52 protein-coding genes and 1 pseudogene are annotated in these 56,633 nt (G+C 66.4%); 30 read left to right on the top strand and 23 right to left on the bottom strand.

Going from position 1 to position 56,633, the window contains the following annotated elements; genetic code table 11:
- The first annotated feature begins 42 nt into the window (after window positions 1-42).
- On the top strand, window positions 43-1,044 hold the full coding sequence (locus tag H0B43_RS10050; RefSeq protein ID WP_185728054.1) for a sugar phosphate isomerase/epimerase: 1,002 nt from the start codon (window positions 43-45) through the stop codon (window positions 1,042-1,044).
- 3 nt (window positions 1,045-1,047) lie between these two features.
- Here the strand turns inward: H0B43_RS10050 and H0B43_RS10045 are convergent, their stop codons facing one another.
- Window positions 1,048-1,944, bottom strand: coding sequence for a LysR family transcriptional regulator (locus H0B43_RS10045; protein WP_185728055.1), 897 nt, complete (start codon window positions 1,942-1,944; stop codon window positions 1,048-1,050).
- Window positions 1,945-2,027: 83 nt separating this feature from the next.
- Between H0B43_RS10045 and H0B43_RS10040 the strand changes: the two genes are divergently transcribed.
- From H0B43_RS10040 to H0B43_RS10010, 7 genes are read left to right on the top strand one after another with little or no spacing between them, the layout of a single operon-like run.
- Window positions 2,028-2,963, top strand: a complete 936-nt coding sequence (locus H0B43_RS10040) for a DMT family transporter (protein WP_185728056.1) — start codon at window positions 2,028-2,030, stop codon at window positions 2,961-2,963.
- Window positions 2,960-3,544 carry a biotin transporter BioY gene (locus H0B43_RS10035; protein ID WP_185728057.1) on the top strand — a complete coding sequence of 195 codons (585 nt, stop codon included), beginning with the start codon at window positions 2,960-2,962 and terminating at the stop codon, window positions 3,542-3,544. The genes H0B43_RS10040 and H0B43_RS10035 overlap by 4 nt, the downstream gene beginning before the upstream one ends.
- The gene (locus H0B43_RS42810) at window positions 3,541-4,662 is read left to right on the top strand and encodes a class I adenylate-forming enzyme family protein (RefSeq protein WP_185728058.1); all 1,122 of its coding nucleotides are present in this window, start codon (window positions 3,541-3,543) and stop codon (window positions 4,660-4,662) included. The genes H0B43_RS10035 and H0B43_RS42810 overlap by 4 nt, the downstream gene beginning before the upstream one ends.
- On the top strand, window positions 4,659-5,786 hold the full coding sequence (locus H0B43_RS10025) for a thiolase family protein (protein WP_185728059.1): 1,128 nt from the start codon (window positions 4,659-4,661) through the stop codon (window positions 5,784-5,786). Before H0B43_RS42810 ends, H0B43_RS10025 begins: the two co-directional genes overlap by 4 nt.
- Complete coding sequence (locus tag H0B43_RS10020; RefSeq protein ID WP_185728060.1) at window positions 5,783-6,463, top strand: energy-coupling factor ABC transporter ATP-binding protein; 681 nt, start codon at window positions 5,783-5,785, stop codon at window positions 6,461-6,463. The genes H0B43_RS10025 and H0B43_RS10020 overlap by 4 nt, the downstream gene beginning before the upstream one ends.
- Window positions 6,460-7,062 carry an energy-coupling factor transporter transmembrane protein EcfT gene (locus tag H0B43_RS10015; RefSeq protein ID WP_185728061.1) on the top strand — a complete coding sequence of 201 codons (603 nt, stop codon included), beginning with the start codon at window positions 6,460-6,462 and terminating at the stop codon, window positions 7,060-7,062. The genes H0B43_RS10020 and H0B43_RS10015 overlap by 4 nt, the downstream gene beginning before the upstream one ends.
- The gene (locus H0B43_RS10010) at window positions 7,055-8,449 is read left to right on the top strand and encodes an AMP-binding protein (protein WP_185728062.1); all 1,395 of its coding nucleotides are present in this window, start codon (window positions 7,055-7,057) and stop codon (window positions 8,447-8,449) included. The genes H0B43_RS10015 and H0B43_RS10010 overlap by 8 nt, the downstream gene beginning before the upstream one ends.
- A 4-nt stretch (window positions 8,450-8,453) precedes the next feature.
- Here the strand turns inward: H0B43_RS10010 and H0B43_RS10005 are convergent, their stop codons facing one another.
- From H0B43_RS10005 to H0B43_RS09995, 3 genes are read right to left on the bottom strand one after another with little or no spacing between them, the layout of a single operon-like run.
- A complete protein-coding gene (locus H0B43_RS10005) occupies window positions 8,454-8,774 on the bottom strand; it encodes a hypothetical protein (protein WP_185728063.1) in 321 nt (106 codons plus the stop codon).
- A complete protein-coding gene (locus tag H0B43_RS10000; protein ID WP_185728064.1) occupies window positions 8,771-10,144 on the bottom strand; it encodes an acyclic terpene utilization AtuA family protein in 1,374 nt (457 codons plus the stop codon). Before H0B43_RS10000 ends, H0B43_RS10005 begins: the two co-directional genes overlap by 4 nt.
- 29 nt (window positions 10,145-10,173) lie before the next feature.
- Window positions 10,174-11,484 (bottom strand): CitMHS family transporter, encoded by a 1,311-nt coding sequence (locus H0B43_RS09995; RefSeq protein ID WP_185728065.1) that lies wholly within the window; start codon window positions 11,482-11,484, stop codon window positions 10,174-10,176.
- Between the two features lie 155 nt (window positions 11,485-11,639).
- Between H0B43_RS09995 and H0B43_RS09990 the strand changes: the two genes are divergently transcribed.
- On the top strand, window positions 11,640-12,548 hold the full coding sequence (locus tag H0B43_RS09990; protein ID WP_185730033.1) for a LysR family transcriptional regulator: 909 nt from the start codon (window positions 11,640-11,642) through the stop codon (window positions 12,546-12,548).
- On the opposite strand, the gene H0B43_RS09985 is transcribed toward H0B43_RS09990, so the two are convergent.
- From H0B43_RS09985 to H0B43_RS09975, 3 genes are all read right to left on the bottom strand, one after another.
- Window positions 12,545-13,564, bottom strand: a complete 1,020-nt coding sequence (locus H0B43_RS09985) for a LacI family DNA-binding transcriptional regulator (RefSeq protein ID WP_397517477.1) — start codon at window positions 13,562-13,564, stop codon at window positions 12,545-12,547. The two genes, H0B43_RS09990 and H0B43_RS09985, sit on opposite strands and share 4 nt — an antisense overlap.
- Window positions 13,565-13,637: 73 nt before the next feature.
- The gene (locus H0B43_RS09980) at window positions 13,638-13,796 is read right to left on the bottom strand and encodes a hypothetical protein (protein ID WP_185728066.1); all 159 of its coding nucleotides are present in this window, start codon (window positions 13,794-13,796) and stop codon (window positions 13,638-13,640) included.
- Between the two features lie 138 nt (window positions 13,797-13,934).
- Window positions 13,935-14,339: a hypothetical protein gene (locus tag H0B43_RS09975; RefSeq protein WP_185728067.1), complete on the bottom strand. Its 405-nt coding sequence runs from the start codon at window positions 14,337-14,339 to the stop codon at window positions 13,935-13,937.
- Window positions 14,340-14,518: 179 nt separating this feature from the next.
- Between H0B43_RS09975 and H0B43_RS09970 the strand changes: the two genes are divergently transcribed.
- Together H0B43_RS09970 and H0B43_RS09965 are read left to right on the top strand one after the other, a co-directional pair.
- Window positions 14,519-15,694, top strand: coding sequence for a histidine kinase (locus tag H0B43_RS09970; protein ID WP_185728068.1), 1,176 nt, complete (start codon window positions 14,519-14,521; stop codon window positions 15,692-15,694).
- Window positions 15,695-15,711: 17 nt separating this feature from the next.
- The gene (locus H0B43_RS09965) at window positions 15,712-16,371 is read left to right on the top strand and encodes a response regulator transcription factor (protein ID WP_312034028.1); all 660 of its coding nucleotides are present in this window, start codon (window positions 15,712-15,714) and stop codon (window positions 16,369-16,371) included.
- A 33-nt stretch (window positions 16,372-16,404) separates the two neighbouring features.
- Here the strand turns inward: H0B43_RS09965 and H0B43_RS09960 are convergent, their stop codons facing one another.
- A complete protein-coding gene (locus H0B43_RS09960; protein WP_185728070.1) occupies window positions 16,405-16,887 on the bottom strand; it encodes a DUF1707 domain-containing protein in 483 nt (160 codons plus the stop codon).
- A gap of 102 nt (window positions 16,888-16,989) precedes the next feature.
- On the opposite strand from H0B43_RS09960, the gene H0B43_RS09955 reads away from it, so the two are divergent.
- The gene (locus H0B43_RS09955; RefSeq protein WP_185728071.1) at window positions 16,990-17,514 is read left to right on the top strand and encodes a PadR family transcriptional regulator; all 525 of its coding nucleotides are present in this window, start codon (window positions 16,990-16,992) and stop codon (window positions 17,512-17,514) included.
- 107 nt (window positions 17,515-17,621) lie between these two features.
- Entirely contained in the window at window positions 17,622-17,906 is a 285-nt protein-coding gene (locus H0B43_RS09950) for a hypothetical protein (RefSeq protein WP_185728072.1), read from the top strand.
- 21 nt (window positions 17,907-17,927) lie between these two features.
- Here the strand turns inward: H0B43_RS09950 and H0B43_RS09945 are convergent, their stop codons facing one another.
- The 3 genes from H0B43_RS09945 to H0B43_RS09935 form a co-directional block, all read right to left on the bottom strand.
- Window positions 17,928-18,962: a Gfo/Idh/MocA family oxidoreductase gene (locus tag H0B43_RS09945; RefSeq protein WP_185728073.1), complete on the bottom strand. Its 1,035-nt coding sequence runs from the start codon at window positions 18,960-18,962 to the stop codon at window positions 17,928-17,930.
- 46 nt (window positions 18,963-19,008) lie between these two features.
- Window positions 19,009-19,317, bottom strand: coding sequence for a sugar phosphate isomerase/epimerase (locus H0B43_RS09940; RefSeq protein WP_252189830.1), 309 nt, complete (start codon window positions 19,315-19,317; stop codon window positions 19,009-19,011).
- A gap of 132 nt (window positions 19,318-19,449) precedes the next feature.
- Window positions 19,450-19,977, bottom strand: coding sequence for an ester cyclase (locus H0B43_RS09935; protein ID WP_185728074.1), 528 nt, complete (start codon window positions 19,975-19,977; stop codon window positions 19,450-19,452).
- Window positions 19,978-20,311: 334 nt separating this feature from the next.
- Between H0B43_RS09935 and H0B43_RS09930 the strand changes: the two genes are divergently transcribed.
- Window positions 20,312-20,767, top strand: a complete 456-nt coding sequence (locus H0B43_RS09930; RefSeq protein WP_185728075.1) for an SRPBCC family protein — start codon at window positions 20,312-20,314, stop codon at window positions 20,765-20,767.
- A gap of 48 nt (window positions 20,768-20,815) precedes the next feature.
- Here the strand turns inward: H0B43_RS09930 and H0B43_RS09925 are convergent, their stop codons facing one another.
- Entirely contained in the window at window positions 20,816-20,980 is a 165-nt protein-coding gene (locus H0B43_RS09925; RefSeq protein WP_252189831.1) for a hypothetical protein, read from the bottom strand.
- Window positions 20,981-21,053: 73 nt separating this feature from the next.
- Here H0B43_RS09925 and H0B43_RS09920 point away from each other — a divergent pair, with 73 nt between their 5' ends.
- A complete protein-coding gene (locus H0B43_RS09920) occupies window positions 21,054-21,374 on the top strand; it encodes a winged helix-turn-helix domain-containing protein (RefSeq protein ID WP_185728076.1) in 321 nt (106 codons plus the stop codon).
- A gap of 67 nt (window positions 21,375-21,441) precedes the next feature.
- Here H0B43_RS09920 and H0B43_RS09915 read toward each other — a convergent pair whose 3' ends face one another.
- The gene (locus H0B43_RS09915; protein WP_185728077.1) at window positions 21,442-24,684 is read right to left on the bottom strand and encodes a protein kinase domain-containing protein; all 3,243 of its coding nucleotides are present in this window, start codon (window positions 24,682-24,684) and stop codon (window positions 21,442-21,444) included.
- 390 nt (window positions 24,685-25,074) lie between these two features.
- Here H0B43_RS09915 and H0B43_RS09910 point away from each other — a divergent pair, with 390 nt between their 5' ends.
- Entirely contained in the window at window positions 25,075-25,410 is a 336-nt protein-coding gene (locus H0B43_RS09910; protein WP_185728078.1) for an ANTAR domain-containing protein, read from the top strand.
- 100 nt (window positions 25,411-25,510) lie between these two features.
- On the opposite strand, the gene H0B43_RS09905 is transcribed toward H0B43_RS09910, so the two are convergent.
- Entirely contained in the window at window positions 25,511-25,924 is a 414-nt protein-coding gene (locus tag H0B43_RS09905; protein WP_185728079.1) for a VOC family protein, read from the bottom strand.
- A 436-nt stretch (window positions 25,925-26,360) separates the two neighbouring features.
- Here H0B43_RS09905 and H0B43_RS09900 point away from each other — a divergent pair, with 436 nt between their 5' ends.
- Window positions 26,361-26,585 (top strand): hypothetical protein, encoded by a 225-nt coding sequence (locus H0B43_RS09900; protein ID WP_185730034.1) that lies wholly within the window; start codon window positions 26,361-26,363, stop codon window positions 26,583-26,585.
- Here the strand turns inward: H0B43_RS09900 and H0B43_RS09895 are convergent.
- Together H0B43_RS09895 and H0B43_RS09890 are read right to left on the bottom strand one after the other, a co-directional pair.
- Window positions 26,582-27,271: an HAD family hydrolase gene (locus H0B43_RS09895; protein WP_185728080.1), complete on the bottom strand. Its 690-nt coding sequence runs from the start codon at window positions 27,269-27,271 to the stop codon at window positions 26,582-26,584. The genes H0B43_RS09900 and H0B43_RS09895 overlap by 4 nt on opposite strands.
- 300 nt (window positions 27,272-27,571) lie before the next feature.
- Window positions 27,572-28,765, bottom strand: coding sequence for an IS110 family transposase (locus H0B43_RS09890; RefSeq protein WP_185728081.1), 1,194 nt, complete (start codon window positions 28,763-28,765; stop codon window positions 27,572-27,574).
- Between the two features lie 1,363 nt (window positions 28,766-30,128).
- Between H0B43_RS09890 and H0B43_RS09885 the strand changes: the two genes are divergently transcribed.
- From H0B43_RS09885 to H0B43_RS09870, 4 genes are read left to right on the top strand one after another with little or no spacing between them, the layout of a single operon-like run.
- Window positions 30,129-31,715 (top strand): NAD(P)/FAD-dependent oxidoreductase, encoded by a 1,587-nt coding sequence (locus H0B43_RS09885; protein ID WP_185728082.1) that lies wholly within the window; start codon window positions 30,129-30,131, stop codon window positions 31,713-31,715.
- An 8-nt stretch (window positions 31,716-31,723) separates the two neighbouring features.
- Window positions 31,724-32,497: a cyclase family protein gene (locus H0B43_RS09880; RefSeq protein ID WP_185728083.1), complete on the top strand. Its 774-nt coding sequence runs from the start codon at window positions 31,724-31,726 to the stop codon at window positions 32,495-32,497.
- A 10-nt stretch (window positions 32,498-32,507) separates the two neighbouring features.
- Complete coding sequence (locus H0B43_RS09875) at window positions 32,508-34,670, top strand: indolepyruvate ferredoxin oxidoreductase subunit alpha (protein ID WP_185728084.1); 2,163 nt, start codon at window positions 32,508-32,510, stop codon at window positions 34,668-34,670.
- Window positions 34,667-36,322, top strand: a complete 1,656-nt coding sequence (locus tag H0B43_RS09870; protein WP_185728085.1) for an indolepyruvate oxidoreductase subunit beta family protein — start codon at window positions 34,667-34,669, stop codon at window positions 36,320-36,322. Before H0B43_RS09875 ends, H0B43_RS09870 begins: the two co-directional genes overlap by 4 nt.
- On the opposite strand, the gene H0B43_RS43100 is transcribed toward H0B43_RS09870, so the two are convergent.
- The 3 genes and pseudogenes from H0B43_RS43100 to H0B43_RS41400 form a co-directional block, all read right to left on the bottom strand.
- Window positions 36,263-36,529 carry a WhiB family transcriptional regulator gene (locus H0B43_RS43100; RefSeq protein ID WP_185730035.1) on the bottom strand — a complete coding sequence of 89 codons (267 nt, stop codon included), beginning with the start codon at window positions 36,527-36,529 and terminating at the stop codon, window positions 36,263-36,265. The two genes, H0B43_RS09870 and H0B43_RS43100, sit on opposite strands and share 60 nt — an antisense overlap.
- Window positions 36,530-36,574: 45 nt before the next feature.
- Window positions 36,575-37,093, bottom strand: coding sequence for a PaaX family transcriptional regulator C-terminal domain-containing protein (locus H0B43_RS41405; protein WP_252190217.1), 519 nt, complete (start codon window positions 37,091-37,093; stop codon window positions 36,575-36,577).
- A gap of 138 nt (window positions 37,094-37,231) precedes the next feature.
- Window positions 37,232-37,429 (bottom strand): annotated as a pseudogene (locus H0B43_RS41400) (PaaX family transcriptional regulator); the annotation flags it as partial.
- A 138-nt stretch (window positions 37,430-37,567) separates the two neighbouring features.
- On the opposite strand from H0B43_RS41400, the gene H0B43_RS09855 reads away from it, so the two are divergent.
- From H0B43_RS09855 to H0B43_RS09835, 5 genes are all read left to right on the top strand, one after another.
- Window positions 37,568-39,187 (top strand): AMP-binding protein, encoded by a 1,620-nt coding sequence (locus tag H0B43_RS09855; protein WP_185728087.1) that lies wholly within the window; start codon window positions 37,568-37,570, stop codon window positions 39,185-39,187.
- Window positions 39,188-39,416: 229 nt separating this feature from the next.
- Window positions 39,417-40,211 (top strand): SDR family oxidoreductase, encoded by a 795-nt coding sequence (locus H0B43_RS09850; RefSeq protein ID WP_185728088.1) that lies wholly within the window; start codon window positions 39,417-39,419, stop codon window positions 40,209-40,211.
- Window positions 40,212-40,236: 25 nt separating this feature from the next.
- Complete coding sequence (locus tag H0B43_RS09845; RefSeq protein ID WP_185728089.1) at window positions 40,237-41,457, top strand: styrene monooxygenase/indole monooxygenase family protein; 1,221 nt, start codon at window positions 40,237-40,239, stop codon at window positions 41,455-41,457.
- Between the two features lie 179 nt (window positions 41,458-41,636).
- Window positions 41,637-43,214, top strand: a complete 1,578-nt coding sequence (locus H0B43_RS09840) for a flavin reductase (RefSeq protein WP_252189832.1) — start codon at window positions 41,637-41,639, stop codon at window positions 43,212-43,214.
- A gap of 45 nt (window positions 43,215-43,259) precedes the next feature.
- On the top strand, window positions 43,260-44,498 hold the full coding sequence (locus tag H0B43_RS09835) for a dienelactone hydrolase family protein (protein WP_185728091.1): 1,239 nt from the start codon (window positions 43,260-43,262) through the stop codon (window positions 44,496-44,498).
- Here H0B43_RS09835 and H0B43_RS09830 read toward each other — a convergent pair.
- The 4 genes from H0B43_RS09830 to H0B43_RS09815 all read right to left on the bottom strand — a co-directional run bounded on the left by H0B43_RS09830 (window position 44,495) and on the right by H0B43_RS09815 (window position 51,259).
- On the bottom strand, window positions 44,495-48,043 hold the full coding sequence (locus H0B43_RS09830) for a serine/threonine-protein kinase (protein ID WP_185728092.1): 3,549 nt from the start codon (window positions 48,041-48,043) through the stop codon (window positions 44,495-44,497). The genes H0B43_RS09835 and H0B43_RS09830 overlap by 4 nt on opposite strands.
- Before the next feature lie 335 nt (window positions 48,044-48,378).
- Window positions 48,379-49,176, bottom strand: a complete 798-nt coding sequence (locus tag H0B43_RS09825) for an Asp/Glu racemase (protein WP_282555443.1) — start codon at window positions 49,174-49,176, stop codon at window positions 48,379-48,381.
- Window positions 49,177-49,203: 27 nt separating this feature from the next.
- Complete coding sequence (locus H0B43_RS09820) at window positions 49,204-50,100, bottom strand: fumarylacetoacetate hydrolase family protein (protein ID WP_185728093.1); 897 nt, start codon at window positions 50,098-50,100, stop codon at window positions 49,204-49,206.
- Window positions 50,101-50,146: 46 nt separating this feature from the next.
- Window positions 50,147-51,259, bottom strand: a complete 1,113-nt coding sequence (locus H0B43_RS09815; RefSeq protein WP_185728094.1) for a cupin domain-containing protein — start codon at window positions 51,257-51,259, stop codon at window positions 50,147-50,149.
- Between the two features lie 178 nt (window positions 51,260-51,437).
- Between H0B43_RS09815 and H0B43_RS09810 the strand changes: the two genes are divergently transcribed.
- The 4 genes from H0B43_RS09810 to H0B43_RS09795 all read left to right on the top strand — a co-directional run bounded on the left by H0B43_RS09810 (window position 51,438) and on the right by H0B43_RS09795 (window position 56,615).
- Window positions 51,438-51,869, top strand: coding sequence for a thioesterase family protein (locus H0B43_RS09810; RefSeq protein WP_312037614.1), 432 nt, complete (start codon window positions 51,438-51,440; stop codon window positions 51,867-51,869).
- Window positions 51,870-51,886: 17 nt separating this feature from the next.
- Window positions 51,887-54,298, top strand: coding sequence for an FAD-dependent monooxygenase (locus H0B43_RS09805; RefSeq protein ID WP_312033842.1), 2,412 nt, complete (start codon window positions 51,887-51,889; stop codon window positions 54,296-54,298).
- Window positions 54,298-55,332: a carbon-nitrogen hydrolase family protein gene (locus H0B43_RS09800; protein WP_185728096.1), complete on the top strand. Its 1,035-nt coding sequence runs from the start codon at window positions 54,298-54,300 to the stop codon at window positions 55,330-55,332. Before H0B43_RS09805 ends, H0B43_RS09800 begins: the two co-directional genes overlap by 1 nt.
- A 281-nt stretch (window positions 55,333-55,613) precedes the next feature.
- Complete coding sequence (locus H0B43_RS09795; protein ID WP_185728097.1) at window positions 55,614-56,615, top strand: AraC family transcriptional regulator; 1,002 nt, start codon at window positions 55,614-55,616, stop codon at window positions 56,613-56,615.
- The last annotated feature ends 18 nt before the right edge of the window (window positions 56,616-56,633 follow it).

The following is a 56,633-nucleotide window of genomic DNA, read 5'->3' as shown; positions in this document are numbered from 1 at the left end:
CCACCTCACCTCGCCCGACCCCTCACATCTCAAGGACCGCTCATGAAACTCGGTGTGTACACCGCCATCCTGCACGACCGCTCCCTCCGGGAGGCGCTGGAGACCATCGCCTCGCTCGGACTCGACGGCGCGGAAATCAACGCCGGCGGCTTCATCGGCACCCCGCACCTTCCCGTGAAGGAACTTCTCTCCGGCGAGGTCTCGCCGCAGGAGTACCTGAAGGTGTTCGACGAGACCGGTGTGTCGATCGCCGGTCTCAACTGCAACGGCAACCCGCTGCACGCCGACCCCGAGGTCGGCCCCGAGGACGCCGAGGATCTGCGCAACGCGATCCGGGTCGCCGGACTGCTCGGCGTCGACCGGGTGGTCGCCATGTCCGGGCTGCCCGCCGCGCATCCCGGCGGTCAGTGGCCGGCGTGGCATGTGAACACCTGGGACAGTGGCTATCTCGATTCACTCGACTACCAGTGGGATGAGGTCGCGGTGCCGTTCTGGAAGGAGATCGACGCGCTCGCCCGCGAGAACGGCGTGAAGGTCGCGATCGAGATGCACCCGCAGAACCTCGTCTTCAACCCGCCGACCCTGAAGCGTCTGGTGGAGAAGACCGGCGCGACGAACGTCGGCGCGGAGATGGACCCGTCGCACCTGTTCTGGCAGGGCATCGACCCGGTTGCCGCGATCGAGTGGCTCGGCGACCTCGTCTTCCATGCCGCCGCGAAAGACACCCGGATCAACGACAACTGCTCGATCTACGGAGTTCTCGACGACCGGTTCACCCGCATCCCCGCCGACCAGAATCCCACCGGGCTCGGCGGCAGGCACGTGGTCAACAAGTGGCCCGAGGACTCGGCGTGGGACTTCGTCGCCGTCGGACGCGGACACGACGTCGACTTCTGGTCCCGCTTCCTCGCGGCCCTGCGAAAGGTCGACCCCGCCATGGCCGTCAACATCGAGCACGAGGACGTCGAACTGGGTCAGCTGGAGGGGCTGCAGGTCGCGGCGAAGACACTGCGGGACGCCGTGTCCGCGGTAGCAGCGCGATAGTGATCACGTCGCGGGAGGGATGTCCCGGCGCCCTGCGGTCAATCGGTCCAGGACCAGCCGCAGCGGAGCCCAGGTCGACCTCCCGCGGCGGGTCACGGCGTATGCCGTCAGCACGACCTTCGGGTCGGCGAGCGGGAGGACCGTGACTTCGCTCCGGGTGGGACGGTCGGCGGGGAGCAGGCCCACCCCGTAGCCGGCGGTGATGAGGTCCTCGACGAGATCGAGGCTGTCGATCTGGTGGGCGATCCGCGGAGTGAAACCGGCGAGGGAGGCCAGGGTGCGGACGGCGTCCTCGTCGGCGGTGTTGCGGGAGTTCACGATCCACGTCGAGTTCGCATAAGCCGCGACGTCGGCCGGGGTGTCGTCGGCGGCGGGCGCGGGGACGCCGAGCCCCCACGGCGTCGACCACAGCGGGACGGCCTCGAGCGCGGCGCCGGGTGACGCCGGCGCCAGGTTGTAGTCGTAGGTCAGGGCGAGGTCGAGTTCGTCGTCGGCGAGCAAGGCGAAGGCCTCGACGGGTTCGTATTCGCTGATCACCACGTCCACCCGTGCGTGCGTGCGGGCCAGTTCGGCCACGACCGGCAGCAGCGACACGCGGATGCCGGTCGCGAAACCCCCGACGCGCAGGGTGCCCGCGGGTTCCGCGTGGGGATCGAGGTCCAGTCTTGCGGCGTCGACGGCCGCCAGGATCGTGACGGCGTGGTCGGCCAACCGGCGTCCGGCCGGGGTCAGCCGCACCCGTCGGCCCACCGGTTCGACGAGTTGCGCACCCGTTTCCTTCGCCAGGGCGGCGATCTGCTGGGACACCGTGGAGGTGGTCAGCCGGTGGGTTTCCGCGACTTCCCGCATGGAGCCGAGTCGTGACAGTTCGAGCAGGAGATGCAGGCGTCGGGTGTCCATCGTGTCATTGTCCGTGATATCTGAACGGTGTGTCCATGAAAGTCACGTGGACGTGAACGGTTGACGGGGTTTTCAATGTTCGCATGACCAGGAACACCCCTCATGTCGGCGCGATGATGGCGCTCACGTCGATGCTGTGCGTGCAGATCGGGCTCGCGATCTCCGTGGGCGTGTCCGACCGCGTCGGTGCCGACGGCGCCGCCTGGCTGCGTCTGGCGTGGGCCGGGGTACTGCTGGTCGTGATCGTGCGTCCCCGCCCGAAGGCGTTCACGCGGTCGTCCCTCGTGGCCTGTGTGCTGCTCGGAGTGGTCACGGCGGCGGTGACCTTGCTGTTCATGGCCGCGGTGCAGCGGATACCACTCGGCACCGCGAGTGCGCTGGAATTTCTCGGTCCACTCGGCGTCGCCGTCCTGCACGGGCGGGGCAGCCTGAAGTGGCCGGCGCTGGCGGCGGTCGGTGTCGTGCTCCTGACGCAACCGTGGGCCGGGGGAGTCGATCCCGTCGGAATCCTGTTCGCCCTCGGTGCGGCCGGGTGCTGGGCGCTCTACATCGTGCTGACCCAGCGGGTGGGCGACGAAGTTGCCGGTGTCAGCGGGCTGGCGGTGTCGATGCCGGTCGCCGGTGTGGTGGCGACCGTCGTCGGCGGACCGTCGATGCTCGCGAAGATGACACCGGAACTGTTGCTCCTCGGGCTGGGTCTGGCGATACTGCTGCCGGTCGTGCCGTTCACCCTGGAGATGCTCGCCCTGCGCCGCCTCACCACGGCGGCGTTCGGGACCCTGATGAGCCTCGAACCGGCGTTCGCTCTGATCATCGGGCTCGTCGTGTTGCACCAGGTTCCGGATCAGTGGGCCGTGGCCGGGATCGGCTTCGTGGTCGCGGCGGGCATCGGCGCGGCGCGGTCCGGGGCACGCACACCTCCCGACGAGGGCGGGGCCGCGGAGTCCGGCCCACCGCAGGCACCGTCGACCTGCTATCTTGAACGTCGTTCAAGTGTGCAGCAAGAGGAGTCGTCGTGACAGATGTGGGGAGTGCTCGGGTGTCGAGGCTCGGAATTTCGGCCCGGGACATGGCGCAGATCGCCGTATTCGCCGCGCTGATCGCCGCCCTGGGGTTGCCCGGTGCGATCACGGTCGGATTCAGCGGCGTGCCGATCACGCTGCAGACCCTCGGCGTCATCCTCGCCGGCGCGGTCCTCGGGGCCCGCAAGGGCACCGCCGCCGTCGCGGTCTTCCTCGCGCTGACCCTGATCGGTCTCCCATTGCTGTCCGGTGGCCGCACCGGACTGACCGCGCTCGCCGGGCCCAGTGCCGGATACCTCGTCGGCTGGATTCCCGCGACGCTGGTCATCGGATTCCTCACCGCCCGCATCCTGCCGAAGTACCCGCTGGTCCCCGGTCTGCTGATCAATGCACTGGGTGGGATCGTCGTCATCTACGCCTTCGGCACCGTCGGACTGCTGCTCCGCACCGATCTGGGGGTCGGCGCCGCCATCACCACCAACTTCGCCTTCATCCCGGGCGACCTGCTGAAGGTCGTCGTCGCGACCGTCGTCGCCAAGAGTGTGCACCGCGCGTACCCGGGCCTGATTCGTACGTGAGTTCCGAACTCGGCGGCGCCGGCGATCAGCCCGCCCTCGACGTCGGCGGTCGCACGTACACGTACGCCCAACTCGACCGTGCGATCGAGCAGTGGATCGACGAACACGGCGCAGGCTCATCCGTCACGGACGCGTCCGAGTTGCCGGTTCCGGACGCGTTGATCCGCGTCTGCGCCGCCGCGCGGCGGGGAACCACGGTGATCGTCGAGAACCCCGAGGCCCGCCCCGACCGCGCGGACATCCCGCCGTCGGCCTTTCTACTGGTGGCCACGTCCGGCTCGACGGGCAGGCCCCGTCCCCTCGCCCGCACCGCGGCGTCCTGGTTCGACAGCTTCCCGGCCTTCACCGCGATCACCGGGATCTCCGCCGCGGACCGCGTGCTGATCACCGGTCCGCTGCACGCCACGATGCACCTGTTCGGCGCGGTGCACGCACTGTGGCGCGGCGCGTGCGTCACCGACGATCCGTCGGAGGCGACGGCGGTGCACGCCGTCCCCGCCGTCCTCCGTGAGGTGGTGGGGAAGGCTCCGAAGCTGCGCACGGCCGTCGTCGCCGGCACCGCCCTGGACGACGGCGCCCGCGCGGTGGCGGACGGCATCGAGATCGTCGAGTACTACGGCGCCGCGGAACTCTCCCTCGTCGCCGCGCGGCGGGTTCCCGAACCGCTGCGGCTGCTGGACGGCGTCGACGCCGACATCCGCGACGGTCTGCTCTACGTCCGCTCCCCGTACAGCGTGATCGGGGCGCCGGACTGGTTCGGTGTCGGCGACCTGGCGGAACTCGGTGCGAACGGTGAGCTGACGGTCCGCGGCCGGGGCGAGTCCGCGATCAACGTCGGCGGCACCACGGTGGTCGCCGAGGACGTCGAGCGCATCCTCGAAACCGTCGACGGTGTCGGCGCGGCCGCCGTGGTCGGATCGCCGCACTCGGTGCTCGGGGAGACGGTCACCGCCGTGGTCGAGCTGGACGGCACCGCAGAAATCGAGGAAGTCCGCTCGCGAGCGCGCCGGGTACTGACGAAGGAAGCGCTGCCCCGCCGCTGGGTGCGGATCGAGTCGCTGCCCCGCACCGCCAGTGGCAAGGTCGCGCGGGGTCGGGTGAGAGACTTGCTGGCATGAGCTCTGTCCCTGTACTGGTGGCGCCGCGTCGGACGCCGATCGGCAATGCCGGGCACGGGTTCGCCGACCTGACCACCACCGATCTGGCTGCCCCCGTCCTGCGCGACGTCCTGTCGTCATTGCGAGGGGTGGGGATCGAGGCGGAGGTCGACGACGTCGTGCTCGGCAACTGCCTCGGACCGGGTGGTGACCCGGCGCGGGTCGCGGCCCTGCGGGCGGGGCTGGGCGTGGACGTTCCGGGGGTCACCGTCGATCGGCAGTGCGGTTCCGGACTCGACGCGGTGATGCAGGCCGCGCTGCGCGTGCGCAGCGGCGCCGACGACCTCATCCTGGCGGGTGGCGTCGAGTCGGCGAGCACCGCGCCGTGGCGGTTCTGGCCGCCGGTCGCGGGCGCCGATCCGGTGCGGTACACCCGTGCTCCCTTTGCGCCGCAGGAATTTTCCGACCCCGACATGGGCGTGGCCGCGGACGATCTGGCGCGGGCCCGCGGCATCAGCCGGGAACGGCAGGATGCGTACGCGGCGCGGTCGCACACCCTCGCGGCCGCGGCCGACTTCTCGTCGGAAATCGTGCCGATCGGTGGCCTCGCGCGGGATCAACGTATCCGCGCCGGCATGACCGAGGCCCGGCTCGCACGGTTGCGCCCCAGCTTCGGTGCCGGCGGGACGGCCACGGCGGGCAATTCGTGCGGCATCTCGGACGGCGCCGCGGTGCTGGCGGTGACCACCGAAGCACTGGCGGCCGGACTGCCGGCGCTGCGGGTACTCGGCTCGGCCGTCGCGGGATCGGATCCGGCGCTGCCCGGCCTCGGCCCGGTGCCCGCGATCCGCAAACTCCTGAAGAGAACCGGACACGACGTGGCCGATCTCGGCGTCGTGGAGATCACCGAGGCGTTCGCGTCGGTGGTGCTGGCCGTGTCGGACGAACTCGGGCTGGACGAATCCGTGATCTGCCCGCAGGGCGGCGCCATCGCGATGGGACACCCGTGGGGTGCGTCGGGGGCGATTCTGTTGGTGCGCTTGGCAAGTCAGATGCTGCGGGAGAACGGTCCCGCACTGGGGCTGGCGGCGTGCGCCATCGGCGGCGGCCAGGGCATCGCGATGTTGGTGGAGCGCGTGTCGTGAGCGAGATCGTCTTCGACTCGGTGAGCCACGCCTTCGGTGACCGCCAGGTGCTGCGCGGCGTCGACCTGCGGTTCTCGGAGCGCCGCGTCGGCATCATCGGATCCAACGGTTCCGGCAAGTCGACGCTGGCACGGATGATCAACGGGTTGCTGAAACCCACCTCCGGCACTGTCACGGTCGACGGCGTCGACGCCGCCAAAAAAGGTGCGTACGTGCGGCGCAAGGTGGGGTTCGTGTTCACCGACCCCGACACCCAGATCGTCATGCCCACGGTGTCCGAGGACCTGGCGTTCTCGCTGCGCCGCTCCGGTCTGAGCAAACAGGAGATCGCGGCCCGCGTCGAGGAGATCCTGGTCCGGTTCCGGCTCGACAAGCATGCCGAGCATCCCGCGCACCTGCTGTCCGGCGGGCAGAAGCAGTTGCTCGCGATCGGTGCCGTCCTCATCCGCAGGCCCGAGGTGATCATCGCCGACGAGCCGACCACGCTGCTGGATCTGCGCAACGCCCGCGTGGTGGCCGACGCGCTCGATTCGATGGATCAGCAGGTGATCGTCGTGACGCACCAACTGGCGTTGCTGGAGAGTTTCGAGCGGGTCATCGTCATCGACGACGGCCTCGTCGCGTTCGACGGCAGCCCCGAAGACGCCGTCCCCGCCTACCGCCAGCTGGTCGAATGATCGGCCTGTACCGACCGGGCGACTCGCTGGTGCACCGCATGCCGGCCGGGCTGAAACTGGTGCTGTTGATTGCGTCGATCCTGGCGGCCACCGTGTTCGTGCGCACCCCCCTCGAGGTCGGTGTCGTCGTCGTGGTGGTGGGCCTGCTGTTCGCCGTGGCCCGCATTCCGTGGACCGTCGCGGTCGCGCAGTTGCGGCCGGTGGTGTGGATGTTGCTGATCATCGCCGTGTTCCAGGTATGGATCACCTCGCCCGCGCGTGCCGTCGTCGTGTGCGGGGTGCTGCTGATCTCGGTCGCGCTCGCGGCCCTGGTCACGCTCACCACCCGGGTGACGGACATGCTCGACACCGTGTCGCGTGCACTCGGGCCGCTGCGGCGCTTCGGGGTCGATCCCGACCGGATCGGACTCCTGCTCGCACTGACGATCCGGTGCATCCCGCTGCTCACCGGGATCGTGCAGGAGGTGGCGCAGGCCCGCAAGGCCCGCGGGCTGCAGTGGTCGATGACGGCGCTCGCCACACCCGTTCTGGTCCGCGCACTGCGGACCGCAGACGCGATGGGTGACGCCCTCGTCGCCCGGGGAGTGGACGATGACTGAGTTGCTCGCCGAGCGGATCGCGGCGCGCGCGACCGAGAACGGGGACACCGTCGCGGTGGTGTCCGCTCGGGAAACCGTGGACTACGGCCGATTCTGGACGAGGGTCGCACGGACCGCGGCCGGGCTCGACGGCATGGACCGGCTCGCCGTGCTGCCGACATCCGACGTCGGGTCACTGGTCGCCGTCGCGGCGGCGATGCACGCGGGTGTCAGTGTTGTGCTGCTGCACCGGCACCTGCTGCCCGGGCAGTTGACTCGGGTACTCGAACTCGCGAAGCCGGGCGCCGTGGTGGCCGCACCCAACCAGCACACCCGGCTTCGGAGATTGGGATTCGACGGCACCATCGAGACCGCCGGCAGCCTGGAATCCGACGGAATCGCACGCCGGGCGCACCCCGGCGCCGAACTGCTGGTCGGCATCACCTCCGGCACCACCGGTGAGCCGAACCTGTTCGTGCGCAACCAGCGGTCGTGGGCCACGACTCTCGATCGATCCGACACGACGTTCGACATCGGCAGTGGAGACCGCGTGTCGGTGCCCGGAGTCCTCGACCACACGCATTTCCTGTACGGCGCGCTGCACGCCCTCACCCGCGGCGCGACGGTGGATCTGCGGCCGGTCACGCAGTCGTTGCTCGACGCGCCGACGCATCTGTATTCGGTACCGACCATCGCCTGGGACGTGGTGCGGTCGGGGATCGGGACGGTCGGAAGTATCCGGGAGGTGCTGTCCTCGGCGGCCCGCTGGCCGCGCACGGGGCGTGAGGCGTTGCAGGACGTCCTGCCGAATGCGTCGCTCGTGCACTTCTACGGAGCATCCGAATTGAGCTTCGTGTCGTTCGACAGGGGACTCGGCGCGGACGACGAGCATTCGGTAGGCGAATTGTTCGACGGTGTCGACGTGGAGATCCGCGACGGTCTGGTCTACGTGCGCAGCGACATGCTGTTCGACGGGTACCTCACCGAAGACGGTGTGGTGGACGGACCTTCCGACGGGTGGATGACGGTAGGAGACCGCGGCCGGGTGGTGGGCACCGGCCTGCACCTGTTCGGCCGCGCCACCGACACGGTGATCCGGGCGGGCCTCAACGTCGAACCTGCCGCCGTCGAAGCCGCACTGATCGCGCTCCCCGGTGTCGTGGAGGCGGCGTGCATCGGCGTGCCCGACAGTCGGATGGGCGAGGCGCCGGCCGCCGCGATCGTCGTGGACGGCGCCGAGCCGAGGTCCAGCGACATCTGGCGGCACTTGCGGGCCACGCTGCCGAGCCCGAGCATGCCGGTGCAGGTTCTCGTGGTCGACAGTCTGCCGCGGACCCCGCGCGGCAAGCTCGACCGTCCGGCGCTGGCGGCCACCCTGGCCGCGTCTCGGGATCGTAATCCCGCATAGCCCATCAGATTTCGAGACTGAGCAGGTGGTAACCCAGCGTCTTGCCGTGCCCGTCGAGTGCGGGTGAACCGGTGACGCCGCCGCCGAGGACGCCGGGCAACTCGACCACCATCGCCAGCAGGTTCGGCTGCACGGTGCGCCGGGCCGTCCCGGTGACCAGTTCACCGTAGTGGGCGGCGACGACGTCTTCGGTCAGCCTCTCGGTGAGATGACGGTAGGCGGCGTGGTCGCGGGCCAGCACGGCGACGATGAGAGTGTCGCCCTTGTCGCCGGCACGGACGTCGGCGAGTGCGTCGACTCGCTGAACGGTTGCGGGCGTCGTCATTTCGGAACCTCCGTGAGATGGACGCGGGTGGACACGAGATCGCGGGGCAGTGTGCACGAGCGGATCGCGAGTACCTCGGTCGACGAGCGTCGGGCCCCGCCCCCGCCGGCCGGTCCGTTGGTGTACAGGCTCTCCACCTCCCAGCCGACGAGATCGGCTTCCTCCCGGGTTCGTGCGCGGGCGGCGACCCGCACCCGCACCTCGTGGGCGCCGGTGTCCGTGTCGAGTCCGCGGAAAGCCGCACCGGCGCCGATATATTCGACGGAGACGGCGTCCTCGGGAAAGCCGTGCACGTCGACGAGTCGTTCGGTGACGATCTCCGCCGCGAGCTGGGCGCGGGGGTAGGCACGCGGGCCCGCGTAGCTGATCTGCCCCTCACCGAGCCAGCCGCCGCGGAAGCCGAGGGTGACCTTCAGCTGCTGTGGGCGGGGGCGCCCCGTTGCACCGGTGATGGTGACCCGGTCGGGTCCGACACCGGTGAACGACACGTTGCCGAAATCCGCGGTGACGTCCGGCGTCAGATACGAGGTGGGATCGCCCACCTCGTAGAGGAGTTGCTCGGCGCAGGTTCGTTCGGTGAGGATGCCGCCCGATCCATCGAGTTTGCCGAATGTCGCCGATCCGTCCGCGAGGACGTCGGCGAACGGGAACCCGAGATCGGCCATGCCCTTCACCGGTTTGGTGACGGGATCCGCGTAGTACCCGCCCGTGAGTTGACCGGCGCATTCGAGCAGGTGCCCGATCGCGGTGGCGGCGCCGATGGTGGCGTGGTCGGCCAGGTCCCACCCGAAATGATGGGCGAGTGGGGCGACGTAGAGGGAGGGATCGGCCAGGCGGCCGGTGACGACGACGTCGGCGTCCAGCTCGAGCGCGGGAATCACGGCCTCCGCCCCGATGTACGCGTTCGCGGAGACGAGCAGCTCGTCGTGCTCCGACAGTCGTTTCCCGGTTTCCCACACGACGGGGTCGTGGCGCAACACCTGGTCGAGGACCGCGTCACCGGTGACCGCGGCGATGCGCACGCCTCGGTCGGCGGATCGGGACGCGATGCCGGAGACCAGCTCTGCAGCGGCGAGCGGGTTCGCGGCACCGGCGTTGGTGATCACCGTGGTCCCGGATGCGAGTGTGTACGGAAGAACCGCGCGCATGCGTGCGGCGAGCAGCGGATCGTATCCTGCGCCCGGATCCTCGAGGCGGCGAGAGTTCCCGGCGGCGACGGTGCGTTCGCCGAGGCATTCGAAGATCAGGTAGTCGAGGTCGGCGCGGCGGGCGAGTTTCTCGGCAGGGTCGATGCGATCCCCGGAGAACCCGGATCCTGCGCCGAGTCGCACGCTCCGCGAGGCGCTACCGCGGGTGCTCGATGGGGTCACGGGCTCGGAGTCCTTTGCTTGTGGGCTGATTACAGCGAGAGGGCGCCGGTGAACAGCGCCACGACGGTCATGACGATCGTGGTCCCGAAGGCCCAGCCGAAGATGAAACGCTGGTGCTTGCCGAGCTCGACCTTGCTCAGTCCGATCAGGATGAACGTCGCGGCGGTGAGCGGGCTGAGCGGAAAACCGGTGGTCATCTGCCCGAGGATTGCGGCGCGGCCGATCTCCGCCGGGTCACCCCCGAACGATGCGGTGGTCTCCGCGAGCACCGGTACGACGCCGAAGTAGTAGGCGTCCGGGGTGAAGACCAGGCTGAGCGGCATCGATGTGACGGCGGTGATGACGGGGATGAGGGAGCCGGCGGACTGCGGAATCCAGGAGACGAAGGTTTCGGCCATCGCGGTGATCATCCCGGTGCCGTTGAGGATGCCGGTGAGCACGCCGGCCGCGAGGATCATCACCACCACCATGGTGACGTTGCCGCCGTGTTTCGCGAACAGAGCCTGCTGGTCGGCCCACTTCGGCCGGTTGACGGCGAGCGCGAGCGCGAATGCAATGGCGAATGCCACCTCGAGCGGCACGAGCTGGAACAGCAGGATCACGATCAGGGCGAGAGTGAGCACCGTGTTGAACGCCATGACCGCCCGCTGGCGGCCGGTGCGGACCGGCGCGTCGGAAATGTGCGGCGTGCCGGGGCCACCGCCGCCGGGAGCCGTCAGTTCGGTGACGCCGAGCCGCTTCCGTTCCGTGCGGCCGATCATGTAGGCGGAGAACAGGACCCACAGCACGCCGGCCCCCATGGCGGGCAGAACCGGCGTGAAGATGTCGGCGCTGGTCACGTCGAGCGCCGCCATGGCGCGGACGGTCGGGCCGCCCCACGGAATCATGTTCATGAGACCCGCGGCGAGACAGACGATGCCGGTCAGGACGACGGGGCGCATCCCGAGCCGCTGGTAGATGGGGAGCAGTGCCGAGATGGTGATGAGGAAGGTCGACGTGCCGTCGCCGTCGAGTGCGACGAGCAGGGTCAGCACCGCGGTTCCGACGGCGATCTTGGTGGGATTGCCCCCGGCCCATCCGACGATGCGGCGGATCGCGGGATCGAACAGTCCCACGTCGACCATCAGGCTGAAATACAGGACCGCGAAGGCGATCATGATCGCGACGGGCGCGACCTTCAGCAGACCGTCGCCCACCATGTTCCCGAGGTCGGGTGCCCAACCGCCCACGATCGCGAACGCGATGGGGACGAGGATCAGCGCGACGAGCACCGAGACCCGTCGGCTGAACGCGAGCGCCAGGAAACAAGCGATCGTGGCGAAGCCGAGCGCGGCAACCATGTGACCTCCTTCGAAACGGAGTCTCAGTGTCGCGCGGCTCACAATTGCGCGTCAAATATCAATGGCCGATCGATTCATGAGTTGAACTCATGAATGTACGAGCGCAGCCGAAGGCGGTGGAGCGACTCGCCAGCGCATGAATAACGGCCATAATGATGCGCATGAGCATCAATCTCGGGATCTCTCACCTGAGGAGCATCGTCGCCATCGCCGACTACGCGAGCTTCACGTCGGCGGCCCACGCACTCGACGTCTCGCAGTCCTCGCTGAGCCGCTCGGTCGCCGAGGCCGAGCGCAGACTCGACGTCACGCTGTTCGACCGCACCACTCGCCGCGTCGAGCTGACCACGCACGGGCACGAGATCATCGAGCACGCCCGGCGGATGCTCCACGACTTCGACGACGGGCTCACCCAGATCGAGCGTTTCGTCACCGGGGACCGCGGAATAGTCACGGTGGCGTGCCTGCCGTCGCTCGCGGCCACGTTCCTTCCGCCGTATGTGGTGAACTTCCGCGAGCGGCACCCCGACGTGCGCCTCCAGATCCGGGACGGACTACGGCAGGAGGTGCTCGATGCCGTGTACTCGGGCACCGTCGACCTCGCCCTGGTCACTACGTCGGGGGTTCTGCCCGGCCTGCGCCAGGACGTTCTGACGAGCGACTCCTTCTATTGCGCTGTCCCGCCGTCGCATCCGTTCGCCGATCGGCCGACGCTCCGGTGGGCGGACCTCGCCGGGCAGCCGTTCATCGCGTTCGGACCCGAGAGCAGTATCGCGGCGCCCGTCCGCCGGGCCCTCGAGGATGCTCGCATCGAACTCGGCCCGGTCATGCAGGCGCAAAACATCGGTGCGGTAGCGGGATTGGCCGCCGCCGGTCTCGGGGTCACTGCGGTGCCCGAACTCGTGCTTCCGATGATCTCGTTCGCCGGTCTCGTCCACATACCCCTGCACCCGAGAGTCGACCGCACCATCTCACTCGTCCAGGTGGCCGGCCGGCCGCAGACGGCGAGCACTCGCGGTTTCGTGAACACGCTTCTCGCCGAACGAGCTGTCGATTCCGGCTAGCCCGAGACAGGGCCGGTGGTCGACCGCCGGATCAGGCGCGGGGCGAGCACGAGGTCGACGGCCTCGTGCCCGGCGATCTGGGCCAGCGCGCCGTCGACGGCGGCGTCGGCCATCTGCGTGGCGTCCTGGGAGATCGTCGTCATCTGCACGTGCGGAATCCTCGCCAGTCGGGAGTCGTCGTAGCCCACGACGGAGATGTCCGCGGGCACGTCCAGGCCGCGGCGGACCAGGAGGTCCAGCACACCGGTGGCGCACCGATCGTTGAAGGCGACGACGGCGGTCGGGGGATCAGTCATCTCCAGAAGCTCCTGCATTCCCTGTGCGCCTTCGGTTTCCGTGGGGCCACCGGTGACGACCGTTGCCGTCTCCGACAGCCCGTGCCGGCCCATCGCAGCCAGGAAGCCGGCCCGGCGGTCCGAGCCGCCGGGTGCGTCGGCGCCGTCGATGTGGGCGATACGCCGGTGCCCGAGTTCGGCGAGGTGGTCGACGGCGAGGGTGATGCCGGTGACGTCGTCGCCGCGGACCGCACCGACCCCGGGCAGGCCGCTCGACCGCGCCACGACCAGAGCGGGCACGCGGTCGGCCAGTTCACCGAGCGCGTCGGCGTCGAATCGGGATCCGAGAAGGATCGCGGCCTCACAGCGCTCCCGCATCAGCGCCTGCACCGCGACCTGCTCGGCGCGGCTCGGCGCGACCGCGCTGAGCATGACGTCGTATCCGCGCCGCGCCGCCGCCGCGTAGATCTGTTCGACGAGATCGCCGTGGAACGGTTGCTGCAGTTCGAACACCACTCCGAGGAGCCGGGAACTGGCCTGCCGCAGTTTCTGCGCGCGACGGTCCGGCACGTAGCCCATGTCGTCGGCGATCTCGAGCACGCGCCGGCGGGTCGCCTCGCTGGCGCCGGGAACGCCCCGCATCACGATCGAGACGAGCGCGGTGGAAACGCCTGCCGCTCGCGCGACATCGCCCATCGTCGGACGGGTGCCACCGGTCGACGCCACTACCGGTTCGGCCACGTGCACGGCTCCTTGTCTTCCGGGGCTCGCGCTGTCCGTTCGCGGCCGCTCTCGACCAATGATCTCACGAGTTTCACGTCCGCATCGCGACGATCGGTGCGACGAGGTCGATGCCGTGCTGATCACCGCCCCCGCGCGGAGCCATACCGACCTGGTCGTGGCGGCCGCGGCCGCCGACCCTGATCCGGCCGGACGCGCGCGCCGAGGTATTCGGTTCCGGCGGAATAATCACTGCGGGAATCGGACTCGGTATCGACACGACCCACTGCGGCCCGGACGGGCTGCACGTCGACTCCGCGCGCCGCGACACCGACCTGCTGCACTCCGCCTACGTGGGGGAACTGGAAACCGGACTCGACAACCCGAGGCTTCACGCGCCGATCGGTCGCGGCTCGCTCCCGTAGCCGGACAGTCGGCCGGTGTTGTGTGCCTCGATCATCCGGTGTTCGTCGCGTTGTGCGCCGCGCAACGGCAGGGATCGCGCAGCAGCGGCATCGAGCAGTGCTCGCAACGCCGGTTGTTCCCAGGCCAGCTCGCGCCACGCCGCATTCAGAGGGGTGCCGTCGTCGACGGCCTGATCGAGGCGGGCGGCGAGGTGGTTGCTCCACCGGTGCTGAAGGGCCAGCAAGACGTTGTCACCCGACCCGAAAAGTTCGAGGGCGCAAGGAACTTCGTCGAACCGGAGCGCCGCCACGGGATCGGCGTCCGCCCGCGCCAGTATCTCTTCCAGCACCGCCCGGCGTGCACGGAAATCGTTCCACGACATCTCGGCCACCTCCTCGTTCGGTTGATGACGGCAACGCTACGGAGCGGCGCACGCGGTGTCGCCGTGCCACGGTCGCGTTCTCGTCTCCTACCGTGGGTGGAGAGTGCGTCCGCTCCGGAGACGACGCGGTGCGGTGGGTCTTCGCCTACGCTGATCGTGTGCAGGTGACGGCGTTCTTTCGTCGACGCGTGGCGGAAAGTGACTACGACTATCCGCTCGGCGTCCCCCTGTTCGCGCACATCGGCGGCGTCGTCGTCGCCGGCGCCGCTGTCGCGCAACGCAACGGCTTCGTGCCGCCGGGGTGGATCCTGTTGTGCGGACTCGTCGCCGCGGTGACTCCCGTTCTGGGAGACATGATCAGACCGGGTGTCGTGCTTCCGCGCCCGCTCCTCGCGGTCGTCGTCACCGCAGCGGCATCCCTGCTGCTTCTGCAGCAGCCCGACACCGCCTTCGACTTCGCCCCGCTCATCCTCGTGATCCTGACCGGGGAGGTCGCGGCCACCGCCACGCTGACTGTCAGCGTCGCCACCCTGTTCGGCACGCTGGCGGTGTTGTCGGGCTTCGCCCTGGCGGGACGACTCGACGGTGCGCAGTACGCGCTCGCCGGCGTCGTGCTGGGCTGGGCGCTGGGCCACCTGATGCTCACGCAGTTGCGACTGCTGCATCAGGAGCGGGCGTCGCAGACCATTCAGGCCGAGCAGGCCGCCACGCGTGAGCGCCAGCGGATCGCCCGCGAGGTGCACGACGTCATCGCCCACTCCCTGAGCATCACGCTGCTGCACCTGACCGCCGCCCGGCGCGCGCTGGAGCAGGACCGCGACGTCGACGACGCCGTGGACGCGCTCTCCGACGCCGAGCGCCTCGGCCGGCAGGCGATGGCCGACATCCGCCGCACCGTCGGACTGCTCGACGTGGGCCCGGCGGGCACCCGGCCCGAGCCCGGCGTCGGCGACCTACCCGGCCTGATCGACGACTTCCGGCGCGCAGGTCTACCGGTGACCTTCGACCTGCGCGGCGACCTCTCCGCCGTGACCGGCGCCGTCGGCCTCGGAATCTACCGGATCACGCAGGAGTCGCTGGCGAACGTCGCCAAGCATGCTCCCGGCGCGAGCACCGACGTGCGACTCGCGATCGCGACGGATTCCGCGACCCTCACCATCCGCAACCCGACCCCGGACGCGGTCACCCCACCGGACGGGTCGACCGGGTCCGGTCTGCGGGGCATGCGGGAGCGCGCCGCGCTGCTCGGCGGCAGGCTCCGCGCAGGCCCGGACGTGGCGGGATGGTCGGTGCACGCCGCGGTCCCGCTGCCTCGCGACTCCTGCAGGCCGGCGATTCTCCGTCACCTCCCGGGGTTGTCGTGACGGGGCCGGAGATCGCGGTGTTGCTGGTCGACGACCAGGAACTGGTGCGCTCGGGGCTGCGCCGGATCCTGCGGCGCAAGGACGGGTTCGTGATCGTCGGCGAATGCGCCGACGGTGCGGACGTGCTCGGTGCGGTAGCGGAACACGCCCCGGATGTCGTGCTGATGGACCTTCGGATGAAGCGAGTCGACGGGATCGAGGCGACCCGCGCTCTCCAGTCGACCGCCGCACCGCCGCCGGTGCTGGTGCTCACGACGTTCGACGACGACGAGCTGCTGTCCGGATCCATTCGCGCCGGGGCGGCCGGATTCATCCTGAAGGATTCGCCCGCGGAGGACCTGATCCGGGCGGTGCGCACGGTTGCCGACGGTGGCGCCTGCCTGGACCCGTCGGTGACCGGACGCGTTCTCGCCGCCTACCGGACCGTTGCCCCGCCGTCGGGCGGGGGTCGGAATAGGCTCGGGGAGTTGACCGCGCGCGAACTCGATGTGCTCGCGCTCATCGGGCGCGGACACAGCAACGGTGAGATCGGGCGGGAGCTGGGTATCTCGGGGGTGACCGTGAAGAGTCACGTCGGCCATATCTTCGTCAAGCTCGGCCTCCGCGACCGCGCGGCCGCCATCGTGTACGCCTTCGACCACGGCATCGTCACCCCGGGTGTCGCTGGTGCAGATTGAGCTGCGGCAGAGGTTATCTCGACCCGTGCCGGGTCAGCTTCGCGCGGTGGCCCGCAGTCGGTCGTCCCGCACCGCGCTCGCGAAGGCGCCGCACGTGCCCTCGCGGCCCAGCAGTGTCCGGCTCAGCAGGACCAGCCCCCACGGGCCGATCACCCACACCGGCCAGAAGTAGAGCATCGTGCCGGTGGCGACCGAGATGATTCCCCAGATCGCGAGATTGATGGTTCCGGCGGCAAGCCAGGCGAGCCACTCGATCTGCTGATGCGCCGGCAGCCGCCGGAGTGCCGGACGTGCCGGTGCCGTCGGTTTCGGTTCCGGCACGGGTGCGGTGGCCTGGGCGGGAAGGTCCATCAGTGCCTGCTGCGCCTCGTGCCGGGTGATCGACCGATACACCTGCGCGACCCGCTGGTCGAACTCGCCGATGGTCAGCCGCCCCGCGGTGAGATGACGGCCGAGTTCACCGACGATCTGCTCACGCTCGGAATCGGAAATCCGGATGTTGTCCGTGTACGCCATCGGACCCTCCTGGGCGGTGACATTCCACTGTGGAATGTCGTTGTTTCCATGATCGATATGCCACAGTGGAATGTCAACCCCTACCGTGCGAAGGAACGTGCCATGGCCGAACGCCCACTCAATGCCACCGCGGCGTCGCTGCTCGGATTTCTGCACGAGGGATCCAAGACGGGGTGGGACCTGGTGGTAACCGCTCAGGAGCGCATCGGCAAGTTCTGGTCGATCACGACCAGCCAGGTGTACCGGGAGCTCACGGCGATGGAGCGGGCCGGGTTGATCGAGGCGGGGGAGCGGGGCGCCCGCGAGCGCAAGCCCTACTCACTGACCGAAGAAGGGCGTCGGGCGTTCGCGGACTGGATCGACCGGGAGCCCGGCCCGGAGAACATCCGCTACCCGTTGCTGCTCACCGTTGCGTTCGGCGCGCACCTTCCGCCCGAGCGGTTGTTCGCGATGCTCGACGTGCACCGTTCCGCCCACGAGCGTCAGCTCGCCGAGTACGAGCGTGACGCCGACACGCACGAGTCGAACCGCTATGCCATGGCCACCCTCGATTTCGGGATCGTGTACGAGCGCGCGGTTCTCGACTGGTTCGATCGCGTCGAGAACCGGCTCGCGGGCGGGGAGTGACTCCGACCGCATGCCGCGGGCATGCGGTTTCGGCCCCGGCCGGGATGGCCCTGGCCTACCGTGAAACCGACGGTGTGTGTTCCCCTGGCGAGGAAGTGCAGGCAAGCATGAGCGGATCCGATCTGGCCCGGCAGGCGGAACAGCTGCGATCCGATCTGCACGATCTCATCCAGCGGATGAAGGAGCTGACCGAGGAATTCGACGCGAGAAGCGGGCGCTCGCAGGGTGTCGCCCAGGACGCCGCACTCATCGAGGTCATCGACGGTCTCAGCGACGCACGCCTCGACCTGACCACCGCCGATCGGCACCTCGAGGCTGCGGTGTCCCACGCCGAGCGCCTCGACCGCCGGGCCTCCGAAGACGCCGCCGGTGCGGGAGAACAGGTGAGCTGACGCGCAGTCCGTCTTGTCCGTTCAGTCGATGGGCGGCACGGCGACCGAACGGCCCGTTTCCGCCGCTTCCCGCGCGGCCGCCAGCACGGCGATGGTGCCGAGTGCGGCGCGGGCCGGTACCGGTTGCTCGCCGGTGCCGGCAACGGCGGCCGCGAACTGCGTGTAGTAGTCCTGGTATGAACCCTGTTGCGACGGGATCGTTTCCGCTCCGTCCGCGGTGCGGAGAACGCCCCACCGCTCCCGCCCCTCGTAGCCCCATCCGGTGGGATCGTCGACCGGTCGCGTTCCCGCGAAGAGCGCCTGGGCCTGGACGTCCGTCCCGTCCGCGGCATAGCTGCCCAGGCTCCCGAACGCGCGCAACCGGCGCCCGTCGAGGTGGTTGATCTTGGTCGACGAGACGGTCGAGTAGACGCCGCTGCGATGGGTGACGTTGACGACGAAGCCGGCGTCGGTACGCCCCTCGGGGAGATCGACGTAGTCGAGGTGGGCGTCCACTCGCTCCGCCAGACCGAACAGCCACAGCACCTGATCGACGACGTGCGCGCCGATGTCGCGCAGCAACCCGCCGGTCGGGCCGGCTTCGAGTGTGCCGGCGCCGTCCAGGTCGAAGTGCGATTCGACGCGCCAGATGTCGCCGAGCCGCGGCAGCACCGACTTCAGTGTGCGGATGTCCGCGTCGTACCGGCGGTTGTGGAACACGCCGAGCAGCACGCCGGCGCCGTCGGCGGCGGTGATCATCTCGCGGGCCGTCTCGACGTCGGGTGCGAACGGTTTGTCGGCCACCACGTGGGCACCCCGCCCGACGGCCTCGAGCACGAGGTCGCGCCGGGTCTGCGGCGGGGTGGTGATCGTGACGGCGTCGACGCCCGAGTCGATCAGTTCGCCGAGACTCGCGAACACCGGCACGTCGGGGAAGTCGGCGGCGGCCTCGGCGATCCGGGACGGCGATCGGGTCACGATGCCGCCCAGCGTGATTCCCTCTGCAGCCTCGACGAACGGCGCATGGAAGTAGCGGCCACCCAACCCGTATCCGACGATCCCGATCTTCACGCTCATCGTTGCAGACTATGTTAAGACATTCGGACAAGGCAAGATCGTGTTGTCAGACGTTCGCGGGAGTCCAGTCGGGTGGCTCGACGGAGCAACGGTTCGCGCCCACCACGGTGTCGCCCACGCTGTCGATCAGCCGCAGCATCGTCGAGACGTTGTGGACCAGTTGGCCGCCGCAGGCTTCGACCGCGAGCTTGACGCCGTGGTCGCGGGCGAACGCCGCAAGTTCCTTCCGGCAGGGAATCGCGATGTCGTCCCACTGGTAGGCGAGGACGTCGAGGTTCTCCGGGGGCCACGCCGTCGTGATCCAGTTGGGGCTGCTGTCACCTTTCGCGCGTCCAATGCACCCAGTAGAAGCCATCACTGTTTGTCTGCGCGGGCGGGGTCGAAGCAAGCTGGCGCATTGGTTTCATGCCTTCCGCAGAGGTAACGGTTGAGGAACTCGTATCGACCGGGAATTCCGACGAACGACGAAGATCCCATGCGCGTTCGACTAGTGACGGCGAGCGATGCCCACGACGCGCGTTGCGGTGTTGAAGGCGGCCTTCAATGCGCGATCCGCGATCGATCCGTCGGGCGGTAGCAGCTTTATCTGGCGCGCGAACTCCATTTGGTCGTAGCGCACAGTGTTGGTGACGACCTTCCCGTCCATGATGACGAAATGGTCGAATCCCTCGAACTCGATTCGCCGCCCGGTGCCGGCGACGCCGACGAAGGTGCCTACGTGCCGTCCCATCAGGTGCCAGTGGACGAGGACGTCGTTGCCCGACTCGGCGATCGAGACGACGTCGAACGCGAAGTCTTCGACGGCGGCGAAGACTTGGTCGAAGTAGGCGGCGATCTCAGCGGACCCGTGACATGTCCCGGTCGGGAAGTTCACGGTGGTATCGACGGTCCACAAATTTCGCAGACTGTCGACGTCCTGGGCGTTGATGCGGTCGAAGGCCCACTGGACGAGTTGAGCGTTCGAAACGTCCTTCGGCGGCGCGACAGTGATCGAGGTACGGCTGTGATCGGGCATCTCCACTCCTTCATGTTCCGCGACGCACGTTGGTGCCAGTCTCGGCACTGAAGGAAATAAATTGGGTCCCTTCACTATTGGATACTATTGGGCGCACGACGACCGCGCGGGGCTCCAGGTGTCGAGACCGGTCGGTTCTATTGTCCTCCGCGTCGTCAGCGTTGTCATCGATGATTCGCCTAGGGAAAGAGCACTTAGATCCCCTAACGATCAGTGACAGTGATCCCTGCTGGGAGGACGATGAAAACGGACCAGTCTCCATTCTTCTGTGCACGTGTTGATCCAGGAAAGCGTGCCGAGGCAGGCCACGGCCGATTCGAATACCAACAAAAGGATGATCACAATGCCGGTTGTCGAGCACTCCGTCGTCATTGCCCGCCCCACACCCGATGTGTGGAGCTTTCTCGTGTCGGCGGAGAACTGGCCGTCGTGGGAAGCGTCGAATGTCGAATGCGAGCAGATCACCGACGGGGAGCTCGGAGTGGGTACCCGATGGCGCGGCGTCACCCGAATCCTGGGTAAGCGAGTCGAGTGGGTGACGGAATTTGTGGAGTACCAGCCGGAGAAGGTGGCCACGTCCAAATCGGTGGAGGGCAAGATCGGGTTCACCGCAACCACCAAGCTCGAGGCAGTCGACGGCGGCACCCTGTTCACCTACCGAGTCGACACCGAAAGCGGTCTCGGCGGGGTCTTCGGCAAGCTGGCGGACCCCATCGTCACGAAGGCGTACTCACGAACAGTCCGCGCGAGCCTGGATAACCTCGCCGACCTGCTTACCGCCGACGGCTGAACCGTCGGCGTGATTCGACTGGGTGGATCCGCATGCGGTGACGCAGGGCTAGAACTTCCCGACGGCGTCGAGGTTGGCGAACACCTCCCCCGTCATGAAGAGGTTGGCGCCGGCAGCCTCGTCGAGGGCCTGTGCGAAATATGGGGAGAAGCGGAACGGCCAATACGTGGGGCCGATCCCGCCACCGTGCGGCGTCATTACCGTCGGCATCATCTCGTTCAGATTGTAAGTGGCGACCACAGTTTCATAGGCGTCGTCCCTTGGCAGCATCACCAGTGCGTACATAATGGTGGCGGCGCTGATCGCCTACGCCTGGTGCGCGCCGTACGGTTCCGCATGCGGCGCCCGGACACTCGGCTACCACGGGCGTCGACTCACCCTCACCCACACGGAGTACGAACTGATGCGTGTGCTCGTCCGCAACGTCGGGCGCGTCGTCAGCCGCGAACAATTACTGCATTCGGTCTGGGGGTATCCCGCCGACGCGCGCACGAACGTGCTCAACATGTGCGTCAGCTCGCTCCGACGCAAACTCGAGGACCAGGGGCAACCGCGCATGATCCATACCGTGCGCGGGATCGGGTTCGTCCTGCGCCCCGAAACATGATGTTCCCCATGGAACACGCTCATGCTCCGAGCATCGAGCCGATCCGGCACCGGCACCGGCACCGGCACTACGACTGTCGGCCTTCGACGATCCACGCCGCGACCTGGGCCCTCGAGGTGAATCCGAGTTTGGTCAGTATGTGTTCGACATGCCCTTGAGCGGTGCGAGGTGAGATCACGAGCCGGGTCGCGATGGCCTTGTTGGTCAGGCCTTCGGCGATCAGTTCCGCGACCTGCTGCTCGCGTTTGGTCAGGAGGGTTGAACCCGTCGGTGACGGGGGGCTCTCGCCGAGCGCGTAGCTGACGGCGGCAGCGAGATCCATTGCGCTGCCGCGCTGCCGGGCCGCGTCGAACGCGTGCGCGGTGAGGATCCGACGGGCGGTGCGTTCGCATTCTTCGTGGTACGCAAGCAAGTCGGGCACGAACACCGCAGCACTTCCGGCGGTGCGACCGAGCGCCTCCGCTGCACCCATCAGCGTGCCGGCACGTTTCGGGTCGTCGCTTCCGGCGATCCACGCGAAAACTTCGACGCAGTTCGCGCAGGCGACGGGGTCGTCGACGAGCCGAGCAAGCCGCAGTCCTTCCTCGAGCAGTTCGACTGCACGGTTGTGGGCGCCCAGTCCGAATCGGGCGACGGCCATCGCCCACAACGCGTAGGACCGATAGACGGACTCACCGTGGTCTTCCGTGATCGCGAGAACTTCGTCGTAACAGTGGATCGCGCGGTCGGGATCCTTGTCGAGCTGGTACACCAATCCCAGCAGCGTGAGACACTCGATCCGGAGCGCGAGATCGTCCTCTAGCTGCCGGAATACGGTCAGTGCCCGCTGCAGACTCGACGCCGCCCGCGTGGGGTCACCGGCGAACAACCCGACGATTCCGTCCGCATGGTCGGCGATCGCACGCGCTGTCGGGTCGGCGCACTGCTCGGCGAGGGTGCCCGCCTGCTCGGCGAGCGCGGCACCTCTGTGATGGTCTCCCTGCTGCTCGGTCATCAGACAGTCGGCGTACAGCGCTCGGATGTACGCGATGGTCGGACGCTGTGGATGCCGTGCGAGGAACTCGTCGAGCCAGCTTCTGGCCTCGCTGAGCAGTCCGCGGGACCCCCACAATTGCATCAGGGGGGTGGCGATCTGCAAACCTGCTTCGGTATCGCCCTCGGTGAGGCTGAAGTCCATGGCGTCCCGCAGATTCGGCTGCTCGCAGCCGAGTCGAGCGATCCAGTCGAGTTGCCGGGGGCCGATGAACTCGTCTTCGGCGGTGCGGGCCAGCCGGCGAAACCAATCTCGGTGTCGACGACGCAGTGCGTGGTAATCGCCCTCTTCGCGGGCCTTCTCCCGGCCGTAGGCGCGCAGGGTCTCGAGCAGCCTGAACCGGACCATGCCGCTCTGCTCTTCGCGGATCAGGATCGACTTGTCGACCAGCGATGCCACCGAGTCCAGCACGTCTGCCGGCTCCACGTCCTCCCCACACACGAATTCCGCGGCATCGAGCTCGAAGCCGCCGGTGAACACCGACAATCGCGCCCACATCAGCTGCTCGGCAGGGGTACACAGGTCGTAGCTCCAGTCGACACACAACCGGAGGGTCTGCTGGCGTGACGGCGCACCTCGGCTCCCGCGCGTCAACAACGCATAACGGTCGGAGAGCCTCTGCAGGATCTGTTCGGGTGACATCGCGCGCAACCGCGCCGCCGCGAGTTCGATCGGCAGAGGCAACCCGTCCAATCGGTGACAGATGCGAGCAACCGCGGTCTTGTTGGCATCGGTCAACGCGAACGTCGAGACTGCGGTGGTAGCCCGTTCGGTGAACAGTGAGACGGCGTCGTACCGGGGGAGACCCTGCAGTGCCGGCTCATGGTCAGGGTCGGGGGCGGTGAGCGGGGGAACTCGCAGCGTTGCCTCCCCGGGGACTGCCAACGGCTCGCGGCTGGTCGCGAGGATGCGCACGTTCGGGTTCTGCCGCAGCAGGATTGTGGCGAGGTCGGCCACGGCGTCCAGCACTTGCTCACAGTTGTCCAGTATCAGTAACACTTCCCGCGATGACAGAAAGTCCAGCACCGTTTCGCGTAACGACCGGTCGGGTTGGTCGCGCACGCCGAGCGTCGAGGCCACCACATCGACGAGCCGGGACGGGGTATGGACCTCGTCGAGCTCGATGAGCCATGCGCCGTCGGAGTACTCGCGTTGGATGTTCGACGCGACGCGCAGCGCGAGACGGGTTTTCCCGACTCCGCCGATGCCGACGAGCGTCAGCAGTCGGGACGACACCAACAGGCTCTTCGCCTCGTTGATTTCGTGCCGGCGTCCGACGAAACTGGACAGATCCAGGGGGAGGTTTCCCCTCGCGCGGTCCAGGGCGCTCGGGTGAAACTGCCCGCGCGACATCGGTTCCTGTTCCGCTGGGGGTCGCGTGTGGAGGGCGACGTCGTCTGCCGGTTCTCCACGACGACCTTGGATCTCACGTAGGGCGTCACGCAAGGCCAGCGCGGAGGGGTGCCGGTCCTCGGGCACGGCGGACATTGCCTGCTCGATGACGGCAGCGACGTCGTCGGGAACGCCGTGCTCTCGGGGATCCGGTGCGGGTTCGGTGGTGATGCGAACGAACTGAGCCACCAATTGCTCGCCGCTGCGCCGTTCGAATGCGGCGTGGCCGGTGAGCGCGCAGAACAGGGTGGCCCCGAGTCCGTACACGTCGGACGCAGGGCTCGGGGCGGCGCCGCCGAGCACCTCGGGTGCGGTGAACGCAGGGGAACCGGTCACGATTCCCGTCTCGGTCTCGAACCCGCCCGTGATGTGTGCGATACCGAAATCCGTCAGCGCAGGCTCACCGTACTCGGTGAGGAGGACATTCGCGGGTTTGACGTCGCGGTGGACGATTCCGCGATCGTGGGCGGCCTCCAGCGCGCCGGCCAGCTTCACCCCGAGGCGCAGCACGTCGTCCAGCGGCAACGGACCACGCTGCCGGATACGTGTATCCAGCGAGCCCTCGGGGTGGTACGGCATGACGATGAATGGTTCGCCGGTCTGCGTGACACCGACCTGAAGGACGTTGACAATGTTCGGGTGGCCGGTGAGGCGACCCATCGCGCGCTGTTCCCGCAGGAAGCGCTCGCGACTCTCGGTTGAAAGACTGTCGGTGAGCACCTTCACGGCTACCGTCCGGTCGAGCGCGATCTCCGTGCACCGGTACACGACACCGAAACCACCACGCCCGATCTCCTGGGCGTCGTCGAAACCGTCAGCATGCAGCGCCGAGGCAACCGAGGGGGTTGCATCGCGCTGAGTCTCGAACGGATCGATATCGGCCATCGGCTGTTCGATTCAGGTCCGCGACACGTTCGACGAATTCAGCACCATAACCCTCTCGGCGATGTAGTCCCAGGATATCGCTCACCGGGCGATTCCACGGTGGCTTCACAGGGCGCCGGCCGACCCGACCACGGAGTTGGTGGAGTTCACCAGAGGGTCGGCAGCAGGCCTGCGGGATCGCGGCGAGTGCGGAATCGGCGTCCGGTCCGGGCAAGGTCGCGACGAGCGGTTGAGCCGTACCTGGACGTTTGTGTAGATGTCAGGGCCGGTACCGGTGTGCTAGAACTGGTCGGGCATCGACAGTGACGTGACTCACATTCACGTCGGCTCGGGATTGTCTGCCGGCACACCGGCGAGTCCCGGCCGATGCACGAGAGCAAAGGACAACGCATGATCGAGGACACCGCCGAATCACCGCTGACCCCCGTTCCCGCCCCCACTCGCCTGATTCCCCGACGGCGCCCTGATGGTCGCGAACTTCTCGCCACCGCGAAGGGCATCCTGATCGCAGCCCGCCGCTGCAGTGACGCCCAGGCGTTCGACGAACTCCTCGACGTATCCCGCCGTCATCACCTGACCGTGGTCGGTGCTGCCCGAACGCTGGTCGACCTCGCTGCCGGATCGCCGTCCCAACGGCGCGCACCTGACGCCGTCCGGTTCGAGGAATGGGAGCAGCTCCTCGCCCAACTTCCCCCGCATCCACACGCGCACGCGCACGCGAGCTGACGCGGCAGCGGGCACTCGTAGGTTTTTGCTGAGTGTGCACGTTTGGATCACCATCGATCACGTGCAGCGCACACTGACGCGTACCCATCCGCTCGACGACTCAGGTCACCGACTTGGCGACCAGTACTTCTCCTTCCAGACCATCGGGGTCTCGGAAGAAGATGCTCTGCACCGTGCCGAAGTCGTTGATCGTTCCATCGCTCGCCCCAGCGTCGATCAGCCGTTGCCGAATCGCAGTGAAGGCTTCGCGTGAGGCGGCCTGCAGACCGACGTGGTCGATGCGACCTCGCCCCCACATGGGCGTCTGACGCTCGGCTTCGGTGTTGCCTTCGATCACGAAGATGTTCAACTCCGTGTGGGGGCCGATCCGGATACTGGTCATCGTCTCCGTATCGCCGTCGCCGTGGGGACGGGTAGGTCCGACGTCCGCGTCGAACACCTCGGCATAGAACCGGCCCAGCCGGGCGGCGTCCTTGGAGATCCACGCAACGTGGTTGATCCCATCGAGCAACATCGATGCCTCCGGTCTCTGATTGCGACGGCCATCCTGTGTCGTCAACCTTCGCATAGTCGTGACAACCCGGGCTATCGCCGAGTTGTGCGGTGCCGGCCCGAACTGTTCGCGGGGGACCCGTTGATGAGTCAACGCTGGGATCAGATCGGATTACTGCGCGGACGCGAAGGCAGCGGTCTGGAACGGATTTAGCTTGCTGCACAGTCCGTTCGGGGCGGGCTTCGGGCTGTTGCGAGGTGCGGGAGACCGGGCGGGCAGAGTCGCGACGTGCCCGCCAGTCGTACCACGTCGACGAGCAGAGCCGGATTTGTTTCGTTCGAGGCGGAGTTGGGGAATGCCTCCTGTATCGCGCCGAGCGTTCACTCGAGACGCCGGCCGATGGAAGAATCGTCATCAAACATCGCCGGCCGTTGAGCGTCACGGAAAGGAATAGATGATGACCGAAAGCAAGAAGGAATTCGTCGCACGTCGCCTCGACGAAGTGATTCATGAGTGGGAGGCGGATGCGCCCGCCGCAGATCCCGGATCCGAGGGATCGGAGGGCCCGCTGGTGACAGCGCAGCGCTATCGAGCCGAAATCGACACCGCGACCGACGGCCGTGTCGACGAGATCGCCGCTGCGTATCCCGAGATCGCGCAGGCGTGGGCGTCGCGAGCTTAGAGGCTCAGCAACCGCGCCAGGGGGCTGGAGTCGAGGCGGTCCAGTAGGTCCTGTGCGTCCTCGAACACGGCTTCCGCGCCAGCCGCTTCCAATTCGGCGCGGGAGATGCCGCCACTGAGCAGGCCGACGAACGTGACACCGGCCCGGGACGCCGCCTCGGCATCCCAGACCGCGTCGCCCACCATCACCGCAGTCTCGCCGGACGTGGACGATCGATCCATTGCTGCGCGAATCACTCCGGGATCCGGTTTCGCGCGATCGACGTCCGCAGCGGAGGTTGTGTGCGCGATGCACGAGTCGACCGAGAGAACCTCCCGCAATACGTCGAGCTCCTCCTCGGAGGCCGAGGTGGCGAGGACGACCTGTACACCGCGGCCGTGCAGTTCCCGGACCAGTTCCCGGGCCCCGGCGAGCGGTCGCATGCTGTCCCGCGCACCGAGGTAATACGTCATGTGGAGATCCTTCGCCCGGTCTCCGAGCGAGTCCGCGTCGTCTCCGAGGAGCGATTCCAGCAAAAGCGATGAATCCAGGCCGATCGCGCGGTGTACCCGCCACGCGTCCACGTCATGACCGATCTCCCGGAACGCCCGTTGCCACGCCCGCACGTGCAGATAATTGGAATCGACCAGCGTGCCGTCGACGTCGAACAGCGCTGCCCGTGCGGAGGACGGGGATTGCGGAGCCATCGGTCGAGCAAACCACATGACCACGACGGCGGCCACCATCCCGCAGGCTTGCGTTTTCGATAGCGGAACCGGGTACGAGCGACGGACTGTCAGGTATCAGTACGAGGAGACGCGTGCCGGGGCGCCGATGTGGTGCGTCAACAGTGCGGGAAAGGGCACTCTCGAACGCTCCCAGAACTGGTCATTGAGGTCGGTCCGGTGGTGGTTTAACGTGGAGGGTGCGGGCCGTATCCCGTCGGGTCGAGACTTGACATTCCGGGATACGACTCGCCGGGGGGGGGGGTGTCCCTATGGTTTTCGTCAAGCGGCTGCGGTTAGTGGGGGTTGGTAGAGAGTCTTGTTCTTGAGCATGGCGTAGAGGACGTCGCATCGGCGTCGGGCGAGGCAGATCAGGGCGGCGTTGTGCTTCTTTCCCTCGGCGCGTTTGCGGTCGTAGTATCCGCGGCTGGTCGGGTCGCCCAGGGCTGCGAATGCGGACAAGAACAGGGCACGTTTGAGCTTGCGGTTGCCTGACCGGGCGGGGTGTTCGCCGCGGATGGAGGAGCCGGATCGGTGGGTGACCGGGGCGATGCCCGCGTACGCGGCGAGGTGTCCGGCGGACTTGAACGCGGAACCGTCGCCGACCTCAAGCAGGATCCGTGCTGCCGTCCTGACACCGATGCCGGGCATCGAGGTCAGGACTCGGGAAAGAGGGTGGTCATCGAGCATCCTTTCGACGTCTTCGCCGATCGTTTTCCGTTGCAGAAGGACTTCTTTGAGGGAGTCGGCGAGCTTCGGCAGGACGATCTCGGCGGCCTTGCTGCCGGGCACTGTCACTGTCTGTGCGTCGAGTGCGGTGAGGATCTCGGTGGCGAGGCGGGCGCCCATGCGGGGTGCGTGCTTGACCGCGAGCGTGGTGAGTTTGCGTTTGCCGGCCTGTCGGATTCCGGCGGGTCCGCCACAGCGCGAGAGGATCTCGAGGACGGCGGGGTGGGTAACGCGGGGGCCGAGGACCCGTTCGAGGGCTGGGTGGATGGAAGTAAGCAGTCCGCGGATCCGGTTGCTGATGCGGGTGGCTTCGCCGGCGAGGTCGTCGTCGAAGCCGACGAGGACCTCGAGTTCGGCCAAGGCCTCGTCGCCGGTGTCGACGCGGCGCAGGGTGTGGGGCATGGTCCTTGCGGTGTCGGCGATGATGAATGCGTCGCGGGCGTCGGTTTTCGCTTGTCCGGGGTACAGGTCGGCGATGCGGCGCATCGACAGCCCCGGCAGGTAGGCAACGTCGTGTCCGCAGGCGCGGGCAACGGTGACCGGCAGGGCGCCGATCGTGTTGGGTTGATCGACGATCACCAGGACCGGTCCGTGCGCGGCCAAGCCGTCGAACACCGCACGCAGCTTCGTCTCGTCGTTCGGCAGTGCCTTGTCATAGAGTCGGCCGCCGGAGGGATCCAGCCCGACGGCGTGATGTTCGCCTTTTCCCACGTCGATGCCGCAAAACACGGCGTAACTCGTGTCCATCAGCAGTCCTTCGTCCGGCAGTCCGGTCGCCGATCCAGCATCGATACCCGACACCCACGTTACGAGGAGGCCTACCGCAGTTTCCGGTGGCCCTGTCCCTATCAGCGGTCCATCGACGCCACCAGGTTCGGCGACACCACCCCCCGGATCATTCGAGAGACAGGGGCAAGAAGTCATACCGAACATGGCGACCGCAGTCCCGCGGAACGGGACCACGAAGACGGTAACGGGCAGGCCGGCTGCTCGAGCAAGATTCCGGGAAGAGGGACGGACGCGCTCGTCGCCGACGCCGCTGACCGCGCGGACTCCTACGCCGGTCCCAGTCAGTCCCTGGAGTTCGAGCCGATCGCCGATTACGACCCCTCCACCGTCCCGCAGGAGGGGACGCTGAGCTGTTCAGTGGGGCGACCAACGCCCGGTCCTGCCGTGCGTGCGGGAGAAGGTGGCCCGGCTCGATCGGACCCTCCAAGCACGGTGGGCGGCCATGCCGGGCAGCGGCGACCTCACCCTGGAACCGGCCGATCGGATCACTGCGGTTGACCGACTTCGGCACGGACAACGTCTGCGAAGTGATCACCGTGTCGTCCCCGGCCGGGGAGTGGCGCCTGGAGATCACCGTGATCAGCGGTCAACCCGCGTCGTCACCACAGGACGAGTATGTGAACGAGATCGACCCGAATCGCATCACCACCGCGTTGCCGGAGGGGTTCACCGTCACCCGCGGGATCTATCCCCTGAGGGCAGCGCCTACTTCTCGCTCGTCCTCCCCTTCACCCAGTCGATCATTATCAGCACCACTCCCATCGCCGGTTCCACCGTGCCGGTGACGCTGGAGCAGATCGAATGCCTCGGCACCGCAACCAAACTCGTCCTGGGCTGAATAGTCCACGGCCGACAGAAACTCGAGGGGTCGAATGTGCACGGGGGGCGACGGGGTGTTCTGTAGCCACGACAGCGGAATCTTCGGATTCCGGTGCGTCGTCTCGGTCAACCCATGAACGTAACCCCTGATCGCGTCCGGAGGCGCAGCAGCTCGATCGCAGCCCGTCGAACGAGCGAGTCCAGCCCACGAACGCAGAGGAAGCATAGGCCGACGGGCCACGACCGGTGGCCTCGTGGGAGGCACATCTGCGGGAGGGGCGATTGCGGAATGCGTGCGGACGCGCGACGTTGTCAGCCACCTCAGTCCTGTCCTGCAGCGGCGCAGATCTGTGACTCGTCGAATCCCTGTCAGGGAGGCGTCACCCGCATCGACACGGGTCATTGCAAGACTGAGCGGCATCCGGATAAGACGCGCGCAAACAGGATAGCTTCCGCTCCCTGACGTCATTAATGTCGTCGCTCACACTCGAAGGGAGATGTGGTGCACAACGAAGTCGATGCCGTCATCGTCGGGTCCGGAATCAACGGACTCGTCGCCGCTTCTATGCTGGCGCGATCAGGCTGGAAAGTGGCTCTCCTGGAAAGTAATCCCGAGATCGGCGGCTTCGTCGGGAGTGGTGAGCGCACGGTCCCCGGCTACGTGCACGACACGTTCTCAGCCTGGTACCCGCTGTTCGTGTCGGGCCCGGCGCACACGGCGCTCGGCGACGACCTCGCCCGTCACGGGCTGCGGTTCTGCAACACCGACGAGGCCGTAACCGCGAGCATTGCCGACAGCGGCCGTGTCACCCTGGCGTACCGCGATCCGGAGCTGACGGCAGCGGGCTTTGGCAACGAAGAAGACGGGAAGGCGTATCTGGAGGCGTTGCAACGGTTCGGCCGCAACGCGCCGGTGATCGGCGGAATGATGGGGAGCGAAATCCGCAGCGCCGGAGTCGTTCCACTGCTGGCACGCTTTTTCAAAACCAACGGACGGCGCGGCTCCGAGCAATGGCTCCGAGACCTCGCTGCGTCGGGCCGCGCCTACTGTTCTCGGGAGTACGTCGGTCCCGAAGTAGATCACCTGTGGGTGCCGTGGCTGCTGCATGCTGGTCTGTCGCCGGACAATGCTTCCGGCGGCTTCATGATTCCGGTGCTGGCGGCAACCGTCCACGGTTTCGGTCTACCGGTAGTCGAAGGAGGCTCCGCACGACTGATCGAGGCCTTCCGGGGACTACTCGACGAGTTGGGCGTCGAGGTGCACACCGGATCCCGCGTCGACCGCATCATGGTCGAGGGGGGCCGTGCGACCGGTGTAGAGGCAGCAGGGCGGCGTTACCGAGCCCGGCGCGCCGTGCTGGCGTCGGTCACTCCGACTGCCTTGTACGGGTCGCTGCTGCCTCCGGACGCCAGTCCTGCCCCGCTGCGTGCCCAGGCACGACGGTACCGGTACGGGCGCGGTGAGATGCAGATCCACATCGCCCTGTCCGAACGACCCAAGTGGCGCGATGCACGCCTCAACGAGGTTCCGTTGGTGCATATCTCGGATGGATCGGCGAGCACCGGCATTGCGCGTGCGGAAGCGGAAGCCGGTCTGCTCCCGCGGAAACCGACAGTCGTGGTCGGACAACAATCCCTCTTGGATCCCTCGCGCGTCCCGGCCGGTGCCGCTTCGCTCTGGTTGCAACTGCAGGAAGTTCCGTACGAACCGCTCGGCGATGCCGCCGGCGAGCTGAACACCGCGGACGGTTGGACCTCGGAACTGGCCAAGGCCTACGCCCAGCGGGTCATCGATCGCCTGGACGCACACACCCATGGTCTGAAAATCCTCGGAACGGATGTGATCTCGCCCGCCGACCTCGCGGCATACAACGAGAACGCGGTCGGCGGGGACCCGTACGGCGGCAGTTCGGAGCTGGATCAGAGCTTTCTGTGGCGCCCACTGCCGGAGGCGGGGCGACACCGCACCTGCGTGGACGGTCTCTGGCACATCGGGGCCTCCACCCATCCCGGCGCAGGACTCGGCGCCGGTTCAGGCCACCTGGTCGCCACCAAACTTGCCGCGCAGCGGCAGCGTAAATCCAATTAGGAGTTGACATGTCAGTAATCACCGACCTTCTCGCGTCCATTTCGAACGAGCACATCGAATTGATCGATCTCACGGCACCGCTGACCGACAAGACGCCAGTATTAGCGTTGCCGGAACCGTTCAAGAACACCCTGCCCTTTCAGTTGGAGGTGATCAGTCGCTTCGACGAGGACGGGCCGGGCTGGTACTGGAATAACATCCACACCGGGGAGCACACCGGCACCCATATCGATGCACCGAACCACTGGATCACCGGACGCGACGGACTCGATGTCTCGCAGGTGCCGTTGCGCTCGCTGATCGCCCCGGCGGTCGTGCTCGATGTCACCGATCGGGTGGCGCAGAATCCGGACTTCCTGCTCGATGTCACCGACATCGAAGAATGGCAACGCACGCACGGTGCCTTTCCCGCCGGTGGTTGGCTCCTCTACCGCACCGGGTGGTCGGTCCGGTCGGGCAGCAGCGACGACTTCCTCAACGCCGACGCGTCCGGGCCGCACACGCCGGGATTCACCGCCGAGTGTGCACGCTGGCTCGCCGAAGAGACCGACCTGGTCGGAGTCGGCGTGGAAACGGTCGGCACCGACGCAGGTCAGGCGACCGCATTGGACCCGGCGTTCCCGTGCCATCACCATCTGCTCGGCGCGGGCAAGCTGGGGCTCACTCAACTGCAGAACCTCGATCACCTGCCGGCTACAGGGTTCGCGCTGGCTGTGCTGCCACTGCCCATCGTCGGTGGATCGGGCAGCCCGGCCCGCGTGGTCGCACTGGTCGAGAAGTAAGGAAAAGAGAATGGCCGAACGTTCTTTCGCCGCCGAAGTTCGACAACTCCGCAACGGCGCAGGCACCACTCTGCACGTCGAGGGCATCCTCGCCGTCACCAAGGCGCTGCTGCAATCCGGTGTGGCCTACGTCGGCGGCTACCAGGGTGCACCGATCTCGCACCTGATGGATGTCCTCGGGGACGCCCACGAGATCCTCGACGAACTCGGCGTCTATTTCGAAAACAGTGCCTCGGAGGCAACCGCGGCCGCGATGCTGGCCGCGTCGGTGCATTACCCGCTGCGCGGAGCCGTGACGTTCAAGTCCACGGTAGGTCTGAACGTTGCCTCGGACGCCCTCGCGAACCTGGCCAGCGGCGGCGTGACGGGCGGCGCGCTCGTCATCCTCGGCGAGGACTATGGCGAAGGCTCGAGCATCATGCAGGAGCGCTCGCACGCGTTCGCCATGAAGTCGCAGATGTGGTTGCTCGATCCCCGGCCCAACGTCTCCGCGATCGTCGACGCGGTGGAGACCGGCTTCGAGCTGTCCGAGGCGAGCAACACACCGGTGATGCTCGATCTGCGGCTCCGCTCCTGCCACCTGCACGGGGCATTCGAGGCCAAGGACAACAAGCGTCCGCCCATGACGGTCACCGACGCCCTCGAGAATCCGTTGCGCGACATCGACCGGATCGTGCTCCCGCCGGCCAGCTTCCTGCACGAGAAGGAGAAGATCCACGACCGGTGGCCGGCGGCGGTCAAGTTCATCAAGGACCGCGGCCTCAACGAGGTCTTCGGGAACGACAAAGCCGACATCGGCATCATCGTGCAGGGCGGCCTCTACAACACCCTGAACCGGTCGATGGAGCTGCTCGGCTGCTCCGATGCGTTCGGACGCACCCAGGTACCGACGTACGTCATGAACGTGACCTACCCGGTCATCGACGACGAGATCATCGAGTTCTGCCAGGGCAAACGCGCCGTCCTCCTCCTGGAGGAGGGCCAGCCCGACTACATCGAGCAGAACCTGAACGCGATCCTGCGCCGGGCGGACATTCCCACCGCACTTCACGGCAAAGACATGCTGACACTCGCCGGCGAATACACCTCGACGGTCGTCACCCGCGGCGTCAACGAGTTCCTCCAGCGGTACCTGCCCGACGTCGTCGCACACCAGCCCGCGCTGCTGCGCGGCCCCGACGACCCGGCCAGCCCCACAGCCCCCCGCGTCGCGTCCGAGGTCATCTCGCCGCGGCCACCGGGGCTGTGCACCGGCTGCCCCGAACGCCCGATCTTCAGTGGCCTGAAGCTCGCCGAACGGGAAACCGGCAAACACCATGTCAGCGCAGATATCGGCTGCCACCTCTTCGCGGTCAACGCACCGTTCGACCTCGGTGCCACGACGATGGGATACGGCCTCGGATCGGCGGGTGCCTCCGCACTGAACTCCAAGGGCACCGACCGGCGCAGCATCGCGATCATGGGTGACGGCGGCTTCTGGCACAACGGACTCACCAGCGGCGTCGGTAACGCGGTGTTCAACAAGAGTGATCAGGTCCATCTCATCGTGGACAACGCCTACGCCGCCGCAACCGGTGGGCAGGACGTGCTGTCCTCACAAGCAGATCTGCCCACCCGGTCCACCCAGCATCCAATCGAGAAGGCCGTCCGCGGTATCGGCGTGAAGTGGGCGCGCACAATCAAGAACACCTACGACGTCGGCACGGTACGCGACACGTTCGTCGAGGCCCTCACAACAGACGAGGCCGGGCCCAAGGTGCTCGTCATGCAGAGTGAGTGCCAGCTCAATGCCCAACGTCGCGTCAAACGCGACCGAACCAAAGCGCTCGCCGCCGGAAAGCGGGTGGTGCGCGAGCGGTTCGGGGTCGACCCCGAAACCTGCACCGGCGACCACGCCTGTATTCGGATCTCCGGGTGCCCGTCGCTGACGATCGCACCCAACCCGGATCCGATGCGCACCGACCCAATCGCCGAGGTCCTCGACAGCTGCGTCGGCTGCGGAGTGTGCGGCGCGAATGCGCACGCCGCGGTGCTGTGCCCGTCGTTCTATCGCACCGACGTCGTCGACAATCCCACCCGGCGCGAACAGGTTCTCGTCGCTGTCCGCTCATGGTGGATCAAGATCGCATCCCGCGGCCTCGAGCGCCGCGCCGCACGATTCGAGGCTGCATGATGTCCAATTGGTACAACGGTCAACGTCCGATCACGCTGGCGATCGTCGCCCTCGGCGGCGAAGGCGGCGGGGTGCTGGCCGACTGGATAGTCGCGGTCGCCGAGAAGGCCGGCCACTACGCGCAGAACACGTCCGTCGCCGGTGTCGCTCAGCGCACCGGAGCGACGGTCTATTACGTCGAGATTTTCCCGCCCGGCGATGAACCTTCGTCCTCGGCGACCGATGCCCGAATCGAGCCGGTGCTCAGCGTGTTCCCGAGTCCCGGCGAGGTCGATGTCCTCATCGCCTCGGAGCTGATGGAGTGTGGCCGAGCCGTTCAGCGGGGATTCGTGACGCCCGATCGGACAACGCTGATCACCTCTACCAATCGGGTGTACTCCATCGACGAAAAGATGGCCCTGGGAGATGGTCGTGCCGACAGCTCCGAGCTCGTCGCGGCGGCCCAGCGGGCCTCGAAGCGTCTGATCGCCGCCGACTTCATGGAGATGGCCGAGCAGGGCCGGAGCGTCATCAGCGCCGCGTTGTTCGGCGCGCTTGCCGGCTCCGGGACCCTTCCGTTCAGCAGGGACCAGTTCGAGGCACCGATTCACGCCTTCGGGAAGGGTGTCGAATCCTCGTTGAAGGCCTTCTCCGCGGGCTTTGACGCGGCCACGGAGCAGCCGAAACCACTTCCGCGTAAGTCGAACCCGGTTCCCATTTCGATCGGGCCGCGACCCGTGACGCCGGAGGACCGAAAGGCCGAGGAAGAAGCGCGGCGCACGGCGGTCGCGGCGACAGATCCCTCCGCTCTGGTCGGCTCCGCGCTGAAGCCGCTCGCCGCAAGCGTTTTGGATCTCCCGCTCGCGGCGCGGTCGATGATTCTGCACGGCCTGGTCCGCACCGCGGTGTACCAGAATCTGGACTACGCCGAGCGCTACCTGTCCCGGGTCACGCGCTTTGCCGCGGTCGATCCGGACACCACGGGGGCTGCCCGGCTCACCAACGAAGCCGCCCGGCACATCGGGTTGTGGATGTGCTACCAAGACACGATCCAGGTCGCGATGCAGAAGACCCGACAGGCGCGGATGGGACGCATCCGCGCAGAGGCGCGGGCCGAGCCGAACCAACTCGTCCAGGTCCGTGAGTATCTTCATCCGCAGATCGACGAGATCACCGACACGATGCCCTCCCGGCTGGGCGCCCGCATGCACCGTTCGAAGTGGTTCCAGCGGTTGGTCGGCGCGATCACCCACAAGGGGATGATCCTGAACACGAGTTCGGTGCACGGTTACACGATGCTGAGCACCATGGCGCGGTTGCGCCCGCTCCGCCCGCGGTCACTGCGGTTCGTCCGAGAGCAGGCCGCGATCGAGGAATGGATCGACCACGCTCTCCGAGCTGCAGCAGTTGATGCCGAGCTCGGACGTGAGATCGTCGAATGCCAGCGGGTGCTCAAGGGCTACGGCGCCACCTACGAGCACGGCGGCGACAGTTTCGGCAAGTTGATGTCCGCGGCCCACGCATTGGTCGGCTCACCCGGTGCGGTCACTTCGCTGGCAGGGCTTCGTGAGGCTGCGCTCGCCGACGAAGACGGAGCCCGACTGGACGCCAAGCTAGCCACAATGGAGCTGGGGGGCAGCCTTGTCGAGGCTCTGGAGGCCACCTCGAATTGATTTGCTGGATGGATGGGCCTGGCGGGAGGGTGGGTCCCCCTCGCGGATGGAGAGTGCATGGCGTCTGCAGTCGATCTGGACGGGGCAGTGCAGGCACAGCCGCTTCGCTCCTCGTTCGCGGTCTCGGCCGGCAGATCTGTTCTCGTCCGCGGAGGCGAAAAAGGCTCGAGGATCCGCATTTCGGCAGTTGGCGTTTCTCGTCGAAATGCCGGATCGGCGTGGAGGCCCGCGGCCTTGACGGCTGCGGAGTGGTCAGGGCTGGTGGATGATCCTCATCGCGTGTTCTCTGGCCGGTCCGCTGAGGGCATCGTTCAGTTCGTCGAACAGCCGGCCGGCGGTGACACCGTTCCATCCAGGTGGAAGAAGGGGAAGCGGGAGACCGGGATCGAGATACGGTAGCCGTCGCCACTCGGTGAGCATGGGCACGTATTCGGCGAACGCGTCTTGGGGGGTGAGCGTTCCTGCTGTCGACCGTTCGAGGACCGGACGATACTTGTCGAGGAACGCGGCGTAGAGGGTGGTAAGTGCGTCGAGATCCCACCAGCTACGCACCTTCGTGCGAAGGTCGCCGAAGCCGAGATGTTCCGCGCTGTACATGTCGACGTATTCGGTGAGTCCTCGCCGTTCCAGCGTTTCCCTGGTCTCGCGAACGAGGCTTCCCGGTGCGATCCACACCCCCGGCGCCGTGGTGCCGAAGCCGAGACGGGTCAAGAACGTTCGGAGAACGTGCCGCTTGTCCCGTTCGGATTCGGGGATCGAGAAAACCACCATCAGCCAGCCGTCTTCGATCTCGGCGCGCTTTCGATCGAAAATCCTGACATCGCCCTCGGCCAGAGCATCCAGAGTCGGCTTGGACAGCGAATAGCCCGCAGCACCGTCGTGACGATGGGCTTCCAGTGTTTCGCGACGTTTGAGCCGGGAAATCGACGACCGCACCGCTGCTCCGTCCACGCCGAGATGGGACATCAGTCGGACTACGGAGGCCACCGACAACCAGTTCGATTCGGCCCGGGCATAGAGCCCGAAGATCGTCACGATCAACTCGCGCGGTTGCAGCTCGCTCGAACGTTCGTGGAGCAAATCATCGGCAAGGATCCCCGTCGTCATGAATACACCATAGCCGCTGCCACGCCTGCGCTCGGCAGAAGGCGGAGTCCACACCCAATGCTGTTTCGCTCTCTTGACGGACGTCACAAATCGAGCATACGATCGACCGCGTTCATATCTACAGTGGGAAGGTCAACTATGACGCTGTCTCCGTCGGCGCACCTGGACTTGTTCTGCCGCGACAACCTCCCACCGGAGAGTCTGTGGCCGAACTTCGAGTTCACCCTCCCGGAGTTGCGGTACCCGGACCGCCTGAACTGCGCATCCTCGCTTCTCGACGACAAGGTCGCTGTGCTGGGCGGTGATCGCCCGGCGCTGCTCTCGCCGTCCGAAAGCTGGACGTACGGAGAGCTTTTGCGCCGCGCCAACCAGATCGCCCAGATCCTGACCGAAGACTTCGGTCTGGTACCGGGCAACCGAGTTCTGCTGCGCGGGCCGAACAACCCCTGGTTGGTGGCCTGCTGGTTCGGGGTGGTCAAGTCCGGCGGTGTCGCCGTGACGACCATGCCGCTGCTCCGCAGCGGTGAACTGAGCAAGATCATCGACTTGACCAAACCGACACTCGCGCTGTGTGATCAGCGGTTTTTCTCCGCCGATCTGGTCGAGACGGGCACACTGACGACGTTGCTGTACGGAGGTGACGACGTCGCCGACCTCGTCGCCCGTGCCTCCGCCAAGTCTGGAGAGTTCACCAACGTCGAGACTTCGGCCGACGATGTGGTGCTGCTGGCTACCACGTCCGGAACCACCGGTACCCCGAAAGCGACGATGCACTTTCACCGCGACGTGCTCGCGGTTGCGGACACTTTCTCGGCACGGGTGCTCCGGCCGAATCCGTCGGATGTCTTCACGGGAACGCCGCCGCTGGCTTTCACCTTCGGGCTGTGCGGTCTCGTTGTGTTCCCGCTGCGGGTGGGCGCGGCGACCTTGCTCCTCGAACAGGTGACCCCGAGTCAACTGGCCGATGCAGTGAAAAAGCATGCCGTGTCGGTCCTCTTCACCGCCCCGACCGCGTACCGAGCCATTCTCCGAGAGGGCAAGGCGCCAAACCTCGCCTCGGTTCGCCGCTGCGTGTCCGCTGGAGAACATCTGCTCGAATCGGTGTGGCAAGAATTCTACGACGCCACGGGAACCCGCATCATCGATGGCATCGGTGCCACCGAAATGCTGCATGTCTTCATCGCGGCCAGCGACGACGACATCCGGCCGGGGGCAACCGGGAAGGCCGTACCGGGTTATACGGCAGCGGTACTCGACCACGATGGTCGCCCCGTGCCCGACGGCACACCGGGACGGTTGGCGGTGACCGGTCCGACCGGCTGCCGGTATCTTGCCGACGATCGCCAGCGTCAGTACGTCCAGAACGGGTGGAACATCACCGGCGATACCTATATTCGTGACTCCGACGGCTACTTCTGGTATCAGTCGCGCAGTGACGACATGATCGTCTCGTCTGGCTACAACATCGCCGGCCCGGAGGTCGAAGAAGCGCTGGGCCGGCACCCCGACGTCAAGGAATGCGCGGTCGTTGGCCTGCCCGACCCTGATCGGGGGATGATCGTCCACGCGGCCGTCGTACTGATCTCGGACGCCGTCGGCAGTGACACCACGGTTCGCGATCTTCAGAACTTCGTCAAAAGTGAGCTGGCACCGTACAAGTACCCTCGCAGTATCGAATTCCTCGCCGAGTTGCCACGCACCCCGAACGGCAAGATCCAGCGTTATCGGCTGCGGGAATCTCGTCGAGCCCTGCGCTAGCCGCGCGCCCGCCCACAGCCGCCCACGCCGGCGGGCACCCACCGACAGCGGTCCGGCGCATTCTTCGAGTGTTCCCGCACCATCAGGGGTCTGTCGGGGCAGCAAAAAAATTCAGCGTGATCAAAGTGAGCGCAATCTGCACAGTTGACGCGTCCAGCGGATAGATCACCAGCCGAAATGTTCCTAGTGTTGCGGATCACATCGTGAGCGAAGTCAGGAGATCTAGACCATGAGCGATTATCTCGGCATCGGTGGCAAGACCGCCATCATCACTGGTGGTGCCACCAAGATCGGGCGCGGTGTCGTCGACTCTCTGCACGAGAGTGGTGTCAACGTCGTCGTCGCCGATATCGACCGGGACGGTGGTAAGCACGCCGTCGAAGGCAAGGACAACGCTCTGTTCAGCGAAACCGACATCACCGACGACGACGCGATAGGCACGTGCGTGGCCGATGCACTCGAGTCGTTCGGCTCCATCGACATCCTGGTGAATCTGGCATGCACCTACGTCGACGACGGCGCCGAATCGAGCCGGGCACAGTGGTCGACGGCCTTGAACGTGAACCTGGTGAGCGCCGCCATGTTCGCCCGAGCGGTGCGTCCGCACATGGCCGCGCAGGGCGGTGGGGCCATCGTGAACTTCGGATCCATCTCCTCGAAGGTCGCGCAAACCGGACGGTGGCTGTACCCCGTCTCCAAGGCCGCGGTCGTGCAGCTGACCCGAAACATGGCGATGGACCTCGCCGAGGACGGCATTCGCGTCAACTCGGTGAGCCCGGGATGGATCTGGTCGAAAGTGATGGATCAGCTTTCGGGATCGGACCGTGCCAAAACCGACCGGGTAGCCGGAAAATTCCATCTCGCCGGCCGAGTCGGAGACCCCACCGAAGTCGGCGACGTCATCGCCTACCTGTGTTCGCCGCGCGCCGCATTCGTCACCGGAGCCGACTGGGCCGTCGACGGAGGCTACTCCGCAATGGGGCCCGAACAGGCATCCCCGGCCATTCCGCTTCTCGCCCAATAATCTTCGACAAAGGATCCTCTTTCTCATGCGCAAAATCACCATCGTTGGAGCCGGCCAGGCAGGACTTCAGCTCGCCATCGGTCTGGTCGATGCCGGGTACGACGTGACCGTCGTGTCCAACCGGACTCCGGAGCAGATCCGTGAGGGCAAGGTCATGTCCAGCCAGTGTATGTTCGGCGGGGCCCTCGCCCGTGAGCGTGCCGTCGGACTGGACCTCTGGAGCGAGGAATGCCCATCAGTCGAGGGCATCTCGTTCACTGTCGCCGACAGCGGAAACAAGGCCTTCTCCTGGGCATCGCGACTCGACCTCCCTGCCCAGTCGGTTGATCAGCGAGTGAAGATGCCCCTGTGGCTCAAGGAATTCGAATCACGCGGCGGGAGCCTTGTTCTTCAGGATGCCGGGATCGGCGACCTCGAGGAGTTTGCCACTGACTCAGATCTGGTCATCCTCGCCGCAGGCAAGGGGGAGATCGCGAAGATGTTCGAGCGGGACGCCACACGGTCGGTGTTCGATCGCCCGCAGCGCGCGCTCGCCTTGACCTATGTCAACGGAATGGTGCCGCGGGAGGAACATTCTGCGGTGGCGTTCAACATGATTCCCGGTGTCGGAGAGTACTTCGCGTTTCCCGCGCTCACCACGAGCGGACCGTGCGAGATCATGGTGATGGAGGGCGTTCCCGGCGGGCCGATGGACTGCTGGGCGGACGTGAGCACCCCTGAGGAGCATCTCGCGAAGTCCAAGTGGGTCGTCGAGACGTTCGTCCCCTGGGAAGCCGAGCGCTGCGCCGACATCACCCTCACCGATGACAACGGGATCCTCGCCGGACGCTTCCCGCCCACCGTCCGCAAGCCGATCGGAGTCCTGCCCTCGGGTGCGAACATCCTCGGACTTGCCGACGTGGTGGTACTCAACGATCCGCTCACCGGCCAGGGTTCGAACAATGCGAGCAAGTGCGCGGCCTCCTACCTTGCCAGCATCCTCGAACACGGCGACCGACCCTTCGACGCCGAATTCATGACCACCACCTTCGAACGATATTGGGACTATGCGCAGTACGTCGTGTCCTGGACCAATGCGCTGCTCAGCCCGCCGCCGGAGCATGTGCTGAAACTGCTCGGCGCCGCTTCCACCGAGCCACGCATCGCCCGTCGGTTCGCGAATGGGTTCGACGATCCGCGTGACTTCTTCCACTGGTTCATGACGCCCGAATCCGCCGCACAGTACCTCGCCGCCGTCGCGAACTAGCACTCGCCCGAATCAACGATTGGAAGCCGTCAGTCATGCGCAGCATCGCTATCGTGGGAGCCGGACAATCCGGGGCACTATTGGCCCTCGCCTTACTTCAGCGTGACTTCCAGGTCACCCTGGTGACCGACCGAACGCCGGAGGAAGTTCGGATCGGACCTGTCATGTCGAGCCAGTGCATGTTCGACTCTGCACTCCAGATCGAACGGGAACTGGGGCTCGATCGCTGGGAGGAGCAGTGCCCGCGCATCGACACGATGGCGCTGAATGTGGCGAAAACGCACGGCAGTAACGAGATTACGGTGTTGACACCGCTGGTCGGCTTCGCTCAATCGGTCGATCAGCGAGTCAAGTGCGCGGCGTGGGTGGAGGAGTTCGCAGACCGGGGTGGGAACCTGGTAATCAAGACAGCCGGTCCCGCGGACATCGACGTCCTGGCCCAGAGTCACGACCTGGTCGTCATCTCCAGCGGCAAGGGCGACCTCGGCAGACTCTTTCCCCCGGATCCGCTGAAGTCGCCGTACAACCGGCCGCAGCGTGCCCTGGCGCTTGCCTACGTGAACGGTCTCGAGCCGCACCCCGACGGCGCGGACCTGTCGCTGAACATCGTCCCGGGAGTCGGCGAGTACTTCGTCCTCCCAGCGCTGACCACCACGGGGCCCTGCCATGTGATGGTGTTCGAAGGCATCCCGGGTGGACCGATGGATTGTTGGGACGATGTCCACAGTCCGCACGAACAGCTCAACCGCGCCAGGGAGGTACTGGCCGAGCACTTTCCCGCCGAGTTCGCCAGGACCGCCGACATCACCCTGACCGATGACGCCGGGGCCCTGCTCGGCCGGCTGACGCCGACGGTCCGCCGCCCCGTAGCCGAGCTCGCATCGGGACGGGTCGTGCTGGGCATGGCAGACGCGGTGGTCCTCAACGATCCGCTCACCGGGCAGGGCAGTAACAACGCTGCTCAAGCCGCTGCCGTGTACCTCGATGCGATCGTGGACCGGGGTGACCGACCGTTCGACGCGCAGTGGATGCAAGGCACCTTCGACAAGTTCTGGCGCGGATGGGCTCAATGGGCCGTGTCGTGGACCAACGACATGCTGCGCGGACCGTCGGACACGTTGCTCGGACTGTTTGCGGCGGCGCAGGACTCGCCGACGCTGGCGTCCGCAATCGCCGCCGGATTCGATGATCCCCGCACCGTGCACAACTGGTGGTTCGACGACGCCGAGGCACGTCGCGTGATCGAGACAGCGCAGGCCGCCGAGCAGGCCCAATTCGACCCCCGTGACCTGCGGCGTGCGCTCGGGCAGTACGCCACGGGCGTCACGGTGATCACCACGCGGGCACCTGACGGCCGGAAGGTTGGTGTCACGGCCAACTCGTTCACCTCGGTGTCGATGGATCCACCGCTGGTGTCGTGGTGCCCGGCGAGTAAGGCGCCGAGCGTTCCCGACCTCACGGCAGCAACCCATTTCGCGGTCAATGTCCTGGCGGCGAATCAGCACGATCTGTCCCGGCAATTCTCGACGCCGGCCGAGGACAAGTTCGCGGGCGTGGCGACCACCGAAGGAGTCGCCGGCGTTCCCCTGATCGATGGCGCCATCGCGCATTTCCAGTGCCGGACGGTTCAACGAGTAGAGGCCGGCGACCACATCATCTTCCTCGGTGAGATCGAACAATATGACGCGGACCCCGGCGAGCCCCTGGTCTTCCACTCGGGGTCGTACCGCTTGGCGACCAAGCATCCCGATTTCTGAAAAAGCAGCCTCGGCTGCTTCTTTGACCGAAAGCGACACGAATCAATGGGTAAGTACATCGATATCTGCAAGAGCTCCGGTGAGTCCTTCGCCGCGTATCTTGCCGAGCCGGCCCTGGGTTCCGGCCCCGGGCTCGTGCTCCTGCAGGAGATTTTCGGGATCAACGACTACATGCGGGACATGGCCGACCGCTACGCCGAGGAAGGGTATGTGGTGCTGGTACCCGACTTGTTCTGGCGTTCGGGCGCTCGGCAGGAGCTCGGTTACGATCAGGCCGGGTTCACCCGCGGACTCGAACTCCGGGACGAACTCGACGAGCATCTGGCTGTCGCAGACATCGGCGACACCGTCACCACACTCCGAAGCCTGACCAATCAGGTCGGGGGCGTCGGACTCGTTGGATACTGCCTCGGCGGACTGCTCGCCTACCTGTCCGCGGTCCGGCTCGACGTCGACTGCGCCATCAGCTACTACGGCGTCGGTGTGCACGATCACCTCGACGAAGCAGATCAGCTGACCGTGCCCATGGTCTTCCACCTGGCTGAACTCGACTCCTACTGCTTGGAGGACGCCCGAAACTCCATCCGGAAGGCGTTCGGAGACAACGACCGGGTGCGCCTCTACGACTACGCCGGCGTCGATCACGCCTTCGCCACCCACGGCCGCGATGTGTACGAACCGCTCTCCGCTGGACTCGCCTACTCGCGCACCCTCGAGGTTCTGCACGCCACCATCGGACCCAGACATGATCTGTCCGCACTGTGGGACCGGCACATCTATTACGAGTTCGAGGCCCGCAACGTCCCGGCCACCATGGCCACCATGGTCGACGAACCATATGTCAACCACATCCCGACCCTCACCGGGGGCGTCGGCCAGAAGGACCTCTCCCGGTTCTACGCGCACCATTTTGTGCACAACAACCCTGACGACACCAAGACGATTCCGATTTCCCGCACCGTCGGCGCCGATCGTATCGTCGAGGAGCAGCTGTTCTGCTTCACGCACGACCGCGAAATCGATTGGATGCTTCCCGGAGTCGAGCCGACCGGACGATACGTCGAGATCCCTCTGGTCGCTGTCGTAACCCTGCGCGGCGACAAGCTGTACAACGAACACATCTACTGGGATCAGGCGGGAGTGCTGGTGCAGATCGGGCTACTGAATCCGGACGGGCTCCCCGTTGCAGGGATCGAGCAGGGCAGGAAACTTCTCGACAAGATGCTGCTCTCGAACGAACTCATGCCCAGCTGGGCGAGCAGCGAGGGCAAGCCGATCGATTAGCAACCCGCCGAGGGTGGTTCCGCGGGGACCTTCGTCGTGGACACCGACGGATCCCCTGCCTCGCTGGACCCGAAGTTGTCTACCAACCGAGTGAGGAATGAGCTCGGGACTCGTTCCCATTCTCGGTGCCACCGGCCGAGCCGCAGATCCATCTCGAGCGAGGCGACCACCTCGGCCACCGCTGGGCCTGCGTCGAGCACGACACGGGGGAGTTCGCGGTCGGCGCACAGGGCCAATGCCGGTATCACGCACTCTTTCGCCTCCGACATACGACCGGCTGCGAACAAACAGGCGCAGTACAGAAGTCTGGCCCGGAGCAGTGCATTCGGCCGCGACTGGCGGGAGATCCGCTCCATCATCGCCTGCGATCGGTGGCACGCGGTCGCCGACTCTTTGTGATCCGTCGGCGAGGCGGCGTGGAGCAGGAGCCGAATGTCGGAGTCTTCATGCAGCTCCTGCGTGATCAGGTCGATACCGCTCATGCGTGCGGCAGGGTCGGCACTGTCGCGGGGAACTGTCTGTGCCCATCGCGGATGCTCGTCGAGAACGGAAGGATGAGCGAGCGCCAACCGTATCCGCTCGTTCCGAATGCGGGCGGCCAGGCGCGGCAGCGTCAGCATGTCGGCGATCTCGGTCCCTTCGTCGAGAAGCCGACAAGCGGCAACGAGGTCTCCACGCAGCGCCTTGATACGAGATCCGGTGCCGTATGTCGCGAGCATGAAATCGACGATGCCGCCCTCGGATCGAAGGGTATGGCTGGCATCGAGAAGTACTTCGGCCTCAGGAACATGGCCCTGCTCGTACAGCAGGTCTCCCAAGATCGCGCCGGCCACGCGGGTTGCGTACGATTGTCCGCCGCCGGATTGCTTTGCGAGCCGGAGCGCCATCCGGAAGTATTTCTCGGCAACGGAGATGTCGAGCTGCTCGTGCGCGGCGATCCCGGCGAAGCAGTATCCGTACAGCACGCTGAAGGGACCGGATGTTTGCTGGTTGTAGGGAGTCGCCCACTCTTGCCATCGGCGGGCCGCGGCGAAGTCGAACCGGTAGATCGCCTCGAAGGACGCGACATTCGCCGCCCCCGACGCAACGAACGGCCGCACGGACTCGGGGCGGTCGAGGCAGCCCGAGATCCGGTCACTGAGTGTGTCGGAACGATCGGCGAACAGCTCGACAACGCCCCTGACCAACGAAGCCTCGATCAACAGGGCGGTCGGGTCCTCGTCCGCGCGAGTGTGCTGGGTCAGCGATGCTTCCGCACTGTCCAGTGCCCGAAGTGCCGAGGGCGCCGGGTGATGCAGCAGTACGTGTGACCAGGCCAGTGCGATCTGTAATACCGGGTGTGCGATCACCTGTTGGGGTGGGAGCTTGTCGAGCAATCCGATCAACGTCGCCATCTGCGACTGTTCGACCAATCGCATTCCCTCGCGTTCGACCCACTTCACCGCCAGGTCGGAATCATCCGATGCCAAGGCGTGATCGACGGCCTCACTGAGCAGGTGGTGCTCACCGAACCAATGTGACGCACGGAGGTGGAGTTCGCCGACACGGTCCGGTTGGTCTCGTTCGAGCCGGCGACGCAAGAATTCTGCGAACAAGTGGTGGTAGCGGAACCACTCACCGTCCTCGTCGAGTCGCCGCAGGAACAGGTCCCGGTTCTCGATTTCCTCGAGCCGAGCCTGGGCGTGCCTGCTACCCGTCAGCGCCGACGCGAGTCCCCCACTGATGCGTTCCGTCACCGATGTTGCGAGCAGAAAGTCGAGAAGGTCGGGTTCGAGGGAGGCCAGGACGTTCTCGGTGAGGTACTCGCCGATCGCGTGATGGCGGCCGGAGAGTTGACCGATCAGCGTGGTCGGATCGGTGTGCCCCCGTAGTGAGAGGGAGACCAGTTGCAGGGCGGCAACCCATCCGTCCGTCGTCTCGCGAAGATTGGCCACGTCGGCGGTGGTGAGGACGAGCCCTTCTTGGTCGGACAGGAATGATTCCGCCTCCGGAATATCGAAACGTAATGCAGTGGAATCGATTTCGACCAACTCGTCGCGTACCCGCAACCGACTGAGTGGAAGCCCGGCCTGTGTTCGGCTCGTCACGGTAAATCGCAGGTGGTGGCAGTCGCTGTCGAGAAGCACCGCCATCGCCGAGACCGTCGCCGCATCGGAAACCCGATGCCAGTCGTCGATGACGACCGTGATCACCTCGCCGGTTTCGTGAATCTCATCGACGAGTGTGGACAAGACATACCTTGTTGCTTGCTCGCCCTGCTCTTGCAGGACCTGCGGGAGGTCGCGGGCGAGTGCGGGCCTCACCCACGCGATCGCTTCGAGGAGGTGCGCCAGGAACCAGACGACATTGTTGTCGTCGTGGTCGACACTGAGCCAGGCGACGGGTGCCCCCGAGTTGGTCAACAAGTCGCGCCACTGGGCGGCGAGGGTGCTCTTGCCGAATCCCGCCGGCGCGTGAATCAGCGCGAGCCGCCGATCCCCGCCGGCGTGCAGGGCCTCGATCAGGCGCCCACGCTGCACCGGGGCGCGGGGCTGGGTACGTGGCCGGTATTTCGTCGGGGAACTGGGTGGGGTCACCGAGAGTGGGCCCGCGTGTTCTTCCGATCCACCCGTCAGGTCCGGGTGCCCGCGCTGCGTGACTTCCGCGTCTGTCGGGAGTATGAGATCGAGGGATCGGGCGTGGGTGCGCCCTAGAGTTGTGCGGAGGTCCTGCTCGAGTATTTCCGCGGACGCCTGGCGGCGCGCGGGGTCGTCGGACATCGCGCGCTCGATGACGCTGCACACCTGCGCGGGGATGCCGGTCTGGCGGAGATCGGGCACCGGTTCGGAGGTTATTCGCACAAAGTGTGCGACCAGTTGTTCGCCGTCGCGACGCTGGAAGGCGGCGTGGCCGGTGATCAGGCAGAAGAGAGTCGCGGCCAGGCTGTAGAGGTCGGACTGCACTGTCGGTGTCCGTCCGGTGAACACTTCCGGTGCGGTGAAGGCAGGAGACCCCAGCACCACACCGGTCCCGGTCTGGAAACCACCTTGGATGCGGGCGATGCCGAAGTCGGTGAGCTGGGGTTCGCCGTAGTCGGTGAGCAAGATATTCGAGGGTTTGACGTCGCGATGGAGGATCCCCGCCTGATGCGCTCTGCCCAGGGCCCGGGCGATCTTGATGCCCACACCGATTGCCTTCTCCCAGCCGAGCGGCCCGTCTCGCCGGATGATCGCCTCCAGCGAGCCGTGGCGGTGATACTCCATCACGATGTATGGCTGGCCTTGGGGCGTGGCACTGGCGTGGTAGATGGTCACGATGTTCGGATGTCCGGACAAGCGGCCCATTGCCTGTTGCTCGCGGAGGAAGCGATTTCGGTTTTCTTCATCCACACCGGAGAGCACCTTGATCGCGACGGTCCGATCGAGGGCAGCCTCCACGCACCGGTAGACGACACCGAACCCGCCGCGCCCGATCTCCACCGGGTCATCGAAGCCGTCCAGGATCAGTTCGCCGGCGATCGCGCGGTGGGCGTCGGCTTGCGTTGCAAAGGGATCGAGGTCAGCCACCAGTTCGCACCTTCAGCGAACTCGGTCCGGGCAATCCAGGTCAGGCCATACAGGCCACCACCGGTGCAGCCCGGTGCCGCCACGTCTCGAACTCCGATCTATCGTGGCCTCGCGCATCTCACCACCTCTGACCCAGTATCACACCCGCGCGGCGGCATTGGCACCCTGTTGATCCTCGGCTATTCGGGCCCGTGATCGGACCCGCCGCGGTGCCCGGAGCATCCACCGCGGCGGGTCCGATCACGGGGTGTGATCGGACATCTCGTCGAACCGTGTAGGCCCCGGCGGATCGCGCCGAGGCCCACACGGTCACACTGCGCCCAAGGCTGGAAGGATCACTTCACGGCGATCGGCAGGCTCGGGGTGAACGGAGCGTGGGCGTATTTTCCCGACAGCAACGTCCCGGCGCCGGGAGCGATCGCCGGCAGATCCAGTGCCCGCATCAGTTGATGCGCGGTGGAGACTGCGGCAGAGATCACCGGCTTGCCGAGTTCGTTCTCGACGATTTCGATCGACTGCAGCGACGGCATCTGGACACAGGCGGAGAGCACGATGACATCGGCGTCCTGGTAGTCGAGTTGCTTCGCGATCCCCACCAGGTTGCGCGGATCGTGGGCGGCCACATCGAGGTTGTTGGGAATCTCGAGTGCCCGGTAGTCACCGACGTCGATGCCCTGGTCCTCGATGTATTCGACGACGAGCTTGGTGAGCGGCTTCAGGTAGGGCGCCACCAGCGCGATCTTCTTCGCTTCCAGCACCTCCAAGGCTGAGACCAGGGCGCCGGCACTGGTGACCACGGGAGCGGGGGCGCCGTTGTCGAGCGTGATGCGACTGAGCTTCTGTTCGGAAACGCAGTGATACCCCTTGCCCATACTCATGATGGCGACCAGGCACGCGTAGCCGAGGACATCGACTCGGGCATCGGACAATTCGGCGGCGCACCGGGTCGAGTCGGCGTCCATTGCCTCGAGTTCTTCCTTGGTCACCTCCTTCATCCGCATGCGGCTGGAGTGGAAGGTGAATCGCTCGGGGGCGACCGTTTCCCGGGCGCGGAACAGTGCGGGGATTTCCGTTTCCATCGTGACGTTGGAGCTCGGCACGATCTGGCCGATACGGTACGAGCGGTGGCTCATCTGGCTTCCCTTCTGATCGGACAGGTGTCAGCGTGCATCGATGACCGGATTGCTCAATGTCCCGATGGACTCCACGGTGCATTCGACAATGTCACCAGGGGTGAGGAACTGCTGTGGAACGAAGCTGGCACCGACACCGGCGGGGGATCCGGTGGCGATCACATCACCGGGTTCGAGGGTCATTCCGGAGGTGATGTCCTCGATCAGTTCGGGGATCTCGAACAGCATGTAGCGGCTGTTCGACTTTTGCTTGACTTCGCCGTTGACGCGCAGGGACAGGTCCAGTGCGTGCGGGTCGAGAACGTCGTCGGCGGTACGGACCACAGGCCCGAACGGGGCGTACGAATCCTGGCCCTTGGAGTAGAACCACTGTCCGCCGCGGCGCTGGTCGCGGGCGCTGATGTCGTTGATGATGCTGTAGCCGAAGACGTAGTCGAGTGCGTCGGCCGCCGACACATTCTTTGCGGTGCGGCCTATGACCACGGCCACCTCGCATTCCCAGTCGAGCTGATTGGTGAGGTCGGCGTTGTGGAGGATCGGCTCGCCGGGACCGACGACGGCGGTGCCGGGCTTGCTGAACAGCACAGGCCGCTGAGGAAGTTCCTTGTCGGTATCGAGGGTGCGCGCCGACTCGGCGACGTGCTCGGTGTAGTTGAGTCCTACGCCGATGATCTTGCCCGGCCGCAGGGGGGCGTGCACGGTGACCTCCGAGACGGGGAGGCTGAACTGCTGCGCCTCGTCACCGGCTACCAGCGCGGTCAGTGCGGCCAGACCCGCACTGCCCTGGCCGATCAGGGTCGCCAGATCGGCGGGCACCTCGGAACCGGCGTTCCGCGCGAGGGCGGCGACATCGATGACGGTTTCATCGCGCTGGACGCCGAGCCGGCGGGCGCCGTCGCGGGTGGAGAAGGTCAGAAGAATCATGAATGGTCCTTTTTCGCAGGGATGGTGGTGGGGGTTTTCGGGCTGATCACTGGATCGGCTGGTGGCCGTCGTTTTCCAGGTATGCCTCCTCGCGCCAGAAGGCCAGGGAGCGCATCACAGGGAAGTCGTTGAACGAGAACAGGACCGCGTCGTCGCTGGCGCTGACGTTGGCGTGCTCATGCCACGCCCACGAGGGCACGACGAAGATGTCGCCCTGCTTCCAGTCGAAGCGTCGGCCCGCGATGACCGAGTAACCTTCGCCCTTGGCGACGTTGTACACGACAGATCCGGTGTGCCGGTGGGCACGGGTCTGCTGGTCGGCTCGCAGCAACTGGATGTGGGCGCTGAGCGTGGGCATCACCGATCCGCCGGTGCGCGGGTTCGAGTACTCGAGCAGGATGCCGTCGTGCGGCGATCCTTCCGAGGCCTTTGCCGCGTTCTGCAGGGCGTCGTAGGTCGGCTCCCACGGGTAGGCGAAGAGCGGAGAGTAGGGCTTTGTCCATCCGTCCTCGAAGCCCACGGGGCGCAGTTGGCCGGCGCCGTAGGTCAGCAGCGACGAATTGATCACCGCGCCCTGCTCTTGGTAGTGGTGGGGGTGGACTTCGTAGAAGCCGGCATCGAGGGCGTTGACCAGGGGGATGTCGAGTCCGTCCTGCCAGATGACCGGTTCGTCGGAGTCTTCGTTGCCGTGTTCGTGCCAGGTGAAGCTCGGGGTGATGGCGAAGTCGCGGGGGCCGACCTTCAGCTTCTGGCCGTCTACCACCGTCCACGCGCCCTGGCCCTCGACGACGAAGCGCAGCGCGGCCGCCATGTGCCGGTGGGCGGTCATGGATTCGCCGGGGCCCATTCCCTGCAGACCGGTGTACAGCAGACCGACCGCCGCGGTGTGGTCTTTACGCTCGGGATTGACCAGGGCCACGACCCGACGACCGGCGTCCTCCGGTTTGACGAGACCGAGCGATTCGATGACGAATGGGCGGATGTCCTCGTAGCGCCATCGGATGGGCACGGAGGCCGGCTGCGGGAACCACGGCTCGATCTTGTTTGCCACGGTCCATAGCGCCACGGTGTCGCGCTTGCCGAGTTCGTCATAGAACGCTTCCAAGGCCTCGGTGTCCTTGACCCGAGCCCGACCGAGAACGTCGTCACTGAGCGACATGTGTGTTCCTCCCTTTCGTCGGCGATGCATGTGTATGGCGTTGGGCGCGTGTGGCCGATCAGCCCGCGTGGATGTCGATCGCCCTGTGCAAGCCCTTCGCCGTCCCGCCGCAAATCCGAATATACACCTACCTTGACGATCGTCACAAGAGCGCTATAAAGTTCGATCATCGACTTCGATGAAAGGCGGTTCGAGAGAGATGGCAGAAGTGACGATCGAGCGGACGGTGGAGTGGTATGACACCGATGCTGCTGGCCACCAACATCATTCGTGCATCGTGCGGTTCGTAGAAGCCGCTGAGGCGACGCTGCTGCGCGAGCACGATCTGGCGTGGCTTTTCGGGCAGACCCCCCGCGTCCGCCACGAGATCAACTACCGGTCGCGGCTGTGGTTCGGCGAAACCGTCACAGTGACCCTGAAGGTCGCACGCCTGGGTAACACCTCTCTCACCTACATCTTCGAGGTCCGAGGCAAGGAGGGCGTCGCAGCAGAGGGAACTCTCATCGTCGCCCACGCCACACCCGAGTCGCCGACATCGACGCCGTGGCCGCAACCCGTAATCGACGCATTCGGCACGATCGGTGCCCAGGAAGCAGTGGTGACCCAGTGACCAGTCAAGAAACAACAGTGCGTTCAGCGCGCGTAGCCGACGGCCTGCCGTCATTGAAGATCGCGGTCATCGGAGGCGGACCGGGCGGGCTGTACTTCGCCGCTCTCGCCAAGCAACTCGACCCGCGACGGGAGATCACGGTATTCGAACGCAACGCAGCCGATACCACCTTCGGCTTCGGCGTCGTCTTCTCCGACGAGACCCTCGACGGAATCACCGCGGCCGATCCGTCGATCTTCGCGGAAATGGAATCACAATTCGCCCGGTGGTCCGATATCGACATCCACTACCGCGGTGAGGTGCTCACCTCCGGCGGGCACGGCTTCGCCGCCATCGAGCGACGGACCCTCCTCAACATCCTGCAAAACCGTTGTGCTCAGCTCGGTATCGACGTGCGCTACGAAACCGTTGCTCCGCCTGCGGAGGAGCTTGCGGTCACCCACGACCTCGTAGTGGCGGCCGACGGAGTCAACTCCGTCACCCGCAAGTCGCGGCCCGACTCATATCGTCCCGACCTCGACGTCCGGAACTGCCGCTACATGTGGCTGGCCACCGACAAGATCTTCGACGCGTTCACCTTCATCGTCGCCGAGACCCAGTTCGGGCCGATCCAGGTGCACGCCTACCCGTTCAGCAGCGAACGCAGCACCTTCATCGTCGAAATGAACGAGAAGACCTGGCGCAACGCAGGGTTCGATATCTTCGCTGCGGAAGAAATTGCCCTCGGGCAGAGCGACACGAAGAGTGTCGAGTTGTGCGCCGGCCTGCTCAGCGAGCACCTCGAGGGACACCAACTGCTGACCAACAACTCCCGCTGGATCCAGTTCACCACGGTCCGCAACATGTCCTGGCGCGACGGCAACATCGTCCTGCTCGGCGATGCCGCCCACACCGCGCACTTCTCCATCGGCTCGGGAACCAAGCTCGCCATGGAGGACTCCCTTGCCCTCGCGGCGAGCCTTACCGTCGACGACCGAGATGTCGACCAGGCCCTGCTCCGCTACGAGCAGGAACGCCGCCCGGTCGTCGAATCCACCCAGCGCGCGGCGCAAGCGAGCCTGGAATGGTTCGAGTCGATCGAGCACTCCGTCGGTCAGGAACCGCCGCAGTTCGGCTTCAACCTGCTCACCCGCAGCCGCCGCGTCACCTACGACAACCTGCGTGACCGCGATCCGGCATACATCGACGCCCTCAACGACTGGTACCACCGCGCGCAGGCGTGGGAAGCCACCGAGCAGGCGCCCCGCCCGATGTTCGAGCCCTACCGGATCGCGAACACGCGGCTGAAGAACCGCATCGTCGCTGCTCCCGTGACCACCTACTCCGCCGCGGACGGGATGGTCGGCGACGCCGAACTCGTCCGTCTGGGGGGCGCGGCACTCGGCGGAGCCGGCCTGGTGATGACCGGCATGACCGCCGTCAGCCCTGCCGGACGCGTCACCCCCTCGTGCGCCGGGCTGTACACCCCCGAACAGGTCTTCGCCTACCGCCGGATCACCAATCTGGTCCACAACCAGACCACCGCGGCCATCGGCGTCCAGCTCAATCATTCCGGACGCAAGGGCGCGACCACCGTCCCCACCGCCGGAACCCTCGGTACTTCCCTCGGCGACAACGGCTGGGAGACCGTCGGCCCGTCCGCGATCGCGTTCGGTGACCTCCCCGCTCCGCGCGAGCTCGACCCTTCCGAGCTGAACGGCATCGCCGAGGACTTCGCGCGGGCCGCACGGGCCGCCGACACCGCCGGATTCGATGTCCTCGAAATTCAGGCCGGGCACGGATTCTTGCTCTCGACCTTCCTCTCGCCCCTGACGAACCAGCGCACCGACGACTTCGGCGGAAGCCTGCGCAACCGCCTCCGCTTCCCGTTGCAGGTCATCGACGCCGTCCGGGCGACCTGGCCGAAGGGCAAGGCGCTGCTCGTGCGTATCTCGGCTGTCGACTGGCACCCGGGTGGCACCACCGTCGACGATGCCGTCGCGATCGCGCGGGCCTTCGCCGAGCACGGGGTCGACGCCATCGACGTCTCCAGCGGTGAAGTGGTGGCCGAGGAACGCCCCGAGTACGGCCGCGGCTACCAGACCCCCTTTGCCGAGCGCATCCGCGCCGATGTCGGCATCCCCACCGTCGCGGTCGGCGCCATCTCCTCCGACGACGACGCCAACTCGGTCCTTCTTGCAGGTCGCGCCGACCTCATCGCGATCGGCCGGGCGCACCTGCACGACCCGGCCTGGACCTTGCACGCCGCCGCCGAAATCGGATACCGCGGAACAGGTGGACAATGGCCGGCCCTCTACGCCGCAGGATCGGCGAAGCCGACCTCAGCCGGACGAGCGCGGCCCCAGCTGGCCCTGTACGGCGAAACGCCGCAAGACATCCACCAGCGGTGGCGTCCGGTCGTCGGCGCCGCGACGGAGGCGGCGCGCTAATGGACACCTTCCCGCGTTTCACCGCGGCCGCCGTGCAGGCCTCCCCGGTGTATCTCGATCCCGCAGCGACAGTCGACAAAGCGGTCGGCCTCATCCACGAGGCCGCCGCGGCGGGGGCCGCGCTGATTGCCTTCCCCGAGGTCTTCGTTCCGGGCTATCCGTACTGGAACTGGACGATGAACCCGGTCAAGGGAGGAGAGTGGTTCGAGCGGCTGTACAAGGCCGCGATCGACATTCCCGGCCCCCATCTGGACACCCTGCGTGCGGCGGCGGCGGCCACCAAGACGACCGTCGTGATCGGTGTCAACGAACGCGGCCGGCACAGCCTCGGAGTCCTGTACAACAGCGTCGTTACCATCGGACCGGACGGCTCTGTCATCGCCGTCCACCGCAAACTCGTGCCGACCTGGGCGGAGAAGCTGACCTGGACGAACGGGGACGGCTCCACACTGCGCGTGCACCAAACGGAGGTCGGCCCGCTCGGAGTCCTCGCGTGCGGCGAAAACACCAACACACTCGCCCGTTTCGCGCTGCTGGCGCAGGGAGAGCTGGTGCACGTCGCCAACTACATCTCCCTCCCCGTCGCACCCAAGGACTACGACATGGCCGACGCGATCGCCATCCGTACCGCGGCCCATGCCTTCGAGGGGAAATTGTTCTCGGTGGTCTCGTGCTCCACCGTTTCCCAGGAGATCATCGACCTGGTGGCCGGGGACGACGAGGAAGCGGCGCAGATGCTGCGGCGCGAGCGCAGCGCCTTGTCGGGCATCTTCGGCCCCGACGGACGCCCGGTCTCCGAACCCCTCGTCGACAAGGAAGGTATCGTCTACGGCGAGATCGACCTGTCACGATGCATCGCTCCGAAGCAGATGCACGACATCATCGGTCACTACAACCGCTTCGACATCTTCTCCCTCAACGTCAACACCGCACCGTTGCAGCCACTCACCTTCAACGGTGCGGGAGGACTACCGCCGGAGCCCGAAGGCGTCCTGATCGGCCCCTGGGGCGAGGACGAGATCCCGGGGAGGTAGCCCCCGCCGCATAGCTTGGGATTTCCGTTTTCGGATTCCTGTGCCGGGCAGCTCCGGAACCAAGTTATGGGGACGGGTGCGGTATCGGGTTGCGCTCCCTCTCCACGTGCGGTCCTATCCCAGCTCTGCTGTGCCTTGGCCTCGGGGAATTCGGTCCTGCATGCACCTGGTGCATCAGGCCAACGGCAAACTTTCTTCGCGAGAACCTGGGGCAGCTACGATGGAATAGGTAGAGATCGTGACGATCGTCCCGGCGTCGCTATTTCGACTGGAAGGCTAGGATGGCGATGAACCCGACATCAGCTGCGGCCCGAGCTGAACTGCCCATCGACCGGTTCGAGCAGGTTCACACAATCGATCTCGACCAGGCCCGATCGGTGGTCGGTTCCGCCTTCTGTCCGCACACCCTCGAACCCACAGGTGCCGGAGGAATAGTGCCTGTGCGGTTTCACTCGGCCACCGCCGGAACAATCGGCGTGCACTACCTCGATTACGGGACCGGTATGTGTATTCGGCCGAGCGATCTCGACGACTTCTACCTCATCCAGATCCCCCTTTCCGGGGTAGCTGAAATCAGCTGGAACTCGGAAACATTCGAGTCGACGACAACTGTCGCATCGATTCTGCAACCGGGGGGATCGGTAACCATGGACTGGCACGAGGGGAACCGACAGCTGATCGTTCGAGTCGATCGTCAGAGCCTGGAGCGGCAAGTACAGGAAGCGCTCGGGGCACCGCTGCGTCAGCCCTTGCGCTTCGACATTCAAATGGAGCTGGACCGACCGGGTATCCGCTCATGGCGTCGCCTGCTCGAGCTTTTGCTGAGCGAAATGGAAGACGGCGGATCGCTTCCGAGCGAGCCGATCGTCATGAAGGAGTTCGAGCGACTGCTGCTCAGTCAGCTCATCGTCGCGCAGCCCAACAACTACACAGAAGCGCTGCAGCGGCCAGTGCCAACGGCACCTCGAACTATCCGCCGCGCGGTCGAAATCCTTGAACACCACGCTGACGAAGTGCTCTCCGTCGAGGACATCGCAACCGCCGCGGGCATCAGCGTGCGGGCCCTCCAGGACGGTTTCCGGAAGTACTACGGCACTTCCCCGATGGGGTACCTGCGCGAGGTGCGTCTGAATGCCGTCCGCACGTGGCTGCTTCGAGCCGATCCGTCGACGACGACCGTCTCCGATGCAGCCGCTAGGTGTGGATTCCTACATCTCGGACGGTTCTCGGTGCAGTATCGAGAGAAATTTGGCGAGTCGCCATCGACAACGCTCCGACGATGAGGGTCGCGGCTCCGACGT

Source organism: Rhodococcus sp. 4CII, assembly GCF_014256275.1.
Lineage (GTDB): Bacteria > Actinomycetota > Actinomycetes > Mycobacteriales > Mycobacteriaceae > Rhodococcus_F > Rhodococcus_F wratislaviensis_A.
The sequence above is the reverse complement of the archived record's forward strand: the minus strand, read 5'-3'. Positions and strand labels throughout refer to the sequence as shown.

Coding starts and splice junctions, on each gene's coding strand:
- H0B43_RS09915 (WP_185728077.1), bottom strand. CDS start 24,684: ATGGCCGATATCGATCCGTTCGAGACTCAGCGCGATGCAACCCCCTCG.
- H0B43_RS09890 (WP_185728081.1), bottom strand. CDS start 28,765: ATGGACACGAGTTACGCCGTGTTTTGCGGCATCGACGTGGGAAAAGGC.
- H0B43_RS10010 (WP_185728062.1), top strand. CDS start 7,055: ATGACTGAGTTGCTCGCCGAGCGGATCGCGGCGCGCGCGACCGAGAAC.
- H0B43_RS09825 (WP_282555443.1), bottom strand. CDS start 49,176: ATGAGCCACCGCTCGTACCGTATCGGCCAGATCGTGCCGAGCTCCAAC.
- H0B43_RS09935 (WP_185728074.1), bottom strand. CDS start 19,977: ATGCCCGATCACAGCCGTACCTCGATCACTGTCGCGCCGCCGAAGGAC.
- H0B43_RS10025 (WP_185728059.1), top strand. CDS start 4,659: ATGAGCTCTGTCCCTGTACTGGTGGCGCCGCGTCGGACGCCGATCGGC.
- H0B43_RS09840 (WP_252189832.1), top strand. CDS start 41,637: ATGTTCGACTCTGCACTCCAGATCGAACGGGAACTGGGGCTCGATCGC.
- H0B43_RS09820 (WP_185728093.1), bottom strand. CDS start 50,100: ATGATTCTTCTGACCTTCTCCACCCGCGACGGCGCCCGCCGGCTCGGC.
- H0B43_RS09920 (WP_185728076.1), top strand. CDS start 21,054: ATGGTGGCGGCGCTGATCGCCTACGCCTGGTGCGCGCCGTACGGTTCC.
- H0B43_RS09895 (WP_185728080.1), bottom strand. CDS start 27,271: ATGGCTCCGCAATCCCCGTCCTCCGCACGGGCAGCGCTGTTCGACGTC.
- H0B43_RS09900 (WP_185730034.1), top strand. CDS start 26,361: ATGACCGAAAGCAAGAAGGAATTCGTCGCACGTCGCCTCGACGAAGTG.
- H0B43_RS10045 (WP_185728055.1), bottom strand. CDS start 1,944: ATGGACACCCGACGCCTGCATCTCCTGCTCGAACTGTCACGACTCGGC.
- H0B43_RS09930 (WP_185728075.1), top strand. CDS start 20,312: ATGATCACAATGCCGGTTGTCGAGCACTCCGTCGTCATTGCCCGCCCC.
- H0B43_RS10005 (WP_185728063.1), bottom strand. CDS start 8,774: ATGACGACGCCCGCAACCGTTCAGCGAGTCGACGCACTCGCCGACGTC.
- H0B43_RS09815 (WP_185728094.1), bottom strand. CDS start 51,259: ATGTCGCTCAGTGACGACGTTCTCGGTCGGGCTCGGGTCAAGGACACC.
- H0B43_RS09960 (WP_185728070.1), bottom strand. CDS start 16,887: ATGGCGTACACGGACAACATCCGGATTTCCGATTCCGAGCGTGAGCAG.
- H0B43_RS09795 (WP_185728097.1), top strand. CDS start 55,614: ATGGCGATGAACCCGACATCAGCTGCGGCCCGAGCTGAACTGCCCATC.
- H0B43_RS09875 (WP_185728084.1), top strand. CDS start 32,508: ATGGCCGAACGTTCTTTCGCCGCCGAAGTTCGACAACTCCGCAACGGC.
- H0B43_RS09955 (WP_185728071.1), top strand. CDS start 16,990: ATGGCCGAACGCCCACTCAATGCCACCGCGGCGTCGCTGCTCGGATTT.
- H0B43_RS09925 (WP_252189831.1), bottom strand. CDS start 20,980: ATGATGCCGACGGTAATGACGCCGCACGGTGGCGGGATCGGCCCCACG.
- H0B43_RS09910 (WP_185728078.1), top strand. CDS start 25,075: ATGATCGAGGACACCGCCGAATCACCGCTGACCCCCGTTCCCGCCCCC.
- H0B43_RS09870 (WP_185728085.1), top strand. CDS start 34,667: ATGATGTCCAATTGGTACAACGGTCAACGTCCGATCACGCTGGCGATC.
- H0B43_RS41405 (WP_252190217.1), bottom strand. CDS start 37,093: ATGGTGGTTTTCTCGATCCCCGAATCCGAACGGGACAAGCGGCACGTT.
- H0B43_RS09945 (WP_185728073.1), bottom strand. CDS start 18,962: ATGAGCGTGAAGATCGGGATCGTCGGATACGGGTTGGGTGGCCGCTAC.
- H0B43_RS09940 (WP_252189830.1), bottom strand. CDS start 19,317: ATGGCTTCTACTGGGTGCATTGGACGCGCGAAAGGTGACAGCAGCCCC.
- H0B43_RS09855 (WP_185728087.1), top strand. CDS start 37,568: ATGACGCTGTCTCCGTCGGCGCACCTGGACTTGTTCTGCCGCGACAAC.
- H0B43_RS09800 (WP_185728096.1), top strand. CDS start 54,298: ATGGACACCTTCCCGCGTTTCACCGCGGCCGCCGTGCAGGCCTCCCCG.
- H0B43_RS10015 (WP_185728061.1), top strand. CDS start 6,460: ATGATCGGCCTGTACCGACCGGGCGACTCGCTGGTGCACCGCATGCCG.
- H0B43_RS09880 (WP_185728083.1), top strand. CDS start 31,724: ATGTCAGTAATCACCGACCTTCTCGCGTCCATTTCGAACGAGCACATC.
- H0B43_RS09905 (WP_185728079.1), bottom strand. CDS start 25,924: ATGTTGCTCGATGGGATCAACCACGTTGCGTGGATCTCCAAGGACGCC.
- H0B43_RS09810 (WP_312037614.1), top strand. CDS start 51,438: ATGAAAGGCGGTTCGAGAGAGATGGCAGAAGTGACGATCGAGCGGACG.
- H0B43_RS09950 (WP_185728072.1), top strand. CDS start 17,622: ATGAGCGGATCCGATCTGGCCCGGCAGGCGGAACAGCTGCGATCCGAT.
- H0B43_RS10040 (WP_185728056.1), top strand. CDS start 2,028: ATGACCAGGAACACCCCTCATGTCGGCGCGATGATGGCGCTCACGTCG.
- H0B43_RS09850 (WP_185728088.1), top strand. CDS start 39,417: ATGAGCGATTATCTCGGCATCGGTGGCAAGACCGCCATCATCACTGGT.
- H0B43_RS09995 (WP_185728065.1), bottom strand. CDS start 11,484: ATGGTTGCCGCGCTCGGCTTCGCCACGATCGCTTGTTTCCTGGCGCTC.
- H0B43_RS10050 (WP_185728054.1), top strand. CDS start 43: ATGAAACTCGGTGTGTACACCGCCATCCTGCACGACCGCTCCCTCCGG.
- H0B43_RS09835 (WP_185728091.1), top strand. CDS start 43,260: ATGGGTAAGTACATCGATATCTGCAAGAGCTCCGGTGAGTCCTTCGCC.
- H0B43_RS09990 (WP_185730033.1), top strand. CDS start 11,640: ATGCGCATGAGCATCAATCTCGGGATCTCTCACCTGAGGAGCATCGTC.
- H0B43_RS09845 (WP_185728089.1), top strand. CDS start 40,237: ATGCGCAAAATCACCATCGTTGGAGCCGGCCAGGCAGGACTTCAGCTC.